The organism is Kitasatospora phosalacinea, from assembly GCF_000717185.1.
Lineage (GTDB): Bacteria > Actinomycetota > Actinomycetes > Streptomycetales > Streptomycetaceae > Kitasatospora > Kitasatospora phosalacinea_A.
Genome location: NZ_JNYE01000020.1, coordinates 1 through 56,510 on the forward strand (window position 1 = coordinate 1; position 56,510 = coordinate 56,510).

General features: G+C 76.0%; 49 protein-coding genes and 1 pseudogene. 21 read left to right on the forward strand and 29 right to left on the reverse strand.

What is annotated here, in order from left to right:
• From OO57_RS11085 to OO57_RS11130, 10 genes are all read right to left on the reverse strand, one after another.
• The coding region (locus tag OO57_RS11085) for a hypothetical protein (protein ID WP_033252203.1) at window positions 1–639 on the reverse strand (639 nt) is incomplete at its 3' end.
• On the reverse strand, window positions 636–2,468 hold the full coding sequence (locus tag OO57_RS11090) for a hypothetical protein (RefSeq protein WP_051777203.1): 1,833 nt from the start codon (window positions 2,466–2,468) through the stop codon (window positions 636–638). The genes OO57_RS11090 and OO57_RS11085, both read right to left, overlap by 4 nt.
• A gap of 80 nt (window positions 2,469–2,548) precedes the next feature.
• Window positions 2,549–3,280, reverse strand: a complete 732-nt coding sequence (locus tag OO57_RS11095) for a polysaccharide deacetylase family protein (protein ID WP_051777206.1) — start codon at window positions 3,278–3,280, stop codon at window positions 2,549–2,551.
• Window positions 3,277–4,239, reverse strand: a complete 963-nt coding sequence (locus tag OO57_RS11100) for a glycosyltransferase family 2 protein (RefSeq protein ID WP_051777209.1) — start codon at window positions 4,237–4,239, stop codon at window positions 3,277–3,279. The genes OO57_RS11095 and OO57_RS11100 overlap by 4 nt, the downstream gene beginning before the upstream one ends.
• Entirely contained in the window at window positions 4,236–5,624 is a 1,389-nt protein-coding gene (locus OO57_RS11105; RefSeq protein WP_033252204.1) for a lipopolysaccharide biosynthesis protein, read from the reverse strand. The genes OO57_RS11100 and OO57_RS11105 overlap by 4 nt, the downstream gene beginning before the upstream one ends.
• Window positions 5,621–7,126, reverse strand: coding sequence for a glycosyltransferase family 2 protein (locus tag OO57_RS11110; protein WP_051777212.1), 1,506 nt, complete (start codon window positions 7,124–7,126; stop codon window positions 5,621–5,623). The genes OO57_RS11105 and OO57_RS11110 overlap by 4 nt, the downstream gene beginning before the upstream one ends.
• Entirely contained in the window at window positions 7,123–8,529 is a 1,407-nt protein-coding gene (locus OO57_RS38420; protein ID WP_051777213.1) for a glycosyltransferase family 2 protein, read from the reverse strand. The genes OO57_RS11110 and OO57_RS38420 overlap by 4 nt, the downstream gene beginning before the upstream one ends.
• The gene (locus tag OO57_RS11120) at window positions 8,526–9,422 is read right to left on the reverse strand and encodes a glycosyltransferase family 2 protein (protein ID WP_051777216.1); all 897 of its coding nucleotides are present in this window, start codon (window positions 9,420–9,422) and stop codon (window positions 8,526–8,528) included. The genes OO57_RS38420 and OO57_RS11120 overlap by 4 nt, the downstream gene beginning before the upstream one ends.
• 643 nt (window positions 9,423–10,065) lie before the next feature.
• The gene (locus OO57_RS11125) at window positions 10,066–12,297 is read right to left on the reverse strand and encodes a putative bifunctional diguanylate cyclase/phosphodiesterase (RefSeq protein ID WP_234337306.1); all 2,232 of its coding nucleotides are present in this window, start codon (window positions 12,295–12,297) and stop codon (window positions 10,066–10,068) included.
• Entirely contained in the window at window positions 12,294–13,100 is an 807-nt protein-coding gene (locus tag OO57_RS11130) for an SAM-dependent methyltransferase (RefSeq protein WP_033252205.1), read from the reverse strand. Before OO57_RS11130 ends, OO57_RS11125 begins: the two co-directional genes overlap by 4 nt.
• Window positions 13,101–13,216: 116 nt before the next feature.
• Between OO57_RS11130 and OO57_RS11135 the strand changes: the two genes are divergently transcribed.
• A complete protein-coding gene (locus tag OO57_RS11135) occupies window positions 13,217–15,013 on the forward strand; it encodes a glycoside hydrolase family 15 protein (protein ID WP_418909881.1) in 1,797 nt (598 codons plus the stop codon).
• Window positions 15,014–15,151: 138 nt separating this feature from the next.
• On the opposite strand, the gene OO57_RS11140 is transcribed toward OO57_RS11135, so the two are convergent.
• Window positions 15,152–17,392, reverse strand: coding sequence for a glycoside hydrolase family 6 protein (locus OO57_RS11140; protein ID WP_081973608.1), 2,241 nt, complete (start codon window positions 17,390–17,392; stop codon window positions 15,152–15,154).
• Window positions 17,393–18,084: 692 nt separating this feature from the next.
• Between OO57_RS11140 and OO57_RS11145 the strand changes: the two genes are divergently transcribed.
• Window positions 18,085–19,278 carry a winged helix DNA-binding domain-containing protein gene (locus OO57_RS11145; protein WP_033252207.1) on the forward strand — a complete coding sequence of 398 codons (1,194 nt, stop codon included), beginning with the start codon at window positions 18,085–18,087 and terminating at the stop codon, window positions 19,276–19,278.
• 91 nt (window positions 19,279–19,369) lie between these two features.
• Complete coding sequence (locus OO57_RS11150; protein ID WP_033252208.1) at window positions 19,370–20,005, forward strand: DUF7003 family protein; 636 nt, start codon at window positions 19,370–19,372, stop codon at window positions 20,003–20,005.
• A gap of 17 nt (window positions 20,006–20,022) precedes the next feature.
• Here OO57_RS11150 and OO57_RS11155 read toward each other — a convergent pair whose 3' ends face one another.
• Window positions 20,023–20,598, reverse strand: a complete 576-nt coding sequence (locus tag OO57_RS11155) for a GNAT family N-acetyltransferase (RefSeq protein WP_081973609.1) — start codon at window positions 20,596–20,598, stop codon at window positions 20,023–20,025.
• A gap of 321 nt (window positions 20,599–20,919) precedes the next feature.
• On the opposite strand from OO57_RS11155, the gene OO57_RS11160 reads away from it, so the two are divergent.
• A complete protein-coding gene (locus OO57_RS11160; protein ID WP_033252209.1) occupies window positions 20,920–22,650 on the forward strand; it encodes a methyltransferase in 1,731 nt (576 codons plus the stop codon).
• Window positions 22,651–22,702: 52 nt separating this feature from the next.
• Here OO57_RS11160 and OO57_RS38425 read toward each other — a convergent pair whose 3' ends face one another.
• The 4 genes and pseudogenes from OO57_RS38425 to OO57_RS11175 all read right to left on the reverse strand — a co-directional run bounded on the left by OO57_RS38425 (window position 22,703) and on the right by OO57_RS11175 (window position 24,916).
• Complete coding sequence (locus OO57_RS38425) at window positions 22,703–23,293, reverse strand: helix-turn-helix transcriptional regulator (RefSeq protein WP_234337307.1); 591 nt, start codon at window positions 23,291–23,293, stop codon at window positions 22,703–22,705.
• 15 nt (window positions 23,294–23,308) lie between these two features.
• Window positions 23,309–23,365: pseudogene (locus tag OO57_RS47190) on the reverse strand (hypothetical protein); the annotation flags it as partial.
• 72 nt (window positions 23,366–23,437) lie between these two features.
• A complete protein-coding gene (locus tag OO57_RS11170) occupies window positions 23,438–24,496 on the reverse strand; it encodes an alpha/beta hydrolase (protein ID WP_081973610.1) in 1,059 nt (352 codons plus the stop codon).
• 69 nt (window positions 24,497–24,565) lie between these two features.
• Complete coding sequence (locus tag OO57_RS11175; protein WP_033252210.1) at window positions 24,566–24,916, reverse strand: hypothetical protein; 351 nt, start codon at window positions 24,914–24,916, stop codon at window positions 24,566–24,568.
• Window positions 24,917–25,197: 281 nt separating this feature from the next.
• Here OO57_RS11175 and OO57_RS45375 point away from each other — a divergent pair, with 281 nt between their 5' ends.
• From OO57_RS45375 to egtD, 7 genes are all read left to right on the forward strand, one after another.
• Complete coding sequence (locus tag OO57_RS45375) at window positions 25,198–25,410, forward strand: hypothetical protein (RefSeq protein ID WP_033252211.1); 213 nt, start codon at window positions 25,198–25,200, stop codon at window positions 25,408–25,410.
• Complete coding sequence (locus OO57_RS45380) at window positions 25,407–25,778, forward strand: type II toxin-antitoxin system death-on-curing family toxin (RefSeq protein WP_033252212.1); 372 nt, start codon at window positions 25,407–25,409, stop codon at window positions 25,776–25,778. Before OO57_RS45375 ends, OO57_RS45380 begins: the two co-directional genes overlap by 4 nt.
• An 84-nt stretch (window positions 25,779–25,862) precedes the next feature.
• Entirely contained in the window at window positions 25,863–27,062 is a 1,200-nt protein-coding gene (locus OO57_RS39350) for an aminotransferase class I/II-fold pyridoxal phosphate-dependent enzyme (protein ID WP_158715087.1), read from the forward strand.
• Between the two features lie 50 nt (window positions 27,063–27,112).
• A complete protein-coding gene (egtA, locus tag OO57_RS11195) occupies window positions 27,113–28,387 on the forward strand; it encodes an ergothioneine biosynthesis glutamate--cysteine ligase EgtA (protein WP_051777224.1) in 1,275 nt (424 codons plus the stop codon).
• Window positions 28,388–28,424: 37 nt separating this feature from the next.
• Window positions 28,425–29,756, forward strand: a complete 1,332-nt coding sequence (gene egtB, locus OO57_RS11200) for an ergothioneine biosynthesis protein EgtB (protein ID WP_033252213.1) — start codon at window positions 28,425–28,427, stop codon at window positions 29,754–29,756.
• 5 nt (window positions 29,757–29,761) lie between these two features.
• Entirely contained in the window at window positions 29,762–30,538 is a 777-nt protein-coding gene (gene egtC / locus OO57_RS11205; protein WP_033252214.1) for an ergothioneine biosynthesis protein EgtC, read from the forward strand.
• Window positions 30,535–31,521 (forward strand): L-histidine N(alpha)-methyltransferase, encoded by a 987-nt coding sequence (egtD, locus tag OO57_RS11210; RefSeq protein ID WP_033252215.1) that lies wholly within the window; start codon window positions 30,535–30,537, stop codon window positions 31,519–31,521. The genes egtC and egtD overlap by 4 nt, the downstream gene beginning before the upstream one ends.
• 139 nt (window positions 31,522–31,660) lie before the next feature.
• Here the strand turns inward: egtD and OO57_RS11215 are convergent, their stop codons facing one another.
• Window positions 31,661–33,388 carry a phytoene desaturase family protein gene (locus OO57_RS11215; RefSeq protein ID WP_158715088.1) on the reverse strand — a complete coding sequence of 576 codons (1,728 nt, stop codon included), beginning with the start codon at window positions 33,386–33,388 and terminating at the stop codon, window positions 31,661–31,663.
• Window positions 33,389–33,553: 165 nt separating this feature from the next.
• Here OO57_RS11215 and OO57_RS11220 point away from each other — a divergent pair, with 165 nt between their 5' ends.
• On the forward strand, window positions 33,554–34,828 hold the full coding sequence (locus OO57_RS11220; RefSeq protein WP_063737538.1) for a phosphotransferase family protein: 1,275 nt from the start codon (window positions 33,554–33,556) through the stop codon (window positions 34,826–34,828).
• Between the two features lie 9 nt (window positions 34,829–34,837).
• A complete protein-coding gene (locus OO57_RS11225; protein WP_051777227.1) occupies window positions 34,838–35,722 on the forward strand; it encodes a hypothetical protein in 885 nt (294 codons plus the stop codon).
• Between the two features lie 8 nt (window positions 35,723–35,730).
• Here OO57_RS11225 and OO57_RS11230 read toward each other — a convergent pair whose 3' ends face one another.
• A complete protein-coding gene (locus tag OO57_RS11230) occupies window positions 35,731–36,207 on the reverse strand; it encodes a DUF3592 domain-containing protein (RefSeq protein WP_033252217.1) in 477 nt (158 codons plus the stop codon).
• A gap of 159 nt (window positions 36,208–36,366) precedes the next feature.
• Window positions 36,367–37,038 carry a TetR/AcrR family transcriptional regulator gene (locus OO57_RS11235; protein ID WP_234337308.1) on the reverse strand — a complete coding sequence of 224 codons (672 nt, stop codon included), beginning with the start codon at window positions 37,036–37,038 and terminating at the stop codon, window positions 36,367–36,369.
• Between the two features lie 98 nt (window positions 37,039–37,136).
• Between OO57_RS11235 and OO57_RS11240 the strand changes: the two genes are divergently transcribed.
• From OO57_RS11240 to fabG, 3 genes are read left to right on the forward strand one after another with little or no spacing between them, the layout of a single operon-like run.
• Complete coding sequence (locus tag OO57_RS11240) at window positions 37,137–38,285, forward strand: acyl-CoA dehydrogenase family protein (RefSeq protein WP_033252218.1); 1,149 nt, start codon at window positions 37,137–37,139, stop codon at window positions 38,283–38,285.
• A gap of 51 nt (window positions 38,286–38,336) precedes the next feature.
• The gene (locus OO57_RS11245) at window positions 38,337–39,524 is read left to right on the forward strand and encodes a thiolase family protein (RefSeq protein WP_033252219.1); all 1,188 of its coding nucleotides are present in this window, start codon (window positions 38,337–38,339) and stop codon (window positions 39,522–39,524) included.
• 52 nt (window positions 39,525–39,576) lie between these two features.
• On the forward strand, window positions 39,577–40,335 hold the full coding sequence (gene fabG / locus OO57_RS11250) for a 3-oxoacyl-ACP reductase FabG (protein WP_033252220.1): 759 nt from the start codon (window positions 39,577–39,579) through the stop codon (window positions 40,333–40,335).
• A 72-nt stretch (window positions 40,336–40,407) separates the two neighbouring features.
• On the opposite strand, the gene OO57_RS46740 is transcribed toward fabG, so the two are convergent.
• Together OO57_RS46740 and OO57_RS11260 are read right to left on the reverse strand one after the other, a co-directional pair.
• Window positions 40,408–41,280 (reverse strand): HAD family hydrolase, encoded by an 873-nt coding sequence (locus OO57_RS46740; RefSeq protein WP_063737534.1) that lies wholly within the window; start codon window positions 41,278–41,280, stop codon window positions 40,408–40,410.
• A gap of 52 nt (window positions 41,281–41,332) precedes the next feature.
• Window positions 41,333–41,731, reverse strand: a complete 399-nt coding sequence (locus OO57_RS11260) for an HGxxPAAW family protein (protein ID WP_033252221.1) — start codon at window positions 41,729–41,731, stop codon at window positions 41,333–41,335.
• A 115-nt stretch (window positions 41,732–41,846) separates the two neighbouring features.
• On the opposite strand from OO57_RS11260, the gene OO57_RS11265 reads away from it, so the two are divergent.
• Together OO57_RS11265 and OO57_RS11270 are read left to right on the forward strand one after the other, a co-directional pair.
• The gene (locus OO57_RS11265) at window positions 41,847–42,323 is read left to right on the forward strand and encodes a MarR family winged helix-turn-helix transcriptional regulator (RefSeq protein WP_033252222.1); all 477 of its coding nucleotides are present in this window, start codon (window positions 41,847–41,849) and stop codon (window positions 42,321–42,323) included.
• Between the two features lie 86 nt (window positions 42,324–42,409).
• Complete coding sequence (locus OO57_RS11270; RefSeq protein ID WP_106973957.1) at window positions 42,410–42,937, forward strand: GNAT family N-acetyltransferase; 528 nt, start codon at window positions 42,410–42,412, stop codon at window positions 42,935–42,937.
• A gap of 63 nt (window positions 42,938–43,000) precedes the next feature.
• Here OO57_RS11270 and OO57_RS11275 read toward each other — a convergent pair whose 3' ends face one another.
• The 3 genes from OO57_RS11275 to OO57_RS11285 all read right to left on the reverse strand — a co-directional run bounded on the left by OO57_RS11275 (window position 43,001) and on the right by OO57_RS11285 (window position 48,162).
• A complete protein-coding gene (locus OO57_RS11275; RefSeq protein ID WP_033252223.1) occupies window positions 43,001–45,241 on the reverse strand; it encodes a hypothetical protein in 2,241 nt (746 codons plus the stop codon).
• A 293-nt stretch (window positions 45,242–45,534) separates the two neighbouring features.
• Window positions 45,535–46,767 (reverse strand): MFS transporter, encoded by a 1,233-nt coding sequence (locus tag OO57_RS11280; RefSeq protein ID WP_081973615.1) that lies wholly within the window; start codon window positions 46,765–46,767, stop codon window positions 45,535–45,537.
• 381 nt (window positions 46,768–47,148) lie between these two features.
• Window positions 47,149–48,162 carry an ArsR family transcriptional regulator gene (locus tag OO57_RS11285; protein ID WP_033252224.1) on the reverse strand — a complete coding sequence of 338 codons (1,014 nt, stop codon included), beginning with the start codon at window positions 48,160–48,162 and terminating at the stop codon, window positions 47,149–47,151.
• Between the two features lie 56 nt (window positions 48,163–48,218).
• Between OO57_RS11285 and OO57_RS11290 the strand changes: the two genes are divergently transcribed.
• Window positions 48,219–49,574 carry an MFS transporter gene (locus OO57_RS11290; protein WP_158715089.1) on the forward strand — a complete coding sequence of 452 codons (1,356 nt, stop codon included), beginning with the start codon at window positions 48,219–48,221 and terminating at the stop codon, window positions 49,572–49,574.
• Between the two features lie 43 nt (window positions 49,575–49,617).
• On the opposite strand, the gene OO57_RS11295 is transcribed toward OO57_RS11290, so the two are convergent.
• Window positions 49,618–50,274 (reverse strand): HD domain-containing protein, encoded by a 657-nt coding sequence (locus tag OO57_RS11295; RefSeq protein WP_033252225.1) that lies wholly within the window; start codon window positions 50,272–50,274, stop codon window positions 49,618–49,620.
• A 72-nt stretch (window positions 50,275–50,346) separates the two neighbouring features.
• On the opposite strand from OO57_RS11295, the gene OO57_RS11300 reads away from it, so the two are divergent.
• Complete coding sequence (locus tag OO57_RS11300) at window positions 50,347–51,312, forward strand: GlxA family transcriptional regulator (RefSeq protein ID WP_033252226.1); 966 nt, start codon at window positions 50,347–50,349, stop codon at window positions 51,310–51,312.
• A gap of 9 nt (window positions 51,313–51,321) precedes the next feature.
• Here OO57_RS11300 and OO57_RS11305 read toward each other — a convergent pair whose 3' ends face one another.
• The 3 genes from OO57_RS11305 to OO57_RS11315 all read right to left on the reverse strand — a co-directional run bounded on the left by OO57_RS11305 (window position 51,322) and on the right by OO57_RS11315 (window position 54,829).
• Window positions 51,322–52,614, reverse strand: a complete 1,293-nt coding sequence (locus OO57_RS11305) for a metal-dependent hydrolase family protein (protein WP_051777240.1) — start codon at window positions 52,612–52,614, stop codon at window positions 51,322–51,324.
• A gap of 170 nt (window positions 52,615–52,784) precedes the next feature.
• Window positions 52,785–53,828, reverse strand: a complete 1,044-nt coding sequence (locus tag OO57_RS11310) for a S66 family peptidase (protein WP_033252227.1) — start codon at window positions 53,826–53,828, stop codon at window positions 52,785–52,787.
• A 53-nt stretch (window positions 53,829–53,881) separates the two neighbouring features.
• Complete coding sequence (locus OO57_RS11315; protein ID WP_033252228.1) at window positions 53,882–54,829, reverse strand: zinc-binding dehydrogenase; 948 nt, start codon at window positions 54,827–54,829, stop codon at window positions 53,882–53,884.
• 126 nt (window positions 54,830–54,955) lie between these two features.
• On the opposite strand from OO57_RS11315, the gene OO57_RS11320 reads away from it, so the two are divergent.
• Window positions 54,956–55,519 (forward strand): DUF4240 domain-containing protein, encoded by a 564-nt coding sequence (locus OO57_RS11320; protein ID WP_033252229.1) that lies wholly within the window; start codon window positions 54,956–54,958, stop codon window positions 55,517–55,519.
• 127 nt (window positions 55,520–55,646) lie between these two features.
• Here OO57_RS11320 and OO57_RS11325 read toward each other — a convergent pair whose 3' ends face one another.
• Window positions 55,647–56,468, reverse strand: a complete 822-nt coding sequence (locus OO57_RS11325; RefSeq protein ID WP_106973958.1) for a nucleotidyltransferase — start codon at window positions 56,466–56,468, stop codon at window positions 55,647–55,649.
• Window positions 56,469–56,510: the final 42 nt, after the last annotated feature.

Genomic DNA, 56,510 nt, shown 5'->3' on the forward strand with positions numbered 1-56,510 from the left:
GGGCTGGGCGGGCGGTTCGCCGGCGGGGGCGCTCGCGGGGGCGGGGCCGGGGCTGCTGGGGTCCTGCATGTCGCTGACGGCCGGGCCGCCGCAGGCGGCGGTGGCGGTGAGCAGGGCGGCGGCCATCCAGGTCCGGCCGCGGCGGGGCCGTCGGCGCGGGGCGGTGGCGTGGTGGCCGGCGGTGACGTGGTGGCCGGCGGTGACGTGGTGGCTGGCAGTGGCGTCGTGGCCGGCGGGGTGCGGTGCGGGTGGGTCGCGGTGGGCGAGCAGGGCCAGTGCGGTGGTGAGCGCGGCGAGCAGCAGTAGCACCCGGGTGGCGGTGAACTGCCCCGCCAGGTGGAGGGTTTCGGTGGTGAGGGCGGTGAGCGCGGCGCTGGTCGCGACGGCCAGGACCACCGCCGACCAGTGTTCGCCGCGGCGCAGGGCGGGGCGGGCGAGCCGGACGGTGGCGGCGCCGGGGCAGGTCAGCAGGAAGGCGGTGACGGCGGCGGCCCGCAGCACCCCGGCGGGCGGGGCGGCGGGCAGGACGGTGGCGGCGAGCGCGAGCCAGCCGGAGGCGGCCAGCAGCAGCGGGGCGTGGCGCGCGCCCTGCCGCCGGAGGGCCCGGACGGCCTCGGCGCTGCCGGTGGTGCGGTTCATGGCGTGCCTCCTCCGGTGCCGCTGCCGGGGGCGGTGGGCGGCAGGTACTGGTAGACGACCGCGTCGGGGCTGCTGAGGACCGGCCGCAGGGTGGGCAGGTGGGCGGCGGTGTACTGGATCTCGTCGACCGCGGCGGCGGGCAGCAGTCCGGTGAGGCGGCAGGCGGCGAGTTGGGCGCGGGTGAGGACGAGGTAGGAGGGTTCACCGGCGGGCTGTCCGGCGGCGAGGGCGGTGGTGAGGGCGGTTTCGGGGTCGGTGGCGAGGAGTCTGCGGTCGGCGGGGTCGGCGTTGGCTAGGACGGTCCACCGGTGCTGGTCGTAGTGGAGTTCGCCGCCGGGTTCGTCGGAGGTGAGGGAGACGATCCGGGAGCCGGGCGGGGTCTGCGTGGTGGCGTAGCGGACGGCGGCGGCTTCCTGCGGGGTGAAGTGGTTGACGGCTTCCTTGCTGTAGTAGCCGAACAGCAGTCCGCCGAGCAGGGCGGTCAGGACGGTGGCGGTGGCGGCGGTCCGGACGGGTGGGGGGTGCGGGGTGCCGGGGGCGAGCAGCGCGGCGGTCAGGAAGGCGGTGGCGGGCAGCGCGAACAGGTAGGCGCGGAACAGCATTTCGCCGTCGTAGCGGTTGGCGAGCAGCAGGACGAGGGGGGCGAGCAGCAGCAGCGGCAGGGTGGTGCGGCGGACCCAGCGGCGGCGCAGCACGGCGGCGAGGGCGAGCAGCAGGACGGTGGCGGTGGTGGCCCGGTCGATCCAGGAGGCGAGGACCTGTCCGGGTGCGGCGGAGCCGAGTTGGGCGAGTCCGGCGACGGCGTTGCGGTCGGGGGCGGCGAGGGCGGTGAGCAGCCCGTGCAGGTTGGCGGCGACGAACGGGCGGGCGACGGTGGCGTCCCAGGCGGCGGTGAGGACGAGGGCGGCGGCGAGGACGGGCAGGACGGTGCGGCGGTTGCGGCGGGGCAGGGCGAGGACGGCGAGCGAGCTGACCAGCATGACGGGGGTGAGCTGGTGGGAGGAGGCGATCGCGGCGATCAGCACGACCAGCAGCGCGTACGACCCGGGCCGCCAGCCGAGGCCTCCGACGTCCCTTCCTCTGAGCGTGAGTTGACGCATCGTCAGGGCGATCACGGTGACGTACAGCAGGTAGGCGAAGGCCTGCGGGGAGAAGTAGTCCTGGCCGACCCAGGAGGTGGCGTAGTACAGCCAGACGGCGCACCAGACGAGGCGGCGGTCGCGGGTGAGGCTGCGGAAGAGCAGCAGGAGCGGGCCGAGCAGCAGCAGGTTGGCGATCAGCGGGTACCAGGAGGCGTAGCCGAGGGCGGAGTGCAGGCCGGTGGCGCGCAGCAGGAGGGCGTTGAAGGCGAAGAAGCCGGGCCACTGGTTGTAGACGTCGAGCTTCCCGGCGTCGGGGACGGTGCCGCCGTGGCGGAGCATGGCGTCGACGACGGCGACGTGCTTCCAGGCCCAGGAGTAGCGCAGGGTGGGGTAGAGCAGGCTGGGGGTGGCGTGCACGAAGGTGATCAACGCCACTGCGTACCAGGCGAGTCGGCGCTGCGGGAGCCAGGGGGTGCGCAGGGCGGTGAGGAATCCGGCGGTGAGGACGGCGAGCGCGGCGTAGTAGGCGGGCGGGAGGGCTTGGAGCAGGCCGAGGTCGCCGATCCGGTCGAGGCGGGTGGTGCGCAGGGCGAGCAGCCAGAGCAGGACGGCGAGGGGCAGCGCGAGGCGGACCGTCCAGACCTGCCGGGGGGCGGCCCACCGGGCGGCGGCGCGGGTGGCGGGGTGCAGCGGGCTGGCGCCGACGGGGGGGTCGGTGGCGGGGCCGGTCCTGGCTGGTGCGGTCACGGCGTTCTCCTGGCTTGCGGAGGGCCTGCGTGCGGTCTGCGTACGGTCTGCGGGCGTTCGGGGGTGTCACTGGCGGGGGGTCACTGGCGGGGGGGCACTGGCGGGGGGGCCCGGGGGTGGGCCCAGCCCTGAAAGGGGGGGGCGGGGGTGGTGCGCATGACCATGAGGCGGCAGATCCGCAGCGGGTCGTCGACGGTGGAGCTGAGGGCGTTGCCGACGGCGGCCGCGGAGGTCCAGCCGGCCCGGGCGACGGCGTGGCGGACGGCGGGGCTGTGGTAGCCGTGGGGGTAGGCGAAGGCGGTGGCGGGGTGGCCGAGGGCGTCCTCCAACTCGTGTTTGCTGTCGACGACTTCCTGGCGGAGCCGGTCGGGCCGGGCGGTGTCGAGCGGGAGGTGGGTGCGGGAGTGGCCGCCGATCTCCAGGCCGAGGGCGTCGAGGGTGGCGACCTGCCGCCAGTTGAGCATGGGAGTGGGGGGCAGCAGACTGCCGCCGGGCAGGGCGCCGGGGGCGTGGACGGCGCCGGTGGTGAGGTAGACGGTGGCGGGCAGGCCGCGGTCGGAGAGGATCGGGGCGACCGTCCAGTAGAAGTCGGCGTAGCCGTCGTCGAAGGTGAGGACGGCGCAGCGGGCGGGCAGCGGGGGTCCGCCGTGCAGGGCGGCGACCAGGCGGGCGAGCGGGACGACGGAGAGTCCGGCGTCCTGGATGCGGTCGAGGTGGGCGCGGAAGGTGTGCGGCGGGACGGTGTAGGGGGCGAGCCAGTTCGGCGGGTCGTCGGACACCGAGTGGTAGAGCAGGACGGGGGCGGTGGTCATGGCGTTCCCCTGACCGGGTGGTGCGTCAACTGTGCTGCTCTTTCGGCGAGGTAGCCCCCGGTGGTGAGCAGGACGCCGGCGGTGAGGGCGGTGGCGGTGCCGAGGCGGCCGTGCAGCAGGGCGCGGCGCAGGGCGGCGGGGACGGTGCGGCGCAGGTAGGCGCGTTCGCTGGCGAGGGCGGGGCCGGGGCCGGTGCGGCGGGCGACCATGGCCTTGGAGCGTCCTTCGGCGAGGCAGCGGGCGGCGAAGTACCGGGCGGTGGCGCGCTGTCGGGGGACGTGGTGGCGGACGGCGGCGGACGGGTCGTAGTGCATCCGGGCGCCGGGGTGGCGGGCGGCCAGGCGCAGGCAGAGTTCGGTCTCCTCGCAGCCGAGGGGGCGGCGGCCGACGCGTCCGAGGTCGGTGCGGAATCCGCCCGCGGCGCGGGCGGCGTCGGTGCGGAAGGACATGTTGGCGCCGATCAGGTTGCGCACCCGGGCGGGGCGGCGGGGCATGCCGCTGTGGCTGCAGCCGACGACCCAGTCGAAGGCGGGCGGGAACCAGCGGGGGCGGCCGTGCTGCCAGTGCGGGGCGACGAGTCCGCCCGCGCCGAGCACGCCCGCGTCGCGGTAGGCGGCGAGCAGGGTGGCACTCCAGCCGGGGCGGGCGGCGGCGTCGTCGTCGAGGAAGGCGGTGACGGTGCCGCGGGCGGCGGCGAGGGCGGTGTTGCGGGCGCCGGACAGGCCGGGCCGCTGCTGGTTGGCGAGCACCGTGACGCCCGCCAACTCGCTCGCCCGCTTCAGGAGTTCGTCGTTGTGGTCGATGACCAGGAGCAGTTCGCCGGGGGGCGGCTGCTGCCGGTGCACGGAGTCGACGGCGGCGCGCAGCAGCGTCCAGCGCTCCAGCGTGTAGGCGCAGATCGCGACGGTGAGGGTGAGGCCGGGTGCGGGGTCGGGCGCGGGTGCGGGGCGGGGGTTCATGTCGGTTCCTCCTCGGGGCGGGGGCGGCCGGGTGCCGGGGCCGGGTGGAGGAGGCGGGGCAGCGCGGCGAGCAACGGCAGGGCGAGGGCGCATTCGGCGATCAGCCAGGCGGCGCCGATGCCGGTGAGTCCGAACGGGGGGAGCAGGACGGCGGTGAGGGCGATGACGACGAGCGCGAAGACGCACCGGATGCCGACCATCCAGGGCAGCGAGCGGCGCACCCGGGCGACCTGGATGGCCACGTTGGGCACGGTGTTGGGGATCGCGGACAGCGCCATCAGGCGCAGCGCGGTGGTGCCGTGCTCGGCGTACTCGGGGCCGAACAGGGCGAGGATCCAGGGTGCGGCGACGGCGATCGGCACGGCGGCGGCGGCCACCAGCAGGGTGGAGTGGCGCAGCAGGCGGTGGGCGTGCTCGGCTAGCCGGGCGGGGTCGCGGGAGCCTTCGACGACCAGCGAGTGCCCCATGCTGAACGCGGCGACGTACAGGGTGGAGGCGATGACGTAGGCCAGCGAGTAGTAGGCGCTGCCGGCGGCGCCGAGCCGGTCCAGGACCATCAGCGGCAGGACGGACGCCGCGGCGAAGGAGAACAGGTTGCCCAGGTAGTCGGCCCCGGCCCAGCGGGCGATCCGCTCGGTCGGGCGCTGCTCCCGCTCGTCGACGGGGGCGGCCTGGTGGGCGGGGATGGCGCTGCGGAACAGCGCGACGTTGGTGAGGACGATGGCCAGGACGAGTGCCGCGGCCCAGGACAGCAGGATGCCGGTGCCGACGGCGAACGCGGCGCACAGCGCGAGCAGGGCGGCCTTGGCGACCGCGAACAGGGTGTTCTCGCCGAGCACCCAGCCGGCCCGGCGGACGCCGGTGAGCGCGCCGTCCTGCAGCACGAAGACGGAGTACCCGGCGGTGGCGGCGACGAACGACACCGCGAGGACGGGTCGGCGCAGCTCGTCGAGGTCGGGGGCGACGACGGGGATCAGCAGCAGGAACGCGACGGCGACGACGGAGCTGGCGGCGATGCTGACCAGGTAGCTGTGCATCACCAGGGCGCGGGTGCGGCGCCCGGCGGTGGGGACGAACCGCACCAGGGCGTCGCCGAGGTTCAGGCTGCCCAGCGTGGACAGGAACATGGTCGCCGACAGTGCGGCGTAGCTGCGGCCGACGTCGGCGGCGCTGTAGGAGCGGGTCGCGAGCATCCAGAACAGCGAGCCGAGCCCGGCTGCCAGCACCGAACTCGCGGCCAGCAGGTGGCCGTTGTGCAGCAGCGGCTCCCGCCGGGACCGGGCGGCCAGGGCCCGGGCCTCGGCCCGCAGCAGCGTCGGGTAGCTGCACTCGCAGGGCAGGCCGACGGGGCAGGCGCAGCGGACGCGTCGCGCGAGGACGGTCATCGGCTCGCCCCGTCCGTCCGACCGGGACCGTCGAACTTCCCGGCGCCGATGGAGAGTTGACGCTCCGGGCCTCGGCCGTCCGCGAACTGCACCCCGGCGTAGCGCCGTTCGGCCCGCCGCCGTTCGGCGAGTCGGCGTTCGGCGGTGCGGTGCTCGGCGATCCGGTGGTCCGCGCGGCGCTGGGCGCGCAGGCTGCGCAGGTAGCCGAGCGGGCCGTACAGCAGGCCGAGCAGTTCGCGGCGGCGCAGCGCCCGCAGCAGCGGGTCGGCGGGGCCGGACGGGTCGGCGGAGGCGCCGGGGGCGCCCCGGTGGGCGGTGCGCCGCAGGCCGCGCGGGATCAGCGGCAACAGGGCGGCCAGCAGCCGGGGTTGGTGGTGGACGGCGGCGGCGAGGTAGGCGCCGAAGCCCGCGCCGAGGCCGAACACCTGCCGGGGCAGGGTGTCGAGTTCGCGCCGGTGCGGGTGCCAGACGATGGCGTCGGGCCGGTAGCTGACGGTGTGCCCGGCGGTCAGGACCTGTAGGAAGGCGAGCAGGTCCTCGCCGCCGCGGGCGGGGGTGCCGGTGCCGGTCGCGGGGTCGAACCCGCCGAGGGCGCGCAGCACTTCGGTGCGGAAGGCCATGTTCGCGCCGGTGCCGAGGCGGCCGGTGGCGAAGGGGTGCAGCGGGTCCCCGGTGGGGGTGCGCAGGGTGTAGTCGCGCGGGGCGAAGCCCTTGCCGTAGCCGCTGTAGCGCTCCAGCAGGAGCTGGGCGCGGGTGTCGAGTTCGGCGGGCAGGACGAGTCCGGTGACGCAGGCGGTGCGCGGGGCGCCCCGGAAGCCCGCGGCCAGGGCGGGCAGCCACTGCGGGTCGAGGACCAGGTCGTCGTCGGCGAACGCGCAGATCGTGCCGCGGGCGGCGGCCAGTCCGCGGTTGCGGGCTCGGGCCAGGCCGGGCACCGGCTCGTGCAGGTAGCGCACCCGGCGGCCGTAGCGCTGCGACAGCAGGCGCCGGACGGCGCCGTCGGCGGGGGCGTTGTCGACGACGATGGCGTCCAGGTAGGGGTAGTGGGTGCGCAGCAGCGAGTCGAGGCAGCGGATGAGCAGGTCGGGCCGGTTGCGGGTGCACACCACGACGCTGACGGCGGGCTCCTCGCCGTGGTCGTCGTCCGCCTGGGCGTGAGCGTCCGGCCTGCCCGCCAGCGGGTCGAAGCGGCGGTGCGCGGCGGCGTGCAGGGCGGCGCAGAGCTGTTCGGGGTGGCCGTCCGGGGCGTGGGCGGTGACGGTGCCCAGCGGGCGCCCGGCGGAGCGGACCAGGGCGAGGGCCTGCCGCCCGGTGGGGCGGTACCGCTCGCCGTAGCCGGGGCGGCGCAGTTCGCCGGGGCGGGCGAGGTCGAGTTCGGCGACCTGCACCGGCGGCTCGCCCGGCAGGGCCGCGGGGGCGGGGACGGGTGCGGGGACGGGCCCGGGCACGGGGGCGGGGACGGGTCCGGGGACGGGTCCGGGGGCGGCGTTGCGGGTGTTCATGGCCGGCCTCCGCCGGGGGTGTGCCGCTGCTGCCAGCGGGCTTGGAGGTAGCGGGAGGGACCCAGGACGAGGCCGCCGCGCTCCATCCGGCGCAGGGCCCGCAGGCGGCGGCGCTCCAGCGGGGTGTCGGCGGCGGGCGGGCGGTGGCCGCGGTGCCAGCCGCGGAGCCCGGCGGGCAGGCGCAGCAGCAGGTCGGCGAGCAGTGCGGGGCGGCGGCGGAGGGCGGCGGCGAGGTAGGCGCCGAAGCCGGTGCCGAGGCCGCGGACCTGGACGGTGAGGGCCTGCAGGGTGCGCCGGTGGCGGTGCCAGACGACGGCGTCGGGCCGGTAGGCGACGGTGTGTCCGGCGGTCAGGACGAGGTGGAAGGCGAGCAGGTCCTCGCCGCCGCGGGCCGGGGTGCCGGTGCCGGTGGCGGGGTCGAACCCGCCGAGGGCGCGCAGCACTCCGGTGCGGAAGGCCATGTTCGCGCCGATGCCGCAGCGGCCGGTGGAGTACCGGTCGAGCGGGCCCGCGTCGGGGGCGTCGAGGTTCCAGTCGCGGGCCGTCCAGCCGCGTTCCGTTCCGGCGTAGCGTTCGAACAACTGCTGCGCGGGGGTGTCGAGTTCGGCGGGGACGACGAGTCCGGTGACGCAGCCGGCGCGCCGGTCGGCGGCGAACGCGGCGGCCAGGGCGACCAGCCAGCCGGGGTCGGCGAGGGCGTCGTCGTCGGTGAACGCGCAGATCGCGCCGCGGGCGGAGGCCAGCCCGCGGTTGCGGGCCCGGGACAGGCCGGGGGCGGGCTCGCACAGGTAGCGGACCCGGCCAGGGTAGCGCTCCTCGACCAGCTGCTCGGTGGCGGGGCCGGTGGGGGCGTTGTCGACCAGCAGCACCTCCACCGGCGGGACGGCGGGGAGCCCGGCGGCCGCGGCACCCCCGGCGGACCGGACGGGCCCGCCCGCTCCGACCGGCACGCCGAAGTCGGCGAGGGCGGCGACAGCGACGAGGGCGTCGACGGCGCGCAGCACGGAGTCCAGGCAGTCGGCGAGCAGTTCGGTGCGGTCGCGGGTGCAGACCACGACGGTCATCCCACCGGCGGGGAGCGCGACCCGGCCGCCGGGCACCGGTGCTTCGAACTCCTTCTCCGGGACGTCGAGTTCGCGATGAGCGGCGGCGACCAGCGCCCGGGCGAGCGCGGCTGGCCGACCGCTCGTCCCGGTGGCGTGCACCATGCCGAGCGGGTGTCCGTGCAGCCGCACCAACGCCGACACGCGTCCGTCGGGGGCGGCGGGGCCGCGGCCGCCGGGCGAGCGCACCTCGCCCGGTTCGGCCAGGTCGAGTTCGACCACGGTGACGGGGGTGTGCGGCGAGGCCGGTGCGGCGGGCGGCGGGCAGGCCGCGGGGCGGCGCCGGTCGCGGCCGTTCACCGTCCCTCCCCCGCGCCGGGGCGTTCGGCGAGCAGGGTGCGCAGCACTCTGCGGCCGTCGGAGACGGCGTGCAGGTGGGAGCGTCCGCTGCGGCGGGGAAGTTCCAGGCTGGGGACTTCGGCGATCCGCAGTCCCGAGCGCAGTGCGTGCGCGATCATCTCGGCCTCGATCTCGAAGCCGGTGGCGCGCAGGTCGAGTTCGGCGAGGAAGTCGCGGCGGAACGCGCAGTAGCCGTAGCACAGGTCGGTCAGCAGGCCGCCGTAGAGGCGGTTGACGACCAGCAGCAGCGCCTTGTTGCCGAGCGCGCGCAGCGGCGTGAGGTCGAGCGAGCCGCCGCCGGCCATCCGGCGGGAGCCCTTGACGAAGTCGTAGCCGTGGTCGAGGAAGTGCAGGAAGTGCGGGATCTCGCCGGGCCACATCGAGCCGTCGGCGTCGATCATCACGATGTACTCGCCGGTGGCGGCGGCGAATCCGGCGCGCAGCGCGTTGCCCTTGCCGGGCGCGCCCTGGTCGACGTCGCGGACGGTGGGGCGGCAGGCGCGGGCCATCGTGACGGTGGCGTCCCGGGAGGAGCCGTCGACCAGGATGACCTCGTCCACGCAGCTGGGGATCTGTTCGAAGACCCAGGGGATGTTGCGGGCCTCGTCCCGGGCGGGGACGACCAGGCTGACGGTGTGCCGGGTGCGGTAGTCGCCGGCCCGCCGGGCGGGGCCGCGGACGAGCGGGCGGACGGGCGGGCGGTCGCCGGCCCGGCGCATCGGGGCCCGGTCGGCGATCCGGTCGGCGGCGCGCCGCCGGGGCCGGGCCCCGGGGGGCCCGGGGGTTCCGGGTGAACTGCCGGACGGGGTGGCGGGGTTGGCTGAGGGTTGCCCGGTGGGCAGGGTGGTGCTCATCGCAGTGCCTCTTAGCGGCGTGCCTCTCGCGGGGCGGAGGCGTAAACGGGCAGGTCGCTGCCCGTGCGGAAGGTGGGGCGCGGCGGTCCAGGACGTCGCCGGGCGGATGCGGCGGTCGGAGACGTCACCGCGGTTCCAGTGCTCCCCCGGGTCCATCGCCCTCCCCGGTGCCCGGTCTCCCTGCCGGTCCCCCTCGGGACGGTCGGCGCCGCAGAAGGGCGATCGCCGTCCAGGGCGCGTGGTGCGCCGCGCGGCCCGCTCGGCGCGCTGGGGGGCGGTGCCCCCGTACCGGCGGTGCCAGGCCCTCATCGTGCGCCCGCGGCGGAGCGGCTGTCAACACCCTTCGTGCCGCTCTGTCCGTTTTTGCCCTACTCCGCGGACGCCGCCTGCCGCCCCACCTCCAGCGCTCCTCCGCCCCGCCTCCGCCCCGCCTCCGGCGCTCCTCCGACGCTCGGACTGCCGCGGGGCGCGCCGCCCCGTCGTACCGCGTCCGAAACTGCCAATGCCGACACCGCCGGCTCCGGAACCGCCGGTGCCGGGGCCGGTGGGCCGCCGGCGCCGGACGCGGGCCGTCGGCTGACGGCACGTCAGGTCGGGAGTGTCTTTCCGCTGGTCAGGACCGCCCTCGCCGCACAGAAAGGTTTCAGCTCTCGTAGCCGAACTCGGGGTCGGGCGCGGCTTCCAGGTCGGCCTCGGCGATCCGCCGGGCGATCTCGGCGGGGCGCGCGGGGCGGCCGAAGTGCCAGCCCTGGGCGAGGTCGCAGCCCATCAGGCGCAGGCGCTCGGCGTCGGCGCGGCTCTCCACGCCCTCCGCGGTGACGGAGAGCCCGAGGGTGTGGGCGAGCGAGACCAGTCCGCTGACGATCCGCCAGCCGAGGTGGGTGTCCTTGGCGGGGTCGTGCAGGTCGCCGACGAAGGAACCGGCGATCTTGAGGTTGGAGACCGGCAGGTCGCGCAGGTAGGCGAGGTTGGACCAGCCGGTGCCGAAGTCGTCGACGGAGAGCGAGACACCCATGTCGACCAGCGCGTGCAGGGCCTTGAGCGCCTCGTCCTCGGGACCGACCACGGTGGACTCGGTGATCTCCAGTTGCAGCATGGACGGGTCGAGCCCGGTGCTGCGCAGGGTGCGTTCGACGTCGCCGACCAGTCCGGCGTTGCGGGCCTGCCGCACGGCGAGGTTGACGCTGAGCTTGGGCGCCCGGTCGCCGAAGCGGGCGACCCAGTCGGCGGCCTGCTCGCAGGCCTGCTCCAGCACCCAGCGGCCGAGCGGCATGATCAGCCCGGTCTCCTCGGCGACGCCGACGAACTCCTCCGGGCCGAGCACCCCGAGCTGCGGGTGCCGCCAGCGCACCAGCGCCTCGACGCCGGTCATCGCGCCGGAGGCGAGGTCGACCATCGGCTGGTAGTCGATGAAGAACTCGCCGCGGTCCAGCGCGGCGGGCATCCGCACCGACACCGCGTAGCGGCTGACGGCGCGCGCGTTCTCCTTGGGGTCGAAGAGCGTCCAGCGGCCGCGCCCGGCCTCCTTGGCGCGGTACAGGGTGAGGTCGGCGGCCCGGACGGCGGCGCCGGGCGTGGTGGTGGCGATGCGCCGCTCCAGCACGCCGACGCTGGCGCCGACGGCGAGCCGGTGGTCGCCGATCACGACGGGCTTGGTGAGTGCGGCGAGGACGGTCTTGGCGGCGGCGACGGCCTCCTGCTCGCCGCGGCAGTTCTCCAGCAGCACCACGAACTCGTCGCCGCCGAGCCGGGCCACCATGTGGCCGAGCGGGCTGAGGGCGTTCTCCAGGCGGCGGGCCACCACGGTCAGCAGTTGGTCGCCCATGTCGTGGCCGAGGCTGTCGTTGACGACCTTGAAGCCGTCCAGGTCGACGTAGCACAGGCCGAAGCGGACGTCCGGCTCCGGTTCCTCGAAGAGCTTCTCCAGCCGTTCGAAGAACGCGGCCCGGTTGGGCAGGCCGGTCAGCGGGTCGTGGGTGGCCTGGTGGCGCAGCCGCTCCTGCAGGCGGTAGCGGTCGGTGACGTCCTCCAGCATGGCGACCTGGTAGAGCGGGGCGCCGTCGTCGTCGCGGATCAGCGAGACGGTCAGGTGCGTCCACACCACTTCGCCGTCGCGGCGGTAGTACGGCTTGTCGAACTGGAAGTACTCGCGCTTGCCGCTGATCAGCTCCTCGTACGCCTCCCAGACGCCGGGGGTGTCGTCGGGGTGGACCAGGTCGTTGACGCGGACGCCGGTCATGTCCTCGGGGCCGCCGCCGAAGATCTCGCCGAGGGCCCGGTTGACGGCCAGGATGTTGCCGTCGGTGTCGCCGAGGCCGATGCCGATCGCCGCGGACTCGAACAGGGCGCGGAAGCGGGCCTCGGAGACCCGCAGGGCCTTCTCGACCTCCTGCCGGGCGGTGTCGGCGGCGAGCCGGATCGCCTCCTGCTCGCGCAGCGTGCGCTCGCGCAGGGCGGCGGCCCAGCCGGCCGCGAAGGCGCCGCTGAGCGCCGGGCCGCGCTCGTCGGGGACGGCCTGACGCTGGATCAACTGGACGGCGTCGGCGAGCAGTTGCGGGTCGGTGAACTGGTTGTCGATGAGCAGCGCACCGGCCTGTCCGGCCAGTTCGGGGCGGAACGGGTGCTCACGGGCGGCGCGGTGGAGCAGGTCGGCGGTGCGGGCGGTCAGCGGGTTGAGCACGCCGGGGCGGACGGCGGCGCCGTGTCCGGTGCGCAGCATGGCGGTCCAGGCGGCGCGGAACCCGGCGGTCGCGGCTTCGACGGTCTCCGCCGCCTCCGCCGCTTCGTCCGCCGCCTCGTCCGCCGCCGTACCGGGCGCGCTGCCGGGCGGGCCGTCGTTGCCCGGCGGGCCGCTCAGGCCTGCTGACTCGTTCACGACAGGCGCCCGACCCCGGCCATGCCGGTCATCCGTTCGGGGTGCGGGCCGACCGACTCCGCGTCGTCGGGGCGCCACTCGGGCAGGTAGACGACGCCGGGCTCGACCAGGTCGTAGCCCTCGAAGAAGGCGGTGATCTGTTCGCGGCTGCGCATGGTGAGCGGGGTCGGGGTGGAGCGGTACAGGCTCTGGTGGGAGCCGGCCTGGTCGGGGCGGCCCTCGAGGGAGGCGTGCGAGAGGATCAGGATGCTGCCGCTGGGGAGGGCCTCGCGGAGCTTGGCGAGGATCTTGGCGGGGTCGTCGGCGTCGGTGACGAAGTGCAGGACGGCGTTGAGGATGACCGCGACGGGCTCGCCGGGGGCGAGCAGCTCCTCGACCTCGGGGCGGGCGAGCAGGTCGTCGGTGTTGCGCAGGTCGGCGTCGACGACCTGGCTGAGCGGGTCGTCGGCCAGGATGAGGCGGCTGTGGGCGACCGCGACGGGGTCCATGTCGATGTAGACGACGCGCGCACCGGGCTGGTACTCGCGGGCCACCTCGTGGACGGCGCCGAAGGTGGGGATGCCGGAGCCGATGTCCAGGAAGCGGCTGATGCCCTCCTCGGCGGCGAACTGGGTGGCTCGGCGCAGGAAGGCCCGGTTGGCCCGCATGATCTTGGGGAGGTCCGGCCAGAGTTCGATCGCCTTGCGTGCCATCTGGCGGTCGACCTCGAAGTTGTGCGAACCGCCGAGGTAGTAGTCGTAGACCCGGGCAGCGTTCGGCTTGTCGAGGTCGGTCCCTGCGGGAACCCAGTTCGGACGCGCCATGACGGCACTCCCTCCGACGTGGCATTCGAAAATGGCAATAGGACATAAAGATCTTCCTACATTTACAAGACGCATCGCAAGCCGCAGCGTCCGAACGGCGGCGTGGCGCGCCCCGCCTGGCGTCCGCCCGGGAACGGCGCAGAATCTCCCTCATGGGCGGACGCATCGAGGACTACGCGCTCCTCTCCGATCTGCAGACCGCCGCCCTGGTCGGCCGGGACGGGGCGGTCGACTGGCTCTGCCTGCCCCGCTTCGACTCCCCCAGCTGCTTCGCCGCCCTGCTCGGCAGCCCCGAACACGGCGCCTGGCGGATCGCCCCGGCCGGGGCGGGCGACTGCACGGGGCGCCGCTACCTCGGCGACACCCTGGTGCTGGAGTCGCACTGGCGCACCCCGGACGGCGAGGTCAAGGTGGTCGACCTGATGCCGCACCGCGACCGCGCCCCGCGGCTGGTGCGGATCGTCGAGGGCGTCAGCGGCGCCGTCCCGGTCCGCGGCGAGCTGCGGCTGCGCTTCCACCACGGCCGGGTCGACCCGTGGGTGCGCCGCACCGAGCACCACCGGGTCGCCGTCGCCGGGCCGGACGCCGCCTGGCTGCGCGTCCCGCCGGGCGTGCACACCTACGGGGCGGACGGCACCACCGTCTCCGAGTTCACCGCCCGGCCCGGGGAGCGCGTCCCGTTCGTGCTGACCTGGCAGCCCTCGCACCTGTCCACCGCCCCGCGCACCGACCCCGAGGCGCTGCTCGCCGCGACGCTGGACGGCTGGCGCGAGTGGGCCGGGCAGCTGCGCTACCGCGGCGAGTGGCGGGAGGCGGTGCTGCGCTCGCTGCTGACCCTGAAGGCGCTGGCGTACGAGCCGACCGGCGGGATCGTCGCGGCGCCGACCAGCTCGCTGCCGGAGGTGCCGGGCGGGGAGCGCAACTGGGACTACCGGTTCTGCTGGCTGCGCGACTCGGCGATGACGCTGTCGGCGCTGCTGCGCGGCGGCTTCCGGCAGGAGGCCGCGGCCTGGCGCAAGTGGCTGCTGCGCGCGGTGGCGGGCGACCCGTCCGACGTGCAGGCGGTGTACGGGGTGGCCGGGGAGCGCGGCCTGCCGGAGACCGAGGCCGACTGGCTGCCCGGGCACCTCGGCTCGACGCCCGTCCGGTTCGGCAACGCGGCCGTCGGGCAGCTCCAACTCGACGTCTACGGCGAGGTGGTGGACACCCTCGACCTGGCGCTGCGGGCGGGCATCCCGATGGAGCGGCAGGTGTGGAGCCTGCTGCGCACGCTGCTCGGCTCGCTGGCCGCGCGCTGGCGCGAGCCCGACGAGGGCCTGTGGGAAGTGCGGTGCGGGCGGCGGCAGTTCACCCACTCGAAGGTGATGGCCTGGGTGGCCGCCGACCGGGCGGTGCGGATGGCGGAGGCCACCGGCCTGCCCGCCCCGCTGGAGCAGTGGCGGGCACTGCGCGAAGCGGTGCACGCCGAGGTGTGCGAACGGGCCGTCGACCCGCTCCGCGGCGTGTTCGTCCGCTCCTACGGGTCAACGGAGTTGGACGCGGCGACGCTGTTCGTCGCCACCACCGGCTTCCTGCCGCCGGACGACCGGCGGGTGGTGCGCACGGTGGAGGCCGTCCAGGAGGGCCTGGACCACGGCGGGCTGGTGCGCCGCTACGGGCAGGGGGCGGCGGACGGCCTGTCCGGCTCCGAAGGGGCTTTCCTGGCCTGCTCGTTCTGGCTGGCGGACGCACTGGCACTGCTCGGCCGAAGCGACGAGGCCGCCGAACTCTTCGTCCGGACGGCCTCGTTGGCCAACGACCTCGGCCTGCTCAGCGAGCAGTGGGACCCGGTGGGCCGCCGCCAGCTGGGCAACACCCCGCAGGCGTTCACCCATGTCGCTCTGGTCAACACCGCTTTCCGGCTGGGTGGTTGACGGCCCGGGCGGAAAACGGCAACCGCCCGCATGCAGACTCTGCATGCGGGCGGCGCCTCTGTTGGGTGGTGCGTTGCGGCTTGCCCCGCGTCAGTCGGGTGGGGCCGCTACCTGCTGCGTGCTACCGGCTGCCTGGTGTCAGCTGGTGGCGGTGCAGGTCAGGGTCGGGACGGCGTTGCTGCCGGAGTAGCTGCCACCGAAGCCGAAGCTGGTGGAGCCGTTGGCGGCGACGGCGCCGTTGTAGCCCGCGTTGTTGACGGTCACGGACTGGCCGGACTGGCTCACGGTGCCGTTCCACAGGTTGGTGACCTGCTGGTTGCCCGCGTAGGTCCAGGTGACCTTCCAGGACTTGATCGCGGTGTTGCCCGCGGTCACGGTGACGTCGGCGTTGAAGCCGGCGCCCCAGTCGCTGCTGACCTTGTAGGTGGCGGTGCAGCCGGCGCCGCCGGTGCCGGTGCCGGCCTGGGTGGTGGCGGTGACGGCCGCGGCGGCGGAGAGGTTGCCGGCCGCGTCCTTGGCCTTGACCGTGTACGAGTACGCGGTGGAGGCGCTCAGGCCCGAGTCGGTGTACGAGGTGCTGGTGGTGGACCCGATCAGGGTGCCGCCGCGGTACACGTTGTAACCGGTCACGCCGACGTTGTCGGTGGAGGCGCCCCAGGTCAGCGAAGCGCTGCTGGAGGTGGTGGTGGCCGCCAGGTTGGTCGGGGCGGTCGGGGCGGTGGTGTCGGTGGTGCCACCGGCGGAGGTGGTGACGCTGAGCGCCGCGGAGGCCGCGGAGACGTTGCCGGCCGCGTCCTTCGCCTTGACCGTGTACGAGTACGCGGTGGAGGCGGTCAGGCCCGTGTCGGTGTACGAGGTGTTGTTGGTGGACCCGACCAGGGTGCCGCCGCGGTACACGTTGTAACCGGTCACGCCGACGTTGTCGGTGGAGGCGGTCCAGGACAGCGAGACGCTGCTGGAGGTGGCGGTCGCCGCGAGGCCCGTCGGGGCGGTCGGGGCGGTGGTGTCACCGGTGCTGGTGCCGAGCGCCGGGTAGGCGTTCTTCAGCAGCTCCTGGAACTGGGACGAGAACCAGTGGCCCGCGAGCGGGGCGTTGGCCAGGGCGCCCGACATGTTGTTGTTGTTGCGCGCGTTGCCGGTGTACGTCGGGTCGCACATGGCGTCGAAGCCCTTGCCCTCGTCGTTGGCGACGGCCTGGCTCGCGCCGTCCGACTCACCCGGGGGCTTGACCCACACGTACGCGGCGATGCCGTCCTCGGGGGCGGCCTTCGGGCGCTCGCCGAGGCCCGCGCCGGACTGGTTGCACCAGTTGCCGGTCTGGAAGCGGCGGTCGATGCGGCCGCCGTCGACGTACGCGTCCACGGTGGTCTTCGGGCCCGGGCCGGCCGGACGGTTCGCGCCGCCCCAGCCGTTGCGGGAGGTGTCGATGATCATGCCGATGTTCGAGTTGAACCCGGAGGCGACGGCCTTGGCGCGCCACGCCTTCGCGAAGGACGCCTCGTCGACGTACTGGTTCCAGTCCACCCACTTTGACTGGCGGACGGAGGTGCCGTTCACCGAGTCGGTGACGGTGAAGTTGGGCTCGTGCAGCGCGCCGTAGTTGGCGGTGTTGACGACGAAGCCCTGGACGTTGCTGAGGGTCGAGCCGGAGGACTGGGCCGCCTGCTTGATGACGTCGATGGCCGGCTGCAGGTTGGAGTCCCAGCCGAGCCAGCCGTGGTGGCCCGCGTCCACGTAGTTGTAGACGTTCGGGATCGCACCGAGCTTGGCCAGCGCGTAACCGACGCCCTTGACGTAGTTGCCGTTGGCCTTCATGGTTTCGCAGTTGGCCGTCGAGGTGGCGGTGCCGCCCGCGTTGGTCGTCAGGTTCGGCAGCGAGTCGAGCTCGACCGTGGTGACGATCCGCAGGTTCGCGTAGGCCGGGTCGGCCAGGATCGCGGCGATCGGGTCGATGAACTCGCTCTGGTAGCGCGGCAGGTCGGTGGGGCCGAGCTCGCCGTTCGAGGCCAGGGCGGCGCAGTCGCGGCCCGGCAGGTCGTAGATGACGACCTGGAACACGTACGGCTTGCCCGCGGCCTGCTGCACCGCGGCGTTCAGGTGGTCGCGCAGGCCCATGCCGCCGTTGACGCCGTTGATGGCGGCGATGCGGTCCAGCCAGACGAAGGTGGGCTGGTTGGCAATGGCCGAACCGCCCGGCTCGGCGGCCGCGTTGGCGGACCACTCGGGGTTCACGTAGACCCCGGCGCCGACGAAGGGGTTGTCCACGCGGGTCGCCGCGTGGGCGGCGGAGGCCGACAGGGCAAGGGGAACAACGGTCGCGGCGCTGAGCACCACGGCCGCAGCCGCCGTACGGAGGCGACGCGTCAGATTTGCCGACACGGTAAGGGAGTCCTTTCGGGTGGGGGACGGACTCGATGAAAACGCCCCTAACTAATGGGAGCGCTCCCATACTTGGCCCGGGCTGAGGCGAACTCAGCTCGGGGACAACCGATATGAAGCCATGACCTCGCACTCCCGTCAAGAACTTCGACAGAACCCGTGGGAGCGCTCCCGCTCACCGGGAATGGACGCCGTCCGCCGGGGGCCGGCCGCCCGACTCCGCCCCCCGCCGGTCGTGCAGCGCCCGCACCACGCCCGCCCCTGCGCCTGCCTCCGTGCCCGGGTGGGGCCCATGGGGCCATGGGGGCCCCATGGGGCCGCGAGGCGGGCGCGAGGCGCTACGGGGCCCGTGGCGCCGCCGGGGGGGCGTAGGCCCCGTCCGATCCCGCCCCCGCCGCCCCTCCGGCCGCCCGTACGGTCCTCCCCCGCCCGCCCACCTGCGGGTTCGCCCAGCACCCGAGCCTCCTCTGACACCGTCCGGACACCGCCCCGGACACCGCCCGAACGCCGTCCGAACGCTGTCGGGACGGAACGGGCGAACCGCCCCGCGCCGGGGCCGTTCCGCTCCGAAACTTTCACGACCCGCCGCATCCCGGGGGCGAAATGCGGCCCGGACGGGGTGTCCGCGCGTCACGCACCGGACGCGGACGGGGCCCCCGTGGCAGGCTGTCCCCGACCCGGAGGAGGAGCCCGTGCCCGCCCGACCCACGTTCGACGACGACCAGCGCCGCGCCCGACTCGCCCGCCGCCACCTGCTCGCCCCCGGCACCGGGGCCGACCGGGCCGAGCAGGTGGTGGACGGCCTGGTCGCCGTGCACGCCACCGACCCCGCCACGGTGTTCCTCGCCGTCGCCGCCCGGCTCGCCGTACCGGGCACCGCCGACACCGAGCGCGCCCTGTACGCGGACGGCACCGTGCTGCGCCGCCACGGCATGCGCAAGACCCTCTTCGTCGTCCCCGCCGACCTCGCCCCGGCTCTGTACGCCTCCACCACCGCGAAGGGCGCCGCCGCCGAGCGCGCCCGCCTGCTCAAGGACTTCGCCGCCTCCGGCCGCGACGCCGCCTGGACCGCGGCCGCGGAGCGCGCCGTGCTCGACGCCCTCGCCACCGCCTCCGCCGCATCGCCGGAAGGCCTGACGGGGAGTCAACTCAGCGAAGCCGTACCGCAGTTGCGCGAGACCATCGACTACGGGGTCGGCACCTCCTACCAGGCCTCCCAGCCCGTCGGCATGCGGCTGCTGCGGCTGCTCGGCATGGAGGGCGCGATGGTCCGCCGCCGCCCGGTGGGCAGTTGGACCAGCAGCCGGCACCGCTGGGCTCCCGGCCCGCCCGTGCCCGCCGCCCCGAAGCCCGCCGAACGGGCGGCCGCCCAGGCCGGGTTGGCCGCCCGCTGGCTCGCCTCCTACGGCCCCGCCACCGAGGACGACCTGGTCTGGTGGACCGGCTGGGGCGTCCGCGAGGTGCGCACCGCACTGGCTGCGTGCGCGGCCGCCGAGGTCGAACTCGCCGACGGCAGCACCGGCTTCGTCCTGCCCGACGACCTCGCCCCGGAGCCCGCCCCGTCCCCCTGGGCCGCCCTGCTGCCCGCCCTCGACCCCACCGCCATGGGCTGGAAGCACCGCGACTGGTACCTCTCCCCCGAGCACCGCCCCGCACTGGTCGACCGCTCCGGCAACCTCGGCCCGACCGTCTGGTGGAACGGCCGCGTCATCGGCGGCTGGGCCCAGCGCCCCGACGGCGAGGTGGCCTTCGAACTCCTCACCGACCCCGGCCCCGAGGCCCGCCGCGCCGTCACCGCCGAGGCCGCCGCCCTCCGCACCCTCCTCGCCGACACCCGCGTCACCCCGCGCTTCCGCACCCCGCTGGAGCGCCGCCTGACCGCTTGACCCCGCTTGACCGCCTGACCGCCACGCTGCCCGCGGCGTCCCAGGGCGTGTCCCAGGGCGTGTCCCAGGGGCGGCCTGGCCTGGGGTGGTGATGACCACCTCGTCGATCCTCGGCCAGTTCGACCTCTGCGCGGACCGGGGGGAGTTCCCCGACCTGGACAACGGCTACTACTACCCGGTCGCCGAGCGCCTCCACCTGTTCGGCGACCGCACCCGCTGGGCCCTGGTCGCCGAACTGCTGGGCTACACCCCGCACGGCAACAGCCTCGTCGACGTGGTACACCGCTTCGGCAACTGCCTGACGCACGGCGAGCCCGGGCTCGGCGACCTCCTGGACCGGGTCGACAACCTGGCGGAGCTCGACCCCGACGGCACCGGGGCCTACCCGGGCGGCGCCCCCGTGGTCGTCCGCGGCACCGCCCTGGCCGTCCCCGCCGGGCCCGGCACCCCCTGGCAGGACGTCTTCCGGCAGCTCGCCCCGACGCACCGCCCGCTCCTGCTCGCCGACCCGGCGGAACTGCGCACCGGCCTCCCCGCCGACCTGCCGCTGCTCCTGCGACTCGACGAGTGGAACCAGCCGGAGGACCTCGGGGGCGTCGCGCCCGGCGAGCACGAGACGTTCCGGCTGATCGCCGAGGTGCTGGACTCCGGGGACCCGTCCCGCTACCGGCCCACGCTCGCACCGAACACCCACTGGTCCCACTGGCCGGAGGCCGGGACGCTGTAGGCCGCCCGGCCTCGGGGCTACTGCGTCGCCCCGGTCGTCCCGGCGGGGCCTTCGGCCGGGGTGGTGGGGGTCGGGACGAGGGTGAGCTGCATCAGGAGGGTGTCGATCCAGCGGCCGTGCTTGTGGCCGACGGCGGCGAGGCGACCGGCCTCGGTGAAGCCGAAGCGGCGGTGCAGGGCGACGGAGGCGTCGTTGCCGGGGCTGGCGATGACGGCGACGAGCTGGCGCAGCTCGGTGCGGGCGCAGGCGTCGACCAGGGCGCGGAGCAGGGCGGTGCCGTGGCCGCGGCCGAGGTGGTGCGGGGAGAGGTAGACGGAGTTCTCGGCGGTGTGGCGGTAGGCGGGCTTGGGGCGCCAGGGCCCGGCGTAGGCGTAGCCGACGACCTGGCCGGAGACCTCGGCGACCAGGAAGGGCAGGCCGCGGTCGGTGAGGTCGGCCAGGCGCTGGTGCCAGTGCTCGACGGGGGGCGGGGTCTCTTCGAAGGTGCTGACGGTGTGGCGGACGTAGTGGGTGTAGATCCCGGCCACGGCCGCCAGGTCGGCGGGGGCGGCCGGGCGGATCAGGCGGATCGGGCGGCGGTCGTCGGCGGTCACGGGGCGAGTGTAGGGGTGGTGGTGCGTCCCTCGCCGAGCCGGGGTGGTGTGCGGCCCTCGCCGGACCTGGGGCGGTGACCTGGGCTGATGGCCGGGCCAATCGGGTGAAGCGGGGCGGGCGGGTGCTCCGGCGGCGGTTAGGATCACCGAGTCTGACGGTCCGTCAGATCTCTTCGGGGGTGCGGTGCCCGTCGCAGGCGCCGGCGCGCCGCCGGGCTGCGCCCTTCCCCCTGCGGGCGCATCCCTCTCCGAGCGGTGCTCCTCCCCCTCCAGAAACGTTTCGCCTACGCATCACCCTTCTACCGCGAGGATCTCCCCAGCATGAGCACGACCACCCTCGCGGCCGCGCCCGCGGCCGCCACCGATGCGGAACTGCTCCGGGCCGCGGCCGACCACGCCCGCCGCCACGACACCGCCTCCCTGTTGGGCGCCCTGCTGCCGGGTCTGGACGGCGTCGAGCTGCGCGCGCTGACCGACCGCTGCCGTTTCGCGCACACCGCGCTGCTGGTCTTCCCGCCGGACGCCGGCGCGCTGCACGCGCTGCTCGCCGGGGCCGGGCTGGCGGCGCGGGAGGCGGCGCGGCCGAGCACGGTGGTGCGGGAGCGGCTGGCGGCCCGGCACGGCCGGGACGCGGCCGGGCTGGAGGTCGGCATCCTGCGGCCCGCCGTGACGGGCCCGGACGGGGAGGCCCGGGTGGTCGAGGTGTTCGCGCTGGCCGTGCCGCCGGGTTCGGAGCTGGCCGAACTCGCCGCGCACGAACGGGCGTTGCAGCACGAGGTGCACCTCGGCTTCGAGGTGGTGCACCCCGATCCGCTGGTGCTGCGCGGCCTGTGCGCGCTGCTGGACCGGCACGGCGCGCGGCCGGACGGCGGCGGCTACAACCCGCACGAGGACGGGACGGTGCTGTACTTCACGGTGCCCGCCGGTGCGAAGGCGGGCTATCCGCGGATCGAGCTCTACGCGCCGGGCGACCACCGGGAGTTGCTGGTCGAGCACCTGGCCCGGCACCGCGCCGGGCAGCCCGCCGAGGTGCTGCTGCGGCAGCTGACCGGCGCGTGGACGACGCAGGCGCTGGGCGCCTTCGCCGAGTTGGGCGTGCCGGAGGCGATGGACGCGCACGAGCCGCGCAGCGCCGAGCAGTTGGCGGCGTCGGTGGGCGCGGACGCGGAGACCCTGCGGTCGCTGCTGCGCTACCTGGCCATGCTGGGCACGGTGGTGCAGGACGGCGGGGGCTTCCGGCTGGCCCCGGCCGGGGAGCTGCTGCGGGCGGAGGCGGCGGGTTCGCTGCGGCCGCTGTCCCTGCTGTACGCGGGGCCTTTCTACCGCTCCTTCGGCGAGTTGGCGGGGACGGTGCGGACCGGGCAGGTGGCCTTCGACCGGCTGTTCGGCGAGAACCACTTCGACCACTTCGCCCGCGATCCCCGCCTGGCGGAGCTGTTCGACCGCTCGATGGCGGCCAGCCGCCTGATGTTCGACCCGCTGCCCGGCCACCCGGTGGTCCGGGCCGCGGCCGCCGCCTCCGCCGCGGGTGCGCCCCGCACGGTGGTCGATCTCGCGGGCGGCACCGGCGAGCTGCTGGCCCGCCTGCTGACCGCGCACCCCGCCCTGCGCGGCGTCCTGCTGGAGCGCCCCCAGGTCGCGGCCGCGGCACGGTCGTTCCTGGACGCCACGGACTGCGGCGGCCGGGTGGAGTGCCGGGCGGGCGAGTTCGCGGACGTGCCGCCGGGCGGGGACGTGTACCTGCTGTCGCGGGTGCTGCACGACTGGGACGACGACCGCTGCCGGGAGATCCTGCGCCACCTCGCCGCCGCGATGCCGCCGCACGCGGACCTGCTGGTGGTCGAACGCCTGCTGCCGGACGACGACTCCCCTTCCCTGGCCACCGCCTGGGACCTGCACATGCGCTGCAACGTGGGCGGCCGCGAACGCACCGCCGGTCACTACGCGCGCCTGTTCGCGGACGCCGGGCTGGAGTTGGTCGGGCACGAGCCGCTGCCGCTGGACGCCCGCGTCCTGCACGTGCGCAAGTCGGCCCTCCGACGTGCGAGTTGACATCCGGTCGAGTGCCTCGCCGAGCACCTCGCCGAGCACCTCGCGGAGCGCCTCACAGGGCGTCGAGCGCGGCGGGCGGCCGGGCGCCCGCCGCGGCGGAGCCGTGCAGCAGGGCGGCGAGGTCGTGGTGTCCTGCGGGTTCGGCGGTCGGGTCGGCGGCGGTGATCCGGTCGAGCCGGAAGCCGCGTCCGGCCCGGCGGGTGCGGCACCAGGCGATCAGGTACCAGTGGCCGCCCGCGGTGAGCAGCCCGGCCGGTTCGACCAGCCGTTCGCTCTCCCGTCCGGCGGCGTCGGCGTAGCGCAGGCGCAGCACGGTGCGCTCGACGAGGGCGCGTTCGACGGCGGTGCGGGCGGCGGGCCCCGTCCCGGCGGGGCCCGTCCCGGGTGCGGGGAGGGCGACGATCCGGCGGGCGAGGTCGCGGGCGGTGGTGGCGGCGGGTTCGGGCAGGACGGCGGCGAGCTTCTGGGCGGCGGTGCGGGCCGCGGCGGCGTACGGGGTGCCGTGGCCGGTGGCGGCGAGGGCGACGGTGAGGGCGGCGGCCTCCTGTGCGGTGAACCGGACGGGCGGGAGGGTGGTGCGGGGGTCGATGGACCAGCCGCCGCCCCGTCCGGTGGTGGCGCGGACGGGGAGGCCGGCGGCCATCAGGGCCTGGAGGTCGCGCTGGACGGTGCGGGTGGCGACCTCGAACCTGGCGGCGAGGCGGGCGACGGTCAGCGGCCGGGTGCGGCGGCGCGCAACTCCTCGACCAGGGCGTACAGGCGGGCCGTTCGGTTCACCCGCGGGACCTTACCGGCCCGCGGCGGCGAGGAACCCGCTCTCGCGGTGGCGTTCGCGGGCGGTGACGGTGAGCGGATAGAGCGTGAAGCCGTGCATGGCGCCCGCGACGACGTCGAGGCGGGCCGTGCCCCCGGCGTCCTGCCAGCGCCGGGCGAGCAGGACGGAGTCGTCCAGCAGCGGGTCCTCGGTGCCGACCACGAGGCGGGCGGGTGGCAGGCCGGCGAGGTCGGCGTACAGCGGGGAGAGCGCGGGGTCGCGGCGCTCCTCGGGGCCGGTGCCGGGGCTGTACATGGCGTAACTTCCTTGCAGGCTGCGGGTGTTGCTGAGCAGGGGGCGGTCGCCGAAGTCGCGCTGGCTGGGGGTCATGGCGAGGTCGTAGGGGCCGAAGGCGAGGTGGGCGGCGCGGTAGGCGTGGACGGGGCCGCGGCCGTCGCGCAGGCGCAGCAGGGTGAGGACGGCGAGGTGGGCCCCGGCGGATTCGCCGCCGATCAGCAGGCGGCGGGTGCCGAACTCGGCCTCGGCGTGCTCGGCGAGCCAGCGGGCGGCGGCTTCGCAGTCCTCGGGCCCGGCGGGGTGGGGGTGTTCGGGGGCGAGGCGGTAGTCGACGCTGACGACGGCGAGGCGGGCCCGGCGGGCGAGTTCCCAGAGCCGTTCGTCCTGCCCGTCGGCGGAGCCGAAGGCCCAGCCGCCGCCGTGCAGGTGGAGCAGGACGCCCTCGGGCGCGCCGGGGTTCAGGACACGGACCCGTACGCCGCCCGGGAGTCGGCGGTCGCGGGCCTGCGGGAGGCGGCGGGGCGGGGTGTCGCCGCCGAGGCGGTTGCGGCGCAGCAGGGCGAGGACGGCCGGGTCGAGCGGGGCCCGGCGGGCGGGGCGGCTGCTCGCGGCCCGTTCGAAGGCCCGGTTGAAGGCGAGCGTCTCGTCCAGGCAGTCGAGGTCGCGGAGGTGCTCGCGCAGGGGGTGCGCGGCGAAACGCTGCGCGGCGGAGGGGCGCTCGGCGGAGGAGTGCTCGGCGGCGGAGGGAGCGGCGGAGGGGCGTGCGGCGAGGGGGTCGCGGCCGGTGGTGGTCATGGCCCCGAGGGTGGCGGAGTGCGGCGACAGCCCCGTGTCACCCTTTCCCCGTGACCCGGGTCACACCGCTCAGGCGGCGGCCCGGAGGGCGGCGCGGGCGCGGGGGGAGGGCAGCTCGACCAGGCGGGTGCCCGTGGCGCGGATGCGGTCGGCGGTGGCGCGGGCGGTGTCCGGGCAGAGGGCGAAGACCCAGGCGCCGGGGATCAGGACGGTGTCGACCCAGCCCGCGGCGATGTCGGCGAGCAGGTGTTCCAGCCGGGGGCCGCGCTCGGTGGAGCGGGTGCCGTTGTCCAGGTAGAGGATCGGGCGGGGCAGCCCGGAGCGGTCGGCCAGGTCTTCCAGGGCCCGGCGGTGGGACATCATCTCCCAGCGGTCCTCGGGGTAGCAGCGCAGGTAGCTGGCGGTGCCGTTCTTGGGCATGGGGTCCTCGCAGGGTGGGTCCGGCCTACCGCGGTTCGGCCACGGGTGCGGTCGGTGCGTCCAGTCTGCGCGGCCCTCGACAACGTTGTCCAGGGATTCTGGCCACGTCCCCGAAAAGCGATAGCTGTTAAGCAAAAGTTAAGTAATATCAGGCGCACACCGTTACTCGATGCCAGTTCACCGACACGTACCGCTTCACTCCCGCCGCCCGTTATTTCCGCACGGGAACGCGCGCCGCCCAGTACGGTGGTGCCCCGCCGGAGACCTGGGGAGGAGCGGACATGACCGTGCAGCCGATCGATCCGGCCCGCGAGGAGGACGGCCCGGTCGCCGCCCCGGCCGCACCCGGCAGGGCCGCCGGGAACACCGCGGACGCCGCCGGCACCGCGGACACCCCGGGCGCCGACCGGGCGAAGGACCGGGACGGGTTCCTCGCCCGGCTCCGGTCCGACCCGGTCCACGCCGAGGCCATGCGAAGGCTGGCCGACCGGTGACCGTCCACCTCGCCCTCGACGACATCGTCGCCGTCACGGGCGACGAGCACCTGGTCAAGGACGCGGGCGTGCTGGAGTCGGCGCTCCACCGCCCGCAGTCCGCCATGTTCGGGGTGGAGTCCTACCCGGACGTCTGGGAGAAGGCCGCGGCCCTGGCGGACTCCCTCGCCAACAACCACCCGCTGCACGACCGGAACAAGCGCACCGCGTACGAGGCCGTCCTCCTGTTCCTGCACTTCAACGACGAGCCGTTCCGCCTCCCCGAGGACCCCGACGCACCCGGCGAGCACATGGTGGCCGTCGCCACGCACCGGTTCGCCGGGATCCCCGAGGCCGCCGGGGCGCTGCGCACCCTGCTCGGCCGCTGACCGGGGGCCGTCCACGCCAAGGCCCGGCCGGATCCGCCGGCCGGGCCTTAGCGTGGGTGGGGACGGCGTCGGAGGGAGCACCCGGTGTTCGAGCGGTTCTCGCGGGCGGGGACGGGCAGTGCGAAGTGGGCGCGGGCGGGGGCGGGGCGGATCGCCATGGGGGTGGCGGACATGGACCTGCCGGGACCGGCCGCGGTGGGGGCGGCGTTGCGGGTGCGGGCGGGGCATCCGGCGTTCGGGTACCCGGTGGCGGAGGCCGCGGACCGGGTGCTGGTCGCCGACTGGTACCGGCGGCGGCACGGGGTGGAGGTGGATCCGCGCTGGGTGATGCTGCTGCCGTTCGCGCCGGGCACGGCGGTGCGGCTGCTGGTGGAGGCGGTGCGTCCGCTGCCGGGCCCGGCGGTGTGCGTGACGCCGGAGTGGGGCGGTTTCGCCCGGGTCTGCCGGGCCGCGGGGGCGGCCGTCCGGGAGCTGCCGCTGCTGGAGACCGGTGACCCGGCGGACCCGTACCGGCTGCCGCTGGCCGAGGTCGCCGCGGCCCGCCCGGGCCTGGTGCTGCTGAGCAGCCCGCACAATCCGAGCGGGCGGATCTGGTCGGCCGCCGACGTCCGGGCGCTGGCCGCGGCGGCCGCGCCGGGGCTGCTGGTCTCGGACGAGGTGCACGGCGACCTGCGGCACCCGGACGCGGGCGCGGAGCAGCCGGTCGCGGTGGCGGTGACCGGCGGGGCGGCCAACGTGGTGACGCTGAACTCGGTGGGCAAGACCTTCAACGCCTCGGGCCTGCCGAGCTGCTTCGCGCTGGTGCCGGACGCGGGGCTGCGGGAGCGGCTGACGGCGGTGATGGCGGGTTTCGGGCTGTGGGAGGGGGGCCTGCTGGGCGCGGTCGCGCAGCGGGCGGCGCTGGCCGAGGGCGGCCCGTGGCTGGACGCCGCGCTGGCGCACCTGGTGCGGGCCCGGGAGCTCGCGACGGCCGCGCTGGGCGGTGCGGTGCTGGCCCGTCCGCAGGCCTCGTACCTGCTGTGGCTGGACGGTGCGGGGCTCGGCACCCGGGAGGAGCTGATCACCCGCTGTGACGTGGAGCTGGCGGACGGGGGTGATTTCGGAGCGGCCGGTTCCGGGCGGCTCCGGCTGAATTTCGCCCTGCCACTGGACCGCCTGCGCACCGCTCTCACCCGACTGACCTGGGAAATGTCGGCTCGGGCGGCACCGAGGTTTGCCCCGGAGCAGACTGAGCAGGAACAACCGGGCTCAAGTCGCGAACCGAGGGATGGTGAAACCCGGTGACATCCGTACGTCCACAGCAGGCCGCGCCGGCCCCCGATCCGATACACAGCGTGACGCTCCGGGCGGAGTTGACCGAGGCGTCGGCCGAGCGTCACCTGGGGGCCATCTGCTTCAAGATCGGGCCTCCGGCGCTGGTCGGGGTGGAGGCGGAGTGGTTCGTCCACGACGTCCGATGTCCCGGCGCACCGGTGGATCCCGGCCGGGTGGCGGCCGCGCTGGCGGTGCTGCCCGACTCGGCCGACGGCCCGGTCCTCCCGGCGGGCTCGCGGCTGACGTACGAACCCGGCGGGCAGGTCGAGCTCAGCTCCCCGCCCGCCGCCGATCCGGCCGACTGCGCGGCCGGGCTGAGCAGCGACCAGGCGGTGCTGCGGGCGGCGCTGGCCGCCGGGGGCCTGCGGCTGACCGGCAGCGGCACCGACCCGATGGACCGCGAGCGGCGGATGCAGGCCACCCACCCGCGCTACCGGGCGATGCAGCGCTACTTCGACCGGGGCGGCCCGTGGGGCCGGATCATGATGACCGGCACCGCCTCCGTGCAGGTCTGCGTGGACGCCGGGACGGAGGCCGACCACGCGGAGCGCTGGCGGCTGGCGCACGAGTTGGGGCCGGTGCTGGTCGGCGCGTTCGCCAACTCGCCGCTGCTGGAGGGCCGTCCGACCGGCTGGAAGTCGACCCGGCAGCTGGTGTGGTCCCGGATGGACCCCTCCCGGACGCTGGCCCCGCCGCCCACCGCCGACCCGCGCACCGCCTGGACGCACTACGTGCTGGACGCCGCGCTGCTGTGCCTGCGCCGCCCGGACGGGCTGCCCTGGGACGCGCCGGCCGGGCTGACCTTCCGCGGGTGGCTGCGCGACGGGGGCGAGCGGCCCGCCGCGCTGGCCGACCTGGACTACCACCGCACCACGCTGTTCCCGCCGGTGCGGCCCCGCGGACACCTGGAGCTGCGGATGATGGACGCCCAGCCCGGCGAGGGCTGGCGGGTGCCGCTGGCCCTGGTCAGCGCGCTGATGGACGACCCGGTGGCCGCCGACGAGGCCCGCGCCGCCCTGGAGCGGCTCGGCCACGCGGGCAGCCGCGCCCCGCGCTCGGGCCTGTGGCGGCGCGCCGCCGCGCTCGGCATGGCCGATCCGGACCTGCGCCGCGCCGCCCTGCTGTGCTTCGCCGCCGCGGAACGCTCGCTGGCCCGCCGGGGCAGCGAACTGCGCACCGGCCTGGTCGAGTTCGCCGAGCGCTACCCGGCCCGCGGCCGCTGCCCGGCCGACGACCAGCTGGCCGCCCTGCGCACCGGCGCCGCCCCCGCCCTGCAGGAGGACGCCCCGTGCTGACCGCCGAACTCCCCTTCCCCCCACCGGAGGAGGCCCCGTGCTGAACGCCGACCGGACCGACCCCGCCGTGCTGCGCGAGCAGATCGCCACCGAGCTGCTCGCCGCCCGGGAGCGCACCGCGCTGCTCACCGGGGCCGTGGACGACGCCGAACTCGTCGCCCAGCACTCGCCGTTGATGTCGCCGCTGGTGTGGGACCTGGCGCACATCGGCAACCAGGAGGAGCTGTGGCTGCTGCGCAACGTCGGCGGCCGCGACCCGATGCACCCGGAGATCGACCCGCTGTACGACGCGTTCGAGCACCCGCGGGCCGAGCGGCCCCGGCTGCCGCTGCTGCCGCCCGCCGAGGCCCGCGCCTACGCGCACGAGGTCCGCGGCCGGGTGCTGGACCTGCTGGCCGCCTCCCCGCTGGAGGGCGCGCCGCTGCTGGACGCCGGGTTCGCGTTCGGGATGATCGTCCAGCACGAGCAGCAGCACGACGAGACCATGCTGGCCACCCACCAGCTGCGCAGCGGCCCGGCCGTGCTGGACGCCCCGCCGCCGCCCGCCGCCACCGGCGGCCCGCTGCCCGTCGAAGTCCTGGTCCCGGCCGGGCCGTTCACCATGGGCACCGACACCGAGCCGTGGGCGCTGGACAACGAGCGCCCCGCCCACCGGGTCGAGCTGCCCGCGTTCTGGCTGGACACCGCGCCGGTCTCCAACGGCTCCTACCTGCGCTTCCTCGCCGACGGCGGCTACGACGACCCGCGCTGGTGGACGCCCGCGGGCTGGGCGCACCGGATGTCCGCGGGGCTGGAGGCGCCGCTGTTCTGGCAGCGCGACGGCGGCCAGTGGCTGCGCCGCCGCTTCGGCCGCGTCGAGCCCGTCCCGGAGGACGAGCCGGTGCTGCACGTCAGCTGGTACGAGGCCGACGCGTACGCCCGCTGGGCGGGGCGGCGGCTGCCGACCGAGGCCGAGTGGGAGAAGGCGGCCCGGCACGACCCGGTCTCCGGCCGCTCCCGGCGCTTCCCGTGGGGCGACGCGGCGCCCGGCCCCGAGCACGCCAACCTGGGCCAGCGGCACCTGCGCCCGGCCCCGGTCGGCGCCTACCCGGAGGGTGAGTCTCCGTACGGGGCACGGCAGTTGATCGGCGACGTGTGGGAGTGGACGTCCAGCGACTTCACCGGCTACCCGGGGTTCACGGCCTGGCCGTACCGGGAGTACTCGGAGGTGTTCTTCGGCCCCGAGTACAAGGTGCTGCGCGGCGGCTCGTTCGCGGTCGCGCCGGTCGCCTGCCGGGGCACCTTCCGCAACTGGGACTACCCGGTGCGGCGGCAGATCTTCGCCGGCTTCCGCACCGCGCGCGACGCCGAGCCCCGGACGGGGGGCTGAGCCCGGTGTGCCGCCACTTCGCCTACCTGGGGCGGCCGGTGCCGATCCGCTCGGTCCTGCTCGACCCCCCGTACGGGCTGCTGCGGCAGTCCTGGGCGCCCCGGCTGCAGCGCTACGGCACCGTCAACGCGGACGGCTACGGGGTCGGCTGGTACGCGGCCGGGGACGAGCGACCGGCCCGCTACCGGCGGGAGGGGCCGATCTGGGCTGACGTCGACCTGGCCGACCTGGCCCGGGTGGTCGACTCGCACGCGGTGCTGGGCGCCGTCCGCTCCGCCACGGCGGGCTGCGCGGCCGGGGCGCAGGCCGCCGCCCCGTTCGCCGCCGGGCGCTGGCTGTTCAGCCACAACGGCGCCCTGCCGGGCTGGCCGCACGCCTTCGCCCCGCTGGCCGAACTGCTGCCCGCCACCGAGCTGTTGGAGCTGGAGACCCGCACCGACTCGGCGCTGCTGTGGGCACTGGTGCTGAACCGGCTGCGCGCGGGCGTCAAGCTCGGCGAGGCGCTCGCCGAAGTGTGCCTGCTGGCCGGGGAACTGGCCGACGCCCGGATCAACCTGCTCGCCACCGACGGGAGTTCGATCGCGGCCACGGCCTGGGGCGACACGCTGTTCCAGCGCCGGGACGCGGACGGCTCCGTGCTGGTCGCCTCCGAACCCTTCGACGACGGGCCCGGCTGGTCCGAAGTCCCCGACCGCACCCTGCTGGTGGCCGATCCGGCCGGCAGCGTGCTGACCCCGCTGGCCCCCATCGGCCCGCGCACCCGAGAGGACGCCCCCCGATGACCGGATACCGGCTCACCCGCCTGCTGCCCCCCGACCACCTGCACCACGCGCTGCGCGCCGACGTCCGCGAGGGCCTCACCGGCGAGCCCAAGCGGCTGCCCCCGAAGTGGTTCTACGACGCCCGCGGCTCCGAACTCTTCGAGGAGATCACCCGGCTGCCCGAGTACTACCCCACCCGGGCCGAGCGCGAGATCCTCACCGCCCGCGCCGCCGACATCGCCGCCACCAGCCGGGCCCGCACCCTGGTCGAACTCGGCTCCGGCTCCTCGGAGAAGACCCGCCTGCTGCTGGACGCGCTGCGCGCCGCGGGCACCCTGGAGCGCTACGTCCCGGTGGACGTCAGCGAGAGCGCGCTCGAATCGGCGGCGCGGGCGCTGACCGCCGACTACCCGGGGCTCGAAGTCGCCGCCGTGCTCTCCGACTTCACCAAGGGCCTGGGCCTGCCCGAGGGCGGCGGCCCCCGGCTGCTGGTGTTCCTCGGCGGCACCCTCGGCAACCTGCTCCCCGACGAGCGCACCGCCTTCCTGTCCGGCCTGCGGGCCCAACTCCTGCCCGGCGACCGGCTGCTGCTCGGCACCGACCTGGTCAAGGACCCCTCGGTGCTGGTCGCCGCGTACGACGACGCCGCGGGCGTCACCGCCGCCTTCAACCGCAACCTGCTGTCGGTGCTCAACCGGGAGCTGGACGCGGACTTCGAACCGGAGCAGTTCGAGCACGTCGCGCTCTGGGACGCCGAGAACGAGTGGATCGAGATGCGGCTGCGCTCCCGGCGCGACCAGACCGTCAAGATCGCCGATCTGGGCCTCCCCGTGCACTTCGAGGCGGGCGAGGAGCTGTACACCGAGGTCTCCGCGAAGTTCCGCCGCGAACGCGTCGAACGCGAGCTCTTCGCCGCGGGCCTGCGCCTGACCGACTGGTGGACGGACGAGGAGGGCCGCTTCGGGCTGTCGCTCTCCCAGCCCTTCGAGGACGGCTCCGGCTGAGGACGGCTCGGACCGAGGACGGCTCCGACTGAGGACGGCTCGGACCGAGGACGGCTCCGACTGAGGACGGCTCCGACTGAGGACTGCTCGGGCTGAGGACGGCTCCGGCTGAGGACGGCTCCGGCCGGGCCAGCCCTGGCTAGGCTCCGTCCTCCGGCGCCCGTGGGCGGACGCCCTGCCGCAGCAGGCCCGCCCACAGGCGGGCGCGGCCGCCGCGGTCGAGCGCCTCGTGGGCGGCGAGCAGGCCGCCGGTGACGGCGCCCATGAAGCCTCCGGCCAGGCAGTCCTGGCCGGAGAGGTAGAGGCCGTCGATCGCGGTGCGCGGGCGCAGCCAGTCCGCCCGGCCCGGGGTGCGGCCGTCGCCGAAGGCGGTGACGTCCTTGGCGAGTCCGTAGAGGCTGCCGCCGGGCCAGGCGGTGAAGTGCTCGGTGCTCAGCGGGGTGCCGAGTTCGTGGTGGGCGACCCGGCCGCGGGTGCGGGGCAGGTGGCGGTGGACCTGCTCGAGGAGGTGCGCGGTGAGTTCGGCCTTCAGTGCGAGGTACGCCGGGCTGCGGTGGTGCCAGCGCGAGCCGTGGAAGGGCGCGAACAGCTCCGGGTGGACGTAGGCGAGGACCTCGCCGGTCGACCGGCCGGGGTTGCGGGCGGTCCAGGTGGGGTCCTTGGCGCAGGAGAAGGAGAGGAAGCTGCCGCTGGTGCGTCCGCCCCGGCCCTCGAAGAAGGCGTCGCAGTCGCCGTCGGTGACGAGCAGGTTGTGCCGGGGCAGGCCGAGTTCCTCGGGGTCGCCGTCGAGTCCGAGGAAGAGCACCACGAACGGGAACCCGCGCCGCATGCCGTCCAGGCGGTCCGGCGCGGGGCCCGACGACGGGCCCGACGACGGGCCTGAGGCCAGGCCTGAGGCCGGGCTCGACGACGGGCCCGGGGCCGGGCCCGGCGTTCGGGTCGCGGACGGCGGCAGCAGGGTGCGGTGGGTGTGGTGCGCGCCCGCCGCGCTGACCACCACCGGGGCCCGCACCCGGGTGCCGTCCGCGAGCTGCACGCCGGTGGCCCGGGTGCCCGTCAGCTCGATCCGGGCGACCGGGGCCCGGACGAAGACCTCGCCGCCCGCGGCGCGGATCGGTTCGAGCATCGCGCGGGCGATCGCGGCGCTGCCGCCGACCGGGTACCAGGCGCCGGTCCGGAAGTGCTCGAACATCACGGCGAGGAGGAAGAACGGCAGGTTGGCGGTGGAGTCCGCCAGCAGCAGGGCGCTGCGGGTGAGGACGGCCTGCCGTAGCCGCTCGTCGCCGATCAGCTCCTCCACCACGTCCCGGGCGGGGCGCATCGCCACCGGCGGTACGGCCGCCGTCCGCAGCAGGCGGGCCAGCGGCCGGGCCACCGGGCCGGAGAGGCGGCCCAGGGCGAGGGCGGGGAGCACCGCACGGCACCGCCCCACCAGGGCGAACAGGGCCTCGATGCCGGTCCGTTCGGCCGGGAAGCGGGCGGTCAGTTCGGCCCGGTGGGCGTCGAAGCCGACCGGGCCCCGGTGCACCTCGCCGGCCAGCCGGTACTCGTCGCACGGGTCCCCGACCGGGGCCCACCGCAGCGTGCCACCGGTCAGGTAGTCGGAGAGGACCCGGACGGGTTCGCGCGGGGCCAGCTGGCCGACGTAGTGGATGCCGACGTCCCACTCCCAGTCGTGGCGCCGGTAGGCGTGGGTGTAGCCGCCCGCGGTGTAGTGCTGCTCGAACACCGCCACCCGGCGTCCCTGGCGGGCCAGGCAGACCGCGGTGGTCAGCCCGCCCGCCCCGGAGCCGACCACCACCGCGTCGTACCGGTCCGCGACCGCGTCCGCCGTCAGCGGCCTGCCCACCCGTACGCGTCCCGCCACGCCCGTCACCTCCGCCGCACCGGCCCGGGGCGGAAGGAGATCCGCCGTTCCCGTACAACTCCCCCCGGGCGCGGACGGTTACGGTCCCGCCCTCGGGCGGCGGTCCCGGCCGTCCGTTATTCGGTGGCGCGGAGCCGGGGGCGTCCGGAGAATGCCCGGGTGCAGATGACTGAGCAGCGGACGGCGACCGTCGTGGTCGAGTGGCAGGGCGAACTCCTCGGGGCGGTGGGCCCGTTCGCGGCGGAGTCGCCGTACTGGGCGCAGGTCGGCGAGGTGGCCGCGGCGGCGTCGCGGGCGGCGGGGGTGCCACTGGCGGTGCTGCGGCTGCTGGCGGTGGCGGGCGGGGAGGGCGGCCGGGGCGGGGCGGCGGTGTACCTGGCGGTGGCGTCCGAGCGTCCGACCGGCGCGCTGGCTCCGGCGGACACCGAGGACGTCGGGCACCCGCTGCGGCTGTGCTGGGCGTCGGCGGACGGGCTGGCGGCCGAATGGGCTTGGGCGGACGGCGAGTTGGCGGCGCTGGGCCGGGCCAGGAGCGGCCCGGTGGAGCAGGTGCGGAGCTGGAACCTGTCGGCGCTGTCGCGGTTCCCGACCGCGGACGGCCCGGTGTGGCTGAAGAGCACGCCGCCGTTCGCGGTGCCGGAGGCGGCGGTGATCGCCCGGGCGGGGCGGGCCGATCCGGGGCTGGTGCCGCGGGTGCTGGCGGCGGACGGGCGGCGGGTGCTGCTGGCGGACGTGCCGGGCGTGGACTGCTGGGGCGTGCCGGAGGACGGCATGCTGGCGGCCGTCGACCGGTGGGCGGCCGTGCAGGCGGCGGTCGCGGCGGACGCGGACGGGTCGGGCGGGCCGGGCGGGCCGGGCGGGTTGGCGGACTGCTCGCCGACCGCGCTGGCGGAGCGCTTCCCGGCGCTGGTGGAGCGGCTGCGCCCGGAGCTGTCGGCGCAGGAGTACGCGCAAGTCCGGGAGCTGGCCGGGCAGTTGCCCGCGATCGCCCGCGCACTCGACTCCTGCGGGCTGCCGTCGACGCTGGTGCACGGCGACTTCCACCCGGGCAACTGGCGCTTCGACGGCGAGCGGGTGACCGTCCTGGACTTCTCGGACGCGGCCTGGGGCCACCCGGCGCTGGACGGCCTGCGGCCGGAGCCGTTCCTCTCCCCCGAGCGCTGGGCGGTCGTCCGCTCGCGCTGGGCCGACGCCTGGCGCGCGCTGGTCCCGGGCTGCGCCCCGGAGCGGGCGCTGGAGCTGGCGCCGCCGCTGGTGCACGTGCACTTCGCGCTGCGCTACCAGGAGTTCCTGGACGGCATCGAGCCGAGCGAGCACCCGTACCACGCGGGCGACCCGGCCGACGAGGTGCGGCGGGCGCTGCGCGCGCTGGGCGGGGCCCTGGCCCCGACGGCCGGGTCGGCCGGGTCGGAGCCGCTGGGCGCGGGCCGCGAGCTGTAGCACGCGCTCATGTCGACGACCGGGAGTTCGGCGCAGCTGCTGCTGGACGCCCGGGCGGCCGAGGCGCTGCCCGCCTCCCCGGAGCGGCTGGCGGCGGCCTCGTACGACGCCTTCACCGCGCAGTCGGCGCAGGAGCAGGACCTGCTGGAGTGCGAGCTCCACGCGCTGGGCCGGACCGCGGACGCGCTCGCCCTGGAGTTCCAGCCGCCGTACGGCGACGGGCCGGTCCAGGACGGCGACGGGCCGGTCCAGGACGGGGTCCGGCTGGGCGTCAGCCGGGAGGAGTTCACCGCGTTCTTCGCCCGGCTCGGCATGACGGAGGTCGGCGCGGCGGGCGGTTTCGACCCGTTCCTGCACGAGACCGCCGAGCTGGTGCCCGCCGAGGACCCGGGCGCACCGATCGAACTGCTGGACGTGCTGTGGCCGGGGTTGGTGTTCGGCGAGCTGCTGTTCGCCCGCGCGGGCGTGCGGGTGCGGGCGGGAGCCCGGGTGGCCGAGCCGGGCCGGGCGGACGCCTCACCGGTGTACTGGGCGTTCCGGCGGCGCGGCCGGCGGCCGGTCGACCTGTCGCAGGGCTGGGGTTCCGACGCGCAGGGGAGCACCAGCCACCGGATGGACTTCCGGACCGCGGACGGCGACCGGCTGAACGTGGTGCGCACCCCCGAGCGGCTGTCGGACCACCTCGACCGCGAGAACAGCTGCCGACTGACCGGGGCGGAGGCCGAGGAGCTACTGCGCCACCGCTGCCTGCTGCGCCGCCCGGCCGGGCAGCCGGAGCCGGTGGTGGACTCACCGGAGGCGGCGGACTTCTGGCCGTTCGACTGGACGCTGCCGGAACCGGCGGCGTGCTCGCCGGACTGCCGCGACCACGGGAGCAACTGGCAGCGGCCCTGAGCCGGTCCTCAGGGCAGGTCGCCGCCGGTGGCGAGGGCCACCCCGAAGGCGGCGACCGGCAGCCCGGCGGCCAGCAGGGCCGCCGCCCCGAGGAGGGCGCCGAAAGTGGCGGCGGCGCGGGGCCGGTCGACGGTGTCGGCGGGCAGCGCGCCCTCGGGGCGGCCGGGCAGGTAGCGGACCTTGACCCGGTCGCCGACGGCGCGCGGGGTGTCGCCGTCGTCCTCGACCCGGACGGGCAGCTGGTCGGCGGTGCGGAAGCGGAGGACGGCCCGGCGGTCGGTGTGGACCTGCCGGGTCTCGACGTGCCGGTGCGTGCTGACGTACGCCTCCAGCACCTCGGCCTCGGCACTGAGCCCGTCGGCCCGCAGGCGGCGCAGCCGGGCGTCGTCGCGCAGCCGCTGCACGGCGACGGCCGCACCGAGGGCAACGAGCAGCAGGCCCGCGCAGCAGGCCGCCGTGCCGGCCGCCGTGTTCGCCCAGTCCATCAGCCCCCGCCTCCCCGATCTCCGTACGGGTGGGTGGACGTGCGGGGCCGGGCCGCCGGTTCCCGTGCGAGCTCGCCGCGGGCGGCACGGCCGGGCCTCGCGCCACAGCCGCCGGTCACCACGCCCACCCGCCATCGCCCCCGTCCCTCGCAGGGGCTCTCAGGGCAGGCGCCGGTAGCGCAGTTCGAGCCCGTCGAGGAGGGCGTCGAGGCCGGTGTCGAAGGCGCCCTGGTCGATGGTGCGGCGGTGTTCGGCGAGGCGGTGGGCGTCGCCGAGGTGGGGGTAGTCGGCGGCGGTGTAGAGGGTGGCGTCGTCGGGGAAGCCGGCGGCGAAGGAGCCGAGGGCGGAGCCGGTGACGAAGTAGCGCATGAGGGCGCCGATCCGGGTGGCCTGGCCGCGGGGCCAGCCCGCGTCGACGAGGCAGCCGAAGACGGCGTCGGCCAGTCGCAGGGCGTGGGGGCGGCGGCCGGGGCCCTGGGCGAGGACGGGGACGAGGTGGGGGTGGGCGGTGAGGGCGGCGCGGTAGGAGCGGGCCCAGGCGTGCAGGGCGGTGCGCCAGTCGTGCGGCGCGTCGAACATGCTGAGGTCGACCTCGCCCATCACACTGTCGACGACGGCGTCGAGCAGGTCGTCCTTGGTGGCGAAGTGGTTGTACAGCGAGGGGCCGCTGACCGAGAGTTCGGCGGCGAGGCGGCGGGTGGAGAGGGCGGCCAGGCCCTCGGCGTCGACCAGGGCGAGGGCGGCTGCGACGATGCGGTCCCGGCTGAGCAGGGGGGTGCGGGGTCGGGCGATCTCCGCCTCCTGGGGTGCGGGCTGCTGGGTCCGGGTCATTCTCGCAGGTGTCCGCGGGTGCTCTTCCGGATCCGGTGCGGGCGGGCTACAGTCACCGTAAAACTTGCAGTGCTAGTTTAAATCGGGGTACCCATCACATGGACCTGGAGCTGACCGAGGAGCAGGCCGCCGTACGGGAGTTGGCGGCCGCCTTCACCGACCGGGAGATCGTGCCGTTCGCCGCCGAGTGGGACCGGGCGGAGTCGATCGACCTGGGGATCGTCCGGAAGCTGGGCGACCTGGGCTTCCTCGGCCTGACCCTGCCGGAGGAGCACGGCGGCAGCGGCGGCGACCACCTGGCGTACTGCCTGGTGCTGGAGGAGCTGGGACGCGGCGACTCCTCGGTGCGCGGCGTGGTGTCGGTGTCGCTGGGGCTGGTCGCGAAGTCGGTGAACGCGTTCGGCACCGAGGAGCAGAAGCGCGCCTGGCTGCCGCGGCTGTGCTCGGGCGAGGCGCTGGGCTGCTTCGCGCTGACCGAGCCCGGCACCGGTTCGGACGCCGCCAACCTGACCACCCGGGCCGAGCGCGACGGCGACGACTGGCTGCTCTCCGGCGCGAAGATGTTCATCACCAACGGGACGTGGGCGGACGTCGCCCTGGTCTTCGCCCGCACCGGCGGGCCCGGGCACCGCGGCGTCACCGCGTTCCTGGTGCCCACCGACGCGCCCGGCTTCGAACGGCGGCTGGTGCACGGCAAGTTGGGCCTGCGCGGGCAGGCCACCGCCGAGCTGTCCTTCGACCGGGTCCGCGTCCCGGACGGCGCGCGCCTGGGCGAGGTCGGCGAGGGCTTCAAGGTCGCGATGGCGGCCCTCGCCAAGGGGCGGATGTCGGTCGCGGCGGGCTGCGTCGGCATCGCGCAGGCCTCGCTGGACGCGGCGGTGCGCTACGCCGGGGAGCGCGAGCAGTTCGGGAAGCCCATCGCCGCCCACCAGTTGGTGCAGGAGCTGCTGGCCGACACCGCCGTCGACGTGGACGCGGCCCGGCTGCTGACCTGGCGGGTCGCCGACCTGATCGACCGCGGCCTGCCGTTCGCCACCGAGTCCTCGGTGGCCAAGCTGTACGCCTCCGAGGCGGCGGTGCGCTGCGCCAACAACGCGCTGCAGGTGTTCGGCGGGTACGGCTTCATCGACGAGTACCCGGTCGGCAAGTACCTGCGCGACGCCCGGGTGATGACCCTGTACGAGGGCACCAGCCAGATCCACAAACTGCTCATCGGCCGCTCGCTCACCGGCGTCAACGCCTTCTGACCCACCCCTCCCCCTTCACGACAAGCCCTTCACGACAAGGAGCCCGACGAAGTGCTTCCGGTCTTCATCGCCGCCGCCCGCCGCACCCCGATCGGGCGGCTGCGCGGCGCACTGTCCGCCGTCCGGCCCGACGACCTGTCGGCGGCCGTGCTGCGCGGGCTGCTCTCCGACGTGCCCGCGCTGGACCCGGCGCGGATCGACGACGTGTACTGGGGCGCCGCCAACCAGGCGGGCGAGGACAACCGCAACCTGGCCCGGATGGCCGTGCTGCTCGCCGGGCTGCCCGACAGCGTGCCGGGCGCGACCGTCAACCGGCTGTGCGCCTCCGGCATGGAGGCCGTCACCACCGCCGCCCGCGCGATCGGCTCCGGCGAGGCCGACGTCGTCGTCGCGGGCGGCTGCGAGTCGATGAGCCGCGCCCCGTTCGTGCTGCCCCGCCCGGACGAGGCGCTGCCGCACCGCATCGAGACCTTCGACACCCGGCTCGGCTGGCGCCTGACCAACCCGCGGATGCGCGAACTGCACGGCGTGCTGTCGATGGGCGAGACGGCCGAGGAGGTCGCCGCCCGCTACGGCATCGACCGCGAGGCGCAGGACGCGTTCGCCCTGCGCAGCCACCGACTGGCCGCCGCCGCACGGGAGTCGGGGCACTTCGACGCCGAACTGCTGCCCGTCGCCCGCCCGGACGGGACGGCGGTGGAGCACGACGAGTCGATCCGCCCCGACACCACCGCCGAGAAGCTCGCCGCGCTCAAACCCGTCTTCCGCCCCGGCGGCACCGTCACCGCGGGCAACGCCTCGCCGATGAACGACGGCGCGGCCGCGCTGCTGCTGGTCAGCGAACGAGCGCTGGCCGAGCTGGAGTTGGAGCCGCTGGGCCGGTACGTGGCGGGCGCCTCGGCGGGCGTGCACCCCGACGTGATGGGCATCGGGCCCGTCCCGGCGACCCGGCGGGTGCTGGAGCGCTCCGGCTGGAAGCTCGCCGACCTGGAGACCGCCGAGTTCAACGAGGCCTTCGCCGCCCAAGCCCTCGCCTCCACCCGCCGGTTGGGCATCGACCCGGAGCTGGTCAACCCCTCCGGCGGGGCGATCGCCCTGGGCCACCCGCTGGGCTGCTCCGGCGCCCGGATCCTCACCACCCTGCTGCACCGGATGCGCCGCACCGGCGCCCGGCGCGGCCTGGCCACCATGTGCGTGGGCGTCGGCCAGGGCTCGGCCGTCCTGGTCGAGCGAGACTGAAATCCCCTCCCCCTCAATGAAGATGACGGATCGTCAGGAACGGAGTACGACGGTGGGCAGGTTCGACGGCAAGGTGGCAGTGGTGACCGGAGCCGCGCAGGGCATCGGTGCGGCGACGGCGCGGCTGCTGGCCGCGGAGGGCGCGGCGGTCGCCGTGGTCGACCTCACGGCGGAGCGGGCGAAGGACACCGTCGAGGAGATCCTCGCGGCGGGCGGCACCGCCCGCGGGTACGGGTGCGACGTCGCCGACTACGAGGCGGTGGAGGCCGTGTTCGCCACCGTGGCCGAGGAGTTGGGCGGCGTGCACGTCCTGGTCAACAACGCCGGGATCACCCGCGACAACCTGTTCTTCAAGATGCCCAAGCAGGACTGGGACACCGTCCTCGCGGTCAACCTGACCAGCGCCTACAACTGCGCGCACGTCGCGCAGAAGTACTTCGTGGCGCAGAAGTACGGCAAGATCGTCTCGCTCAGCTCGCGCTCCGCCCTGGGCAACCGCGGGCAGGCCAACTACGCGGCGGCGAAAGCCGGGATCCAGGGCCTCACCGCGACCCTGGCCATCGAGCTCGGCCCCTTCAACGTCAACGTGAACGCCGTCGCCCCCGGCTACATCGCGACCTCGATGACCGCCGCGACCGCCGAACGCGTCGGCGCGACCCCCGAGGAGCACCAGGCCGAGGTCGCCGGCCGCACCCCGCTGCGCCGGGTCGGCCGCCCCGAGGAGGTCGCCGCCGTGGTGGCGTTCCTGGCCAGCGAGGACGCCTCGTACGTCAGCGGCCAGACGCTGTACGTCAACGGCGGCGCGCGGTAGCCGCGTCGGCGGCGCCGGACGGACCGGTGGGGGCCGCTCCCGCGCACCCCTGAGGGACGGACGGGGTGGCGGTCAGCGCCAGGGCCAGCGGCGGGCCGGCTTCGGCTGCGGCGCGGACTGCGGCGCGGACTGCGGCGCGGTCGGCAGGTCCGGCCGGACGGGCGGGGACGGCGGCGCGGGCTGCGGCGGCGGGAACGGGGCCGGGGCGGCCGGCGGGCGTTCGTGCTCCGGCTGGAGGACGACCGGGTAGTCGAGTCCGGTGGCGATGTGGGTCAGCGCGGTGGCCCGCCAGCCCGTCCAGTCGCTCTCGCGGTCGTAGGTCTCGTGCTCGGCCCAGTCCTCGGCGCGCAGTTGGACCGCGGTCATCCCGGCCGCCTTGGCACCGCTGAGCTCCCGGCTGTCGCCGTCGCCGACGTAGAGGCAGCGCTCGGGGGTGACGCCCAGGCGCCGCATCACCTCGGCGTACAGGGCCGGGTCGGGCTTGCGGCGGCCCTCGCGGCAGGAGAACACCGCGGTGTCGACCCAGCGGGCGGCGGGCACCAGCGCCCAGTGGTCGGCGAGTTCGGTGGAGCAGTCGCTGAGCACCCCGATCCGGACGTCCCGGCGGCGGATCGTCTCCAGCACCCGCAGCGCGTCCGGCCGCAGTGCGAACAGTTCGTGCTGGGCGGCGCGGCGGGCCTCGCACGCCCGCCACAGCGCGACCTGCTCCGGGTCCGTCACCCCGCAGCGCGCCGCGAGCGCGGTGACGGTCTCCCGCAGGTCGCCGAGCCCGCCGACGGCCCGCTCCGGCCAGGACTCGTCCCAGGCCCGCCGCCAGCGCTGCGCGTCGATCCCCAGCGGGGCGGCGCTGCGCGCGGCGTGCTCGTCGCGCACCCGGGACGGGACGGCGGGGGTCAGGGTGCCGAAGAAGTCGAACACCACGGCGTGGAAGGGCGAGAACGGCATGCGGGGAAGCGTACTCCCCGCGCGGGCTAACTTCCTTCGGGTCAGCGGGAGTTCACGCGCGGTGCAGTCGCACGGCCGTGGGCGACTGGGTCGCGGGCGGCTGGGTCACGGGCGGCTGGGTCACGGGCGCCTCGGCCGCGGTGCGGCGGCGGCCGCGACCGGCGAGGCGGCACCCCGTGCAGTCCGGGTGGCCGTGGCGGGCGGCGCGGTCGCGGGTGCGCCAGTGCCGCAGGTGCGGCGGGCGCGGGCCGCCGGGCTTGCCCCAGCCCGCGAGGTGCAGGGCCCAGGTGGCGAGCGCGGCGGCGGGTGCCAGGGCAGCTCCGGCCCACAGGACGGCGGGGGAGGCGAGGACCAGTCCCATCCCGGCGGTGGTGAAGGCGAGGATGCCGAGGGCGGAACCGGTCCATCCGGCGACGGTGTGCCCCATGTCGTGGTCGCCGTGTGCGTTCATGTGTCCTCGTTTGGTGTGATGGGCGGGTGCGGAGACAGGTCGGCCCGGGGTGGGCGCACCCCAGCGGATCGTTTATCTCACGAGCTAAGTAACTTAGATGCTAAGGAGTTCCCGAGTGGAGGGCAAGCCCCGCCCCCAGGCGACGCCTGAACAGGCCCTGCAGGCCATGGACCGCATGATCGCCCTGGCCCAGTTCGGCCAGCACGACATTGCCGCCAGGCTCGGGCTCAACGTCACCGACCTGACCTGCCTGGGGTTCGTGATCGAAGCCACCGCGTCCGGCGAGCCACTGGCCGCGGGCGACCTCGCCGAACGCGCCCAGCTCACCACCGGCGCCGTCACCGGCGTCCTCAACCGGCTGGAGCGGGCGGGGTACGCCCGCCGCGAGCCCGACCCGACCGACCGCCGCCGGGTGCACGTCCTGATCTCCGAGGACGCCCAGGAACGCGTCCTCCGGGTGTACGGCCCCTTCTACGCCCGCCTGGCCGAGCTGTTCGCCGACTACTCCCCCGCCGAAGTCGCCGTCCTCGCCGACTGGTTCACCCGCGCCCGGGCCGCCATGGCGGACTCCCTCGCCGAGATCCGCGAGTGACCCGCGCACCGGCCGCTCCCCCGCCGTTACCCCCTGCCCCTGCCCCCGCACCCGCACCCGCACCCGCACCGATGGAGGAGGCAGCCGTGCCCGGCCGCACCCGGATCCGCCTGGTCGAACCCGCCGACGCCGCCCCGCTGGCCGCCCACCGGGCCCGGGACGTCGAGCTCTTCCGGCGCTGGGAACCGGCCCAGCCGCCCGCCCTCCTCACCGCGGAGGGCCAGGCCGAGCGGATCGACCGGCTGCTGGCCGGGCACCGGGCCGGCACGGTCTGGCCGGGCGTGGTGCTCGCCGACGGCGAGGTGATCGGGCAGGTCACCGTCGGCGGCGTCCTGCCGCAGCCGCACCTGCGCCGCGGCTCCCTCGGGTACTGGATCACCGGCACCGCCCAGAACCGGGGCCACGCCGGGCGCGCCGTCGGGCTCGCGCTCCGGGTGATGGCCGAGGAGCTCGGGCTGCACCGCGCCGAGGCGTCCACCAACCTGGAGAACCTGCCGTCCCAACGGGTGCTGCGCCGCAACGGGTTCAGCCCGTACGGCGTCGCGCACTCCGCGATCCTGCTCGACGGCAGGTGGCAGGACTCGCTGCTGTGGGAACGGATCCTCGGCGACTGACCCGCGTACCGCCCCCCAGCGGCCCCGTCCGTCGGCCGCGGCCCCCGTCCGCGGCCCCGTCCGTCAGCCGCGGGCCTCGGCGAGCTGGCGCAGGTAGCGTTCCGCGGCGCGGAGCTTGCGGTTGTCCGGGCCGGGGAGGTGTGCGCGGAGCTCGATGATCTCGGGGGCGATCCGGATCGCCTCGGCCGGGTCCTTGACGGCGCGCCAGCAGGCCTCGGCGTTGGTGACGGCGCGCTGCGTCTCGGGGTGTTCGGGCCCGTCGCTCTGCAGCAGGGCCGCGGCGACCTGGCGGTAGAGCTCGGCCGCGACGGAGGGGCGGCCGCCGACCCGGCAGACGTGCGCCCGGACCTGACGGACCTGCAGCACCACGGTGGCCCGGGAGCCGTACGCGCCGACGGCCTTCTCCTCCAGTGCGAGGGCGAGCGCCGAGGCGGTCTCGTGGTCGCCCGCCTCCGCGCTGCGGACGATGTCGCCGATCGCCTCCAGGTACTCGCCGGGCGGCGCCTGCGTGCCGTCCGCGGCGGGCGGCGTGGCGGCGGGCCCCTTGCCGAGCTGGACGGTCCCGGTGGACGCGGGGTCCGCGGCGGGGGCGTCCGGGCCGGGCAGCGGGGTGGTCGCGGCGAGCGGGTCGTGGCGGGGCACCGGTTCGGGCTCGGGGGCGCGCTCGACGATCGGGATGGTGACCGGCCGGTCGATCGGGAGGGTCGCGGCCAGGGTGTCGCCCGGCCCGGGCCCGGCGGGCGCCGCGCCCTTGGCGAACGTCACGGCGGACGCGGACGCGGACGCGGGCGCTGGTGCGGACGCTGGTGCGGACGCTGGTGCTGGTGCGAGCACGGGCAGCGGCTCGGTCGCGGTCTCCGCGGCACCGTCGACAGCCGCACCGGCGGCACCCTTGCCCAGCTCGACCCGCGGCGCGCCCCGCCCCGGCTTGTCGAGCGCCACCAGCGGAACGGCCGGGGGCACCGGAGCGGCGGCGGTCGGCGTGAGCGGGGCGGTGAGCGGGACGGTGGAGCGCGCGTCCGCGGGAACCATCGGCTCGCCCTTGACCAGCGAGACGATCATCTTGCGGCGCGCCGGGGTCGCCGGAACGCCCGCCTTGCGCAGCGAGACCATGCCGCGCGGCGTCCAGCCGGGCGAGAGCCGGGGCCGTACGGGTTCGGGCGCGGGGGCGAGGCCGGTGGCACCGGGGGCGGTACCGGGGGCGGCACCGACCGCGAGCCCGGGTGCGGCCCCGGCGGCGGGGCGGGTCGCGGTGTCGGGGCGGGCCGGGGTGGCGGCCGCGGGTTCGCCGGTGCCGATCTGCCGCGCGGTGTTGCGGAAGTAGGGCCGGTCGGCGGGGTGGGAGGTGATCACCACGGTTTCGGCCCGCAGCACCGAGTTGACCTGCTGGCGGACGAGTTCGGGGGTGAGGAACTGGTCGGCGCCGGGGCGGCCGCGGTGCAGGGTCTCGATCAGGCCGCGGGTGAAGGTGCCGAGCTGGTCGGGGTCGTGGTTGACGACGGCCCAGAGCGGGACGCCGTCGGAGAGCTGCTGCCCGGCGGTGGCCGCGAGGGCGGGCCAGACGACCTGGTCGGCGCTCAGGTCGCCGATCACCAGGGTGTCCAACTCGGTTCCGCGGTGCCGGAGTTCGGTGGCGATGGCGGACCAGGGCAGGCTCTCGGAGCTCTTGTTCTCGCGCAGCGAGAGGTAGAGCTGTTCGCCGCGCCGGTCGGTGATCAGGTGACCGCCGAGGTGGATGAGCAGCGGGCCGGGGTGGCGGGCGGCGGCGCGCAGGTGGGCGAGGACGGTCTGCGGGTCGTTGGCGCCGGGCAGGTGGACGGCGTCGACCTGGTCCGCGGAGAGCAGGACCTGCGGGGCGACACCGGCCAGGGCGGCGGAGAGCACCGAGGCGTGCCCGGTGCCGCCGCGGCCCCAGCGGCGTCCGCCGCCGTAGCCGCCCTCGATGACCAGGATGCGTCCGCGCAGGCCGTCACCGATCCCGTGGGCGGGGGGCGGGGCGTCGGCGACGTGGGCGGGCACGGGCGCGGTGGGCGCGGCGGGGGTGATCGGGAAGGAGCCGGTCCATCCGGTGCCGCCGGGCGGGACCGCGGGCGGCGGCGGGAGGACGGTGCCACCCGCCGGGGTGGCGCCCGCCGGGGTGACGCCGAGCACGGATTCCGGGATGACCAGGTTGATGGAGGTCGCGAACGGGTCCGCACCGGGCGGGACTTCGAGCGTCTGTTCCAGGGCGGGCGCGTTCGGGGGGAGCTTGAGCGTCTCCTCCGGGTCGGCCCCCGCCGGCCCGTCCCCGGTCGTCGATGCCACGTCAGCCACCGTTCGGTCACCGCCCCCGTCCGTCGCCCGCGCGACGCCGTGCCTGTACGCCGTGGTGTCCCGCACCAGGCTCCGATCCCGGCCACGATACGTGGTCCGCGGCCGGCCGGGCCAGGCCGGGTCCCGCGAGGATCGGCACCCGGCCGGGGCCGCGAACCGGCCGGTTCCCGAACGGTTCGACGGGGGGCGGACGTTGACCCCGACCGCCCCCGAGCGGTCCCCGACCGGCCCTGAGCGGTCCGTTCGGCAGTCCCCGGGCGTCCCGCCGGACGCCGGACGGGATGTCAGCCCCGGCGTCCGGCAACCGGCTCGGGCCGGACCCGGTGGCCGGACCCGGCCACCACGGCGGCGGCCAGGAGGGCGACGGCGCCCCCGAGCACCATCACGGTGGCGGGCGAGGAGCGGTCCACCACGAGGCCGCCGGTCAGGGCGCCGATCGACAGGGTCGCCTGGAAGGAGGAGGTGAACAGCACGCCCGCCGCCTCGGGGGCGTGCGGGGCCGCGGCCAGGAACCAGTTCAGGGCGCACACCGACACGGCGCCGTACGCCACCCCCCACAGCGTCAGCAGGACGGCGGCGCCCGGGGTGCCGGTGCCGAGCAGCGGCATCAGCAGGGTCGCGGCGGCGATCAGCACGACGGCGGTGCCGAAGACCGGCCGCAGGGCGCCCGCCGCGCGGCCCCCGGCGAGCGCGTTGCCGAGCAGCCCGGCGGCGCCGTACCCCAGCAGGAGGCCGATGACCGGGCCGGGCCCGGCGTGCGCAGTGGTCTCCAGGAACGGGGTGACGTAGGTGTAGCTGCCGAAGTGGGCCAGCACGATCAGGAAGGTCACGGCAAGGCCGCTGCGGATGCCCCGCCCCGTGAGCAGGCCGCGCAGCACACCGAGGTCGGTGACGGTCAGCGGGGGCAGCGGCGGGAGCGACAGCAGCAGGGCGACCAGGGTCAGCAGGGTCAGCGCGGCCGCCACCAGGAAGGCGGCCCGCCAGCCCGCGAGCGAGCCGAGGAACACGCCCGCCGGTACGCCGAGGACCGAGCCGAGCGGGACGGCGGTGAAGAACACGGTGGTGGCGCGGCCCTGCCGGTGCGCCGGGACGAGCCGGGCGGCGAGCCCCGAACCGACCGACCAGAACGCCCCGACGACCAGGCCGAGCAGGACCCGCGCGACCAGCACGGCCCAGTAGGCGGGGGCGAGGGCGTTGAGGAGGTCCGCCAGGGTCAGGAGCAGCAGCAGGGCGCCCAGCACGGTCCGCCGGTCGGCGCGCCTGGTCGCGACCGTCACCAGCGGTGCGGCGACGGCGGCGACGAGGCCCGGGAGCGTCATCATCAGACCGGCGGTGCCGTCGGAGATCCGGAAGGTGGCGCCGATCGGGGTGAGCAGGCCGATCGGCAGGATCTCGGTGGTGACGAGGGAGAACACGCCCGTGGTGACGGCCAGCACGGCGGGCCAACCTCCTTGCCCTGTCCACCGGTTGAGGTGGTCGTGGGGGTCGGCGGGTGGACGGCGGGTGGTGGTGGCCATGCCGGAGGTCCTGTCTGTGGGCGGTGGGGTGTCACCGGACAGTCCACCAGCCGGACCGGGGGCCGGTCCGGCGTGAATCGGACTTCGACGTCCGCCCCGCAACCCGTCGCCCCGTCACTCCGTCACTCCGTCAGCCCGTCAACCCGCCCCCCGCCGACGGCGGTTGCGGTCGAACGGCAGTACCCCCAGCCCGACCGGCACGCTCGCCGCCGTCCCCGCGGCGAGGGCGTAGGGGACGGGGACGGCGTGGGACTCGGCGAGGGTCCCGCTCGACGAGTACGACCGCCCGCTCTGCGGCGATCCCGGACCCCGGCCGTGCGGCGGCTGACCCGTCCGGCGACCGACCCGTCCGCCCGGCCGCCCGTCCGTCAGGGGTGTCCGTCAGGGGTGTCCGTTCCCCGCGCGCAGGGCGGCGCCGAGCGGGGTGGGGCGGTAGTGGACGTGGCGACCGTGGCGGGTGCGTTCCAGGAGGGCGGCGGTGTGCAGGGCGGCCAGGTGCTGGCTGACCGCGGCGGGGGTGACGGCGAGGCGGTGGGCGAGTTCGGTGGTGGTGGCGGGGCCGTCGTCGGCGAGCATCACCAGGAGCCTGGCGCGGGTCGTGCCGAGCAGTCCGGCCAGGGCCTGCGGGGCGGGCGCCGGGGGGCGTTCGGCGAGGGTGGCCAGGCCGCGGGTGGCGTAGACGATGTGCGGCGGGGCGTCGCGGTCGAGCATGGTGGAGACGCCGTCGGCGAAGCAGCTGGGGGTGAGCAGCAGGCGGCGGCCGTCGACGGGGATCTCGTCGGGGGCGGACGGCCAGGGGCCGCCGCGGCGGATGGTGAGGGTGTCGTCGGCCCAGGAGAGCCGTTCGCTGATGCCGCGGAAAAGGGCGTCGGCGCCGCCCTCGGCGAGGGTGCGGGCGCGGTGCGCGAGGTCGGCGGCGAGGACGGTGCGGGCCCGGGGCCACCACTGCGGGCGCAGGCAGGCGTGCCAGTACGCCTCCAGGGCGTCGGCGAGGTCGGCGAGCAGCCGGTCGGGGTGGTGCAGGCCGTCCGCGAGGACGGGCGGGACGGGCTCGCCGAGCGGGTGGAAGGTCTGTTCGATGTCGGGTCGCAGCCGGGCGGGGTCGGTGGCGCGCAGCGCGGCGAGTTCCTCGCGCAGGTCGGGGGCGGGGACGGCGGGGCGCGGGGTGAGGAGGTCGGGGACCCAGTAGCGGCGGTGGGCGACCAGCGCGGTCAGCAGGGGGCGGGCCGCCAGCTGCTCGAATCCGGGGCGCATCGCCGCGAAGGCGGGGCGCAGCGCGGGGAAGCGGCGGGCGTGGTGGGTCCACATGCGCAGGCTGAGCACGGTCTCCTGGAGCGGCGAGTACGCGAAGGAGGTGGCGGCGAGGTCGGCGAGGCGGAGCCGGAAGCGGATCATTAAGCACCAGGGTAAATCGATTCCGGCCTTCGGCGGCCGCGGGTGTGCTGCTGGACATGAACCTGAGTACCGCCTCCCCGCCCCCGCTCCGCCCGCCGTCCTCCCCGCCCTCGCTCCGCCCGCTGTCCTCCCCGCCCCCGCTCCGCCCGCCGTCCTCCTCCTCCGTGGTCCGCCGGCTGGCGGCGCTGCTGCTGGTCAACGCGGTCGGCAACGGGCTGTTCCTGACGGTGGGGACGCTCTGGTTCACCCGCGGCCTGGGCTTCTCGGCCGGGGTGGTGGGCGCGGCGCTGACGGCGGCGGGCCTGTGCGGGGTGCCCGCGGCGCTGCCGGTGGGGCGGCTGTGCGACCGGCTGGGCGCGAAGCCGGTGCTGGCGGTGGTGCACGTGGTGCAGGCGGGGGCGACGGCGGTGTTCGCGTTCGCCGGGTCGCTGTGGCTGTTCGTCCTGCTGGTGTGCGTGACGGGGGCGGCGTCCCGGGCGAACGGGGTGGCGCGCTCCACCCTGTACGCGCACGCGCTGCCCGCCGCGGCGCGGAACCGGGCGCTGGCCGTGCTGCGGGCGCTGAACAACGTCGGCATCGGCGCGGGCGCGGCGCTCGGCTCGCTGGTGCTGGCCCACGGCGGGCCGGGCGCGCTGCGGACGGCGGTCTGCGCGAGCGCGGCCGGGTACCTGCTGGCGCTGCTGCCGCTGCGGGCGGTGCCGACGGGGGCGGCGCCCGCCGCCGTACGGGGCGCTGCGGCGGCGGTGGCGGCGCGCCCGCTGCGGGACCTGCCGTTCGTGGGGGTGGCGGTGCTGAACGCGGTGGTGAACACGCTGTACGTGGTGCTGGAGGTCGGCCTGCCGCTGTGGACGCTCGGGCACACCTCGGCCCGTCCGGCGGTGACGGGCTGGCTGCTGCTCACCAACACCGCACTGGTGGCACTGCTCCAGGTGCTCGCGGTCCGCCGGGTGTCCGAACTCGCGGGCGCGGCAAGGTCGTTCCGGCTCGGCGGGCTGCTGGTGGGCGCGAGCTGCCTGGCCGCCGCCGGGGCCGCCGGACGGGCGCCGGGAGTGGCGGTGGCGGTACTCCTGGGAGCCGTGGTACTGCTGACGGCCGGCGAGGTGCTGTCGCAGGCGGGCAGTTGGGCCCTGGCGTACGACCTGGCCCCCGAGCACGCCCACGGCGCCTACCAGGGCGTCCTGCACACCGGCGTCGCCCTGGCCCAGGCGCTCGCCCCGGCCGCCCTCACCGTCCTCGTCCTCCCGCACGGCACCGCCGGCTGGGCCGCCCTCGCCGCTGTCTTCGCCTGCGCGGCCCTCGCCCTCCCCCCGGTGGCCCGCCACGCGGCACGCCGCAACGCGGAGCAGGCACCGGAACCGGCATCGGCATCAGCACCGGCACCGGCCAAAGAGGTTCAAGCACGGGCGAGTTGACCCACCGGGCCGGAGCCGGAACCGGAGCCGGAACCGGAACCCGTCACCTCCCCCACCTCCCCGCCGCCGTCCCCGCTTCCAGCCCCGTCACCCCCGACTCCGCCCGCTCGCGGGCGAGTTCACCGGCCAGGGTGTAGCGGGCGGCGGCCTGCGGGGAGCGGGCGGCGTGGGTGGTGATGGCGTCGACGAGGGCGGTGGACATGTCGTGGCGGGGGTGGTCGCGGTGGACGGCTTCGCCGTGGGCGTCGGTGAGGTGGGCGGTGTCGATGCCGAAGTCGGCGGTGACGCCGCGGCGGGTGAGGCGGGCGAGGGTGCCGCGGCGGTCGGCGATCTGGGCGGAGGAGTGCAGGGCGATGGCTTCCCAGACCTGGTCGACGGCGGTGGCGGGGTAGCCGTGGCGGGTGAGGAACTCGGCGGCGAGGTCGGCGCCCTCGAGTTCGAAGCGGGCCTGTCCGGGTGTGTCGGGGGAGGTGCCGAGGTCGTGCAGGACGCAGGCGTGGAAGAGCAGGTCCTCGTCGTAGTCGGTGCCGGGTGCCAGCCGTTCGTGGTCGGCGAGGAGCCGGGCGAACAGGTAGCTGCGGATGCTGTGCCGGGCGACGGGCGGGCTGACGGCGGCCCGCAGGAGGTCGAGGGCGGCGGTGGCGACGGGGCCGGCGGGCAGGGCGGGGATCGCGGGGGCGAGGGGCGTCGGTGTGCTCATGGCCCCGACCGTACGGCGGCCGGGCGCGGGCCCGGCAGTGGCACGGGTGCCGTCGGCCGATAGGATCGTGCCATGGAGTCCGTGTCGCGGCCGCAGCCGTCCCCGCACCGGGTGGTGGTGCTGGCCCTGCCCGGCGTGCTGCCGCTGGACCTGGGCATTCCCCTCCAGGTGTTCGGGAGTTGGCCGGAGGCGCCGTACGCGCTGGCGGTGTGCGCGGCCCGTCCGGGCCGGGTGCCGGTGCACGGCGGGCCGGAGCTGCACGTGCCGGACGGCCTGGGGCTGCTGGCGGCCGCGGACACGGTGGTCGTCCCGGGGTGCGCGGAGCTGTCGCCGCCGTCGCCGGAGGTGGTGGCGGCGCTGCGGGCGGCGGCGGGGCGCGGTGCGCGGATGGTGTCGATCTGCACGGGGGCGTTCGTGCTGGCGGCGGCCGGGCTGCTGGACGGGCGCCGGGCGACCACGCACTGGCAGCACGCGGCGGAGCTGGCGGCGGCGTACCCGCGGGTGGTGGTGGACCCGAAGGTGCTGTACGTGGACGAGGGCGCGGTGCTGACCTCGGCGGGTGTCGCGGCGGGGCTGGACCTGTGCCTGCACCTGGTGCGGGCCGACCACGGGGCGCGGGTGGCGAACCAGCGGGCCCGGACGCTGGTGACGGCCCCGCAGCGGGAGGGCGGGCAGGCGCAGTACATCGACCTGCCGCCGTCGGCGGCGCCGGGCGCGGGCCTGGCCCGGCTGCACGAGTGGGTGCTCGCCAACCTCCACCTGCCGCTGTCGGTGGACGAGTTGGCCCGGCAGGCGGGGGTGTCGCGGCGGACCCTGATCCGGCGTTTCCACGCGGGGACGGGCCTGCCGCCGATGCGCTGGCTGCTGGAGGCGCGGCTGGCCCGGGCGCGGGAGCTGCTGGAGTCGACGGACCTGACGGTGGAGGCGGTGGCGCACCGCTGCGGCCTGGGGACGCCGGGGAACGTCCGGGCGCTGTTCCGCGAGCACGTGGGCGTCCCGCCGAGCACCTACCGGGCGACGTTCCGCCCGCCGTCCTGAGCCGCGTCCTCACCCCAGCGTGTTCTTGTGCACCGTCCCGCCCTTGACGATCAGCCGCAGGTTGCGGCCGGGGTCGCCGAGGACGGCGAGGTCGGTGGTGGGGTCGCCGTCGACGACCAGCAGGTCGGCCCAGGCGCCGGGGACGAGGACGCCGAGCGGGGCGTCGCGGTAGGGGTCGCGGCGTCCGGCGAGGCGGAACAGTTCGGCGTTGCCGGAGGTGGCGAGCTTGAGGACGGCGACGGGGTCGAGGTACTCGCCGAGGCGGACCAGCATCTCGTTCTGCCGGTGGGCGAGGGAGGGTTCGAGCAGCAGGTCGGTGCCGAAGGCGAGCCGGACGCCGTGCTTGAGCGCCCAGCGGAAGGTGGTGCCGACGCCGTCGCAGACCTGGCGGTTCTTGGCCCGGCTGTCGGGGTTGTCGAAGTGGTGGTCGTCCTCGGCGAAGGGCTGGGTGCTGAGCCAGACGCCGCGTTCGCCGAGCAGCCGGATGGTGGCCTCGTCGGCGAGGTGCCCGTGCTCGATGCAGCGCACGCCCGCGTCGACGGCGCGCCGGACGCCCTCGGAGGTGTAGACGTGCACGGTGACGTAGGTGCCCCAGTCGGCGGCGGCCCGGACGGCGGCCTCCAGTTCGGCGGGCGTGAACTGCAGGACGTCCAGCGGGTCGTACGCGGAGGCGGCGCCGCCCCCGGCCATCAGCTTGATCTGGGCGGCGCCGCGCTTGAGCTGTTCGCGCACCGCGGCGAGGACGCGTTCGGGCCCGTCGGCGACCCGCATCAGGCCGACCTGCTCGGCCCGGGACGGCGGCCCGCCGAGGGCGGTGGGCGGGTCGTAGACCGTGCCGAAGTCGCCGTGCCCGGAGGTCTGCGAGAGCGCGGCCTGGCTGGGGTAGATCCGCGGGCCGGGGAACAGCCCGGCGTCCAGGACGCGGCGCAGCGGGTCGGTGTCCCCGGCCAGGTCGCGGACGGTGGTGAAGCCGCGCATCAGCATGGCCCGGGCGGAGGCCAGCGCCTGGTAGTAGACCGCGCCGGTGGGGGAGAGTTGCAGCCCGGCCATCGTCCCGCCGATCAGCATCAGGTGGACGTGGGCGTCGGTCAGGCCGGGCATCAGGGTGCGGCCGCCGCCGTCGACCACCACCGCCCCGGCGGCCGGGCCCGCGGGGGCGGGCTGCCCGAGGACGACGTCCGCGATCCGGTCGCCCTCGGTGCGGACGTAGCCGGGCACCGCCTCGTCCCCGATCCCGTCGAAGACCCGTACGTTGGTGATGAGCAGCCCGCCCGGAGCGGCGGTGGACGCGTCAGGAGCCATGCCCCCATGCTGGTCCGCCGGCCCGGCGCGCCCCCGCCCGTTCGGCCGAACGTGGGCGCGCCGAACGTGGGCGCGCCGGACGGGGGTTCGCCGGTCGGGGGTCCACCGGTCGGGGAGCCCGCTTTCGGCTTCGTCTTCGCCTTCGTCGTGCAGCGGTGTCCTGCGGGTGGTCAGTAGGTGACGGTGATCCGGCGGGCCGGGCCGTCGACGCGGATCAGGCCGCCGTAGGGGAGGACGAGTTGCGGTTCGGTGTGGCCGAAGTCGACGTCGAGGACGACCGTGGCGTCGGGGGCGTAGGCGTCCAGGGCGCGCAGGACGGCGGCGCGCTGTTCGGCGCGGTAGCGGGCGCGGGCGGGCGCGTCGTGGGGGTGCTCGAAGCTCCAGGCCATGGCGCGGCCGACCAGGACGGCGGGGAACTGGCGGAGCAGGCCGCGTTCGCCGAGGTTGCGCAGCATCCGGAACACCTCGGCGGCGGCGGGCAGTTCCTCGGAGGTCTCCAGCAGCAGCACACCCCCGGCGTGCTGCTCGGCGGGGCGCAGCCGGTCGGCGGCGGCCATCCAGTGCAGGATCTCCAGGTTGCCGCCCCAGCTGGTGCCTTCGACGACGCGGTCGGGGCGGTGCCAGTGCCAGCCGGTGGCGGGTTCGGCGGCGGGTTCGCGCGCGAAGGTGGCCGGGTCCTCCCAGCGGCCGAGGACGGTGCTGGTGTCGGCGGCCTCGGTGAGCTCGTACGCGCCGCCGTCGAAGAGGGCGGCGCGCAGCGAGGCGTCGGTGAGCGGGTGGACGGCGTGCGGGCGGCCGAGCTGGGTCATCAGGGCGGCGCCGTGGTAGGCGACGACGCCCTGGCGGTGCAGGAAGTCGAGCAGGTTGGTGTTGTCGCTGTAGCCGAAGAAGGGTTTGGGGTTGGCGCGGATCAGTTCGGCGTCGAGGTGCGGAACCACGGTGATCTGGTCGTCGCCGCCGAGGGTGGCCATCACGGCGGTGACGCTCGGGTCGGCGAACGCGGCGTGCAGGTCGGCGGCGCGCTCGGCGGGGGTGGCGTCGAGCTTGCGGGTGGTCGGGTACTCGACCGGCTCCAGGCCGTACTCCTCGCGCAGGCGGCGCAGCCCGAGTTCGTGCGGGAGCGGGAAGGCGCCCGGCCCGGCGAAGCCGGGTGAGACGATCGCGATCCGGTCGCCGGGCCGGGGCTTGGGCGGGTACGTGGGCTGGTCCGTCATGCCGGGATGCTAGCGGCGCGGGCCGGGGGCGCGCGCCCGGGTTTCGGACCGGCTCAGGGACGGACGTCCAGCAGGGTCTTGCCGAGGGTGGCGCGGGCCTCGATGGCGCGGTGGGCGTCGGCGGCGCGCTCCAGCGGGAAGCGCTGGCCGATGACGGGGCGCAGTCGGCCCGCGGCGGCTTCGGCGAGGGCGTGGGCGGTGGCGGCGCGGATCCGGTCCGGGGCGGGGCGCAGGTGGAGGACGGTGAGGGCGCGGGCGGCGGCCTCGTCGGCCGGGAGGTCGGTCCAACTGCCGCTGGCCAGGCCGAAGCTGAGGAGGCGGCCGCCGTCGCGGAGCAGTCCGGCGGCGGCCCGGCCGAGGGTGCCGCCGACGCCGTCGAGGACGAGGTCGACGGGGGCGCGGCCGTCGGTCCAGTCGGGCTGCCGGTAGTCGGCGGTCTCGGCGGCGCCGAGTTCGGCGGCGAGGGCGAGTTTGCGGGGGCCGCCGGCCGCGGCGAGGACGCGGGCCCCGGCGGCGGTGGCGAGTTGGACCAGCAGGGTGCCGACGCCGCCGGCCGCGGCGGTGACCAGGACGCGTTCGCCGGGCGCGGGGGCGGCGGTCTCCAGCAGCAGGCGGGCGGTGCGGCCGTCGGCGAGCAGCGCGGTGGCGGTGTCCAGTTGGAGGCCGTCGGGGACGGGGTGCAGGCCGTCGGCGGGGACGGCGGCGAGTTCGGCGTAGCCGCCGCTGCCGCCGGTGGAGGAGACCACCCGCCGTCCGAGCCAGGCCGGGTCGGTGCCGGGGCCGAGGGCGGTGACGGTGCCGCCGACGCCGTTGCCGGGCACCATCGGGAGGGCGCCGGTGAACGGGCCGAGGCCGGTGGCCCGGAACTGGGTCTCGACGAAGGTCAGGTTGGCGTGCGCGACCGCGACCAGCGCCTCCCCGGGGCCGGGCACCGGGTCGGGGGCGGCCCCCGCCACCAGCACCTCGGGCCCGCCGAACTCCCGCAGCCACACCGCTCGCATCACGCCTCCACCCGTTCCCGGGCCGGTCGTTCCGGCCCGGCGCCCATCCTGTGACTTCAAGCGGGCTTGAGGTCAAGTCGCCCGGCGACCGGCGGCCTGTCACCGGCGGGTGCCAGGATCCGGAGCATGGACGCGGACGGATTCTGGGACCTGGTGGAGTCGAGCGCGGCCGACGGCCCGGCCTGCGGGCACGCCGAGCGGCTGACCGCGCGGCTGGCCGGGCTGCCGCTGCCCGAGGTGCTGGAGTTCCAGCTCCGCCTGGACGAGGCCCGCGCCCCGCTGGACACGCCGGGCACCCTGGCGGTGGCGAAGGCGGTGCTGCGCGACTGGGTCGGCGACGACGGCCTGTGGTACTTCTACGGCTGGCTGCTCGGTCTGGGCCGCGAGGCCCACCACCTGGCCGTCCACGCCCCGGACGTGCTCGCCGACCACCCCGCCTTCCGCCGCCTGGCCGCACTGCCGCGCGAGCGGTGGGACGACCACGACTTCCCGGAGTGGGAGACGCTCAACTACTGCGCCCACGAAGCGTACGAGCAGCTCACCGGCGAGGAGGACGGCCTGGAGGAGGCGCTGGAGGCGATCGGCCACGACAGCCCGTGCAACGCCGAGTTCGACGAACCGGTGTGGACGCCGGAGCAGCGCGCCGCCCGACTGCCGCGCCTCACCGCACTGTTCGCCGAAGCTACCTGACCCACCGCCAGCCCGAGGCTCGCCGGTCCCCCGCCCACCGGGCCGACGCCCGTCAGGCCGACGCCCGTCAGGCCGACGCCCGCCCGTCCAACGCCCGTCAGACCGACGCCCGTCAGGCCGACGCCCGTCAGTCAGAAGCCCGTTCGATCAGCGCCTGCTCGATCAGGGCGCGGGTGAACAGCCAGGCCTGCTCGGCCCGTCGGGCCCGGGCCTCGGGGGTGAGGACGGGCGGGGTGCCGGTGCCGTAGCGGCGGGCGGCGATGTCCTCGGCCAGGCCGGGCGGGGCGCCCAGGGCCGGGAGGCGGGTGATCGCCTCGCGCTTGGTGATCAACCGGCCCTCGCGCAGCGCGGCGGTGGCGCGGACGGCGGTGACCGGGCCGTGGTCGACCCAGACGTCGCGCTGCCACGGGTCGGGGCGGGCGGTGATCGGGTACCAGTAGTCGCGCAGGTCGGCCCGGACGAAGGCGTGCAGCTCGGCGTCGTCCACCGACGGCAGCAGCTCGCCGGGCCGTTCGCCCGCCAACACCTCGCCCCCGTCCAGGAGTTCGCGGCGGGTGACGGCCGTGACCGGGCGCCGCATCGGCTCGCCCTGGGCGAAGGTGAAGTGGGCGACGGCCGGGTCGGCGAGTTCCCCGTCCGGCAGGTAGCTGCAGTGCAGCCGCTCCGCGTCGGGGTCCTCCGCGATCAACTCCCGGTGCAGCGCGGCGAGTCGGCCCTGCAGCTGCCCGTCCGGGGCGGCGGGGAGGACGGCGACCAGGTCGAGGTCGCTGCGCCCGTGCCGGTAGTCCCCGTGCGCCAGCGAGCCGTGCGCCCACAGCGCGCGCACGGGCGTGACGGCGGGCAGGCGGGTCGCGAACTCCGCCAGCAGGGGTGCGGCCAGGGCCCGTTGGACGGCTTCGGCGGCCTCCTGCCCGGCGGCGGACGGGTGCCACGGGTCCGGGATGGTCATGCACCCATCCTGGCACGGCTGCCCGCCGGTGCCGCCGCGCCT

Coding starts and splice junctions, on each gene's coding strand:
- OO57_RS11095 (WP_051777206.1), bottom strand. CDS start 3,280: ATGACCACCGCCCCCGTCCTGCTCTACCACTCGGTGTCCGACGACCCG.
- OO57_RS11100 (WP_051777209.1), bottom strand. CDS start 4,239: ATGAACCCCCGCCCCGCACCCGCGCCCGACCCCGCACCCGGCCTCACC.
- OO57_RS11105 (WP_033252204.1), bottom strand. CDS start 5,624: ATGACCGTCCTCGCGCGACGCGTCCGCTGCGCCTGCCCCGTCGGCCTG.
- OO57_RS11110 (WP_051777212.1), bottom strand. CDS start 7,126: ATGAACACCCGCAACGCCGCCCCCGGACCCGTCCCCGGACCCGTCCCC.
- OO57_RS11120 (WP_051777216.1), bottom strand. CDS start 9,422: ATGAGCACCACCCTGCCCACCGGGCAACCCTCAGCCAACCCCGCCACC.
- OO57_RS11130 (WP_033252205.1), bottom strand. CDS start 13,100: ATGGCGCGTCCGAACTGGGTTCCCGCAGGGACCGACCTCGACAAGCCG.
- OO57_RS11150 (WP_033252208.1), top strand. CDS start 19,370: ATGACCACCTCGTCGATCCTCGGCCAGTTCGACCTCTGCGCGGACCGG.
- OO57_RS11160 (WP_033252209.1), top strand. CDS start 20,920: ATGAGCACGACCACCCTCGCGGCCGCGCCCGCGGCCGCCACCGATGCG.
- OO57_RS38425 (WP_234337307.1), bottom strand. CDS start 23,293: ATGGCCGCCGGCCTCCCCGTCCGCGCCACCACCGGACGGGGCGGCGGC.
- OO57_RS11170 (WP_081973610.1), bottom strand. CDS start 24,496: ATGACCACCACCGGCCGCGACCCCCTCGCCGCACGCCCCTCCGCCGCT.
- OO57_RS11175 (WP_033252210.1), bottom strand. CDS start 24,916: ATGCCCAAGAACGGCACCGCCAGCTACCTGCGCTGCTACCCCGAGGAC.
- OO57_RS45375 (WP_033252211.1), top strand. CDS start 25,198: ATGACCGTGCAGCCGATCGATCCGGCCCGCGAGGAGGACGGCCCGGTC.
- egtD (WP_033252215.1), top strand. CDS start 30,535: ATGACCGGATACCGGCTCACCCGCCTGCTGCCCCCCGACCACCTGCAC.
- OO57_RS11220 (WP_063737538.1), top strand. CDS start 33,554: ATGACTGAGCAGCGGACGGCGACCGTCGTGGTCGAGTGGCAGGGCGAA.
- OO57_RS11225 (WP_051777227.1), top strand. CDS start 34,838: ATGTCGACGACCGGGAGTTCGGCGCAGCTGCTGCTGGACGCCCGGGCG.
- OO57_RS11230 (WP_033252217.1), bottom strand. CDS start 36,207: ATGGACTGGGCGAACACGGCGGCCGGCACGGCGGCCTGCTGCGCGGGC.
- OO57_RS11235 (WP_234337308.1), bottom strand. CDS start 37,038: ATGACCCGGACCCAGCAGCCCGCACCCCAGGAGGCGGAGATCGCCCGA.
- OO57_RS11240 (WP_033252218.1), top strand. CDS start 37,137: ATGGACCTGGAGCTGACCGAGGAGCAGGCCGCCGTACGGGAGTTGGCG.
- OO57_RS46740 (WP_063737534.1), bottom strand. CDS start 41,280: ATGCCGTTCTCGCCCTTCCACGCCGTGGTGTTCGACTTCTTCGGCACC.
- OO57_RS11260 (WP_033252221.1), bottom strand. CDS start 41,731: ATGAACGCACACGGCGACCACGACATGGGGCACACCGTCGCCGGATGG.
- OO57_RS11280 (WP_081973615.1), bottom strand. CDS start 46,767: ATGGCCACCACCACCCGCCGTCCACCCGCCGACCCCCACGACCACCTC.
- OO57_RS11285 (WP_033252224.1), bottom strand. CDS start 48,162: ATGATCCGCTTCCGGCTCCGCCTCGCCGACCTCGCCGCCACCTCCTTC.
- OO57_RS11290 (WP_158715089.1), top strand. CDS start 48,219: ATGAACCTGAGTACCGCCTCCCCGCCCCCGCTCCGCCCGCCGTCCTCC.
- OO57_RS11295 (WP_033252225.1), bottom strand. CDS start 50,274: ATGAGCACACCGACGCCCCTCGCCCCCGCGATCCCCGCCCTGCCCGCC.
- OO57_RS11300 (WP_033252226.1), top strand. CDS start 50,347: ATGGAGTCCGTGTCGCGGCCGCAGCCGTCCCCGCACCGGGTGGTGGTG.
- OO57_RS11305 (WP_051777240.1), bottom strand. CDS start 52,614: ATGGCTCCTGACGCGTCCACCGCCGCTCCGGGCGGGCTGCTCATCACC.
- OO57_RS11310 (WP_033252227.1), bottom strand. CDS start 53,828: ATGACGGACCAGCCCACGTACCCGCCCAAGCCCCGGCCCGGCGACCGG.
- OO57_RS11315 (WP_033252228.1), bottom strand. CDS start 54,829: ATGCGAGCGGTGTGGCTGCGGGAGTTCGGCGGGCCCGAGGTGCTGGTG.
- OO57_RS11320 (WP_033252229.1), top strand. CDS start 54,956: ATGGACGCGGACGGATTCTGGGACCTGGTGGAGTCGAGCGCGGCCGAC.
- OO57_RS11325 (WP_106973958.1), bottom strand. CDS start 56,468: ATGACCATCCCGGACCCGTGGCACCCGTCCGCCGCCGGGCAGGAGGCC.